The organism is Caloramator mitchellensis (assembly GCF_001440545.1).
GTDB classification, from domain to species: Bacteria; Bacillota; Clostridia; order Clostridiales; family Caloramatoraceae; genus Caloramator; species Caloramator mitchellensis.
In genome coordinates this window covers 173,015-230,685 of sequence record NZ_LKHP01000003.1, presented here as the reverse complement: position 1 = coordinate 230,685, position 57,671 = coordinate 173,015, and the positions used below count along the sequence as shown (strand labels likewise).

The window sequence follows — 57,671 nt, the reverse complement described above, 5'->3', positions numbered from 1 at the left end:
AAAAATCCAATTTGAAGAAGATATGGTTCGTATACATCCTCAATTGTCTCCCTTTCTTCTCCAATGGCATACGCAAGTGTGTCAAGCCCTACGGGTCCTCCAGAGAATTTTCTGATAATAGTATCCAGCAATTTTCTGTCTATATTGTCGAGCCCAAGCTTATCTACTTCTAAAAGGTCAAGGGCTTTGCTTGCTGTTTCATGATCAATTTTACCATTTCCTCTAACCTGAGCATAATCTCTAACCCTCTTTAGCAGCCTGTTTGCAATTCTTGGAGTTCCTCTTGAACGTCTTGCAATTTCAACTGCTCCCGCCTCATCTATTTCAACGTCTAAAATTCCTGCTGACCTTTTAACTATTAATTTCAGTTCATAGATTGAATATAGCTCCAGCCTTGTAACAACTCCAAATCTATCCCTTAAAGGTGAGGTGAGCATTCCTGCTCTTGTCGTTGCGCCAATCAACGTAAATTTTGGCAGGTCAATACGAATCGACCTTGCTGAAGGTCCCTTACCTATTATTATATCCAAACAGAAATCTTCCATAGCTGGATACAAAATTTCCTCAACGCTTCTGTTCAATCTGTGAATTTCATCTATAAAAAGAACGTCCTTATCGCTTAAATTAGTAAGAATGGCTGCTAAATCCCCCGGCCTTTCGATTGCAGGGCCTGACGTTATTCTAAGCCCAGAGCCCATTTCATTTGCAATAATGCTTGCTAAAGTAGTCTTACCAAGCCCAGGCGGTCCGTATAACAATACATGGTCCAAAGCTTCTCCTCTATTTTTAGCAGCCTCAATGAATATTGACATTCTTTCCTTTACGTTAGTCTGTCCTATATATTCCCTAAGAGTTTTGGGTCTTAAACTTCCTTCTAAATCAATATCCTCTTCTTTTAAATTAGAACTTATAATTCTCTCCTCCATATATTACACCTAACCCTTCATAAGATGTTTCAGGGCAATCTTAATTATATCCTCAACCTTCATAGATGTGTCAAGGCCTTTTATAGCGTGAATCGCTTCCTGTTTAGTATATCCTAATGACACAAGGGCTGCAACTGCTTCCTTTGTTCCATCCTTTTCAATAATAACATCATCTAATTCCTTTGCCTCACTGCTCAAATCATAATCCTTGAACTTGTCCTTAAGCTCAAGAATTATTCTCTGTGCTAATTTTTTGCCTATCCCTTGAGCCTTTGACAAAGTCTTATCGTCATTTGTTATAACCGCAAGAATAAAATTTTGTGGGCTAACAACCGATAAGATTGAAAGCGCTGCCTTAGGTCCAACGCCTGAAATATTAATAAGCATTTTAAAAATGTTTAACGACTCCTTATCGCAAAATCCATAAAGAGCAATCAAATCCTCCCTTACATGATAATGAGTGTAAACAATAACATCTTTTTTTCCCTTTAATTTATCAATATCTGTAGAAGGCATAAAAATTAAATATCCTATCCCATTATTATCGACAACTACATAATCATCCATTAAATAGCTTAATTCACCTTTAATATACGCAAACATAATACTACCTCACTTTATTCTAAACATATCTTTAAAATTGCTCGAATGGGCATGACAAATTGCTATTCCAAGCGCATCTGCCACATCATCAGGCTTTGGAATTTCATTTAAATTTAATAAAACCTTAACCATCTGCTGCATTTGTTTTTTATCAGCTCTTCCGTAGCCAACAACTGCCTGCTTAACCTGAAGCGGAGTATATTCAAATATATTTAATTTTCTTTTTTGTGCACATAAAACACATGCCCCCCTTGCTTGTCCTACAGTAAGTGCAGTCTTGGCATTCATGTTGAAAAAAAGTTCTTCAAATGCAACGGCATCGGGATTATATAATCTAAGTATTTCATCAAGCCTATTATATATTATCTCTAATCTTTCAGGCATAGTGTTTTTAGGGGTTGTAGTGATTGCAAAATAATCTATCACCTTGAACTTGTTGTTGGTGTATTCTATTATTCCAACTCCAACAATCGCAATTCCTGGGTCTATTCCAATTATCCTCATATTTTCACCTTCCTATCGCATAATCATATTTTATATTAATAAAAAAGTCCATGCAAGCATAAGCATGGACTTATGATGTATATTCTTCTATAAGCTCAAGAGCATCTTCAATCGTTTCATAAACCTTACCCTTAATTACCTCTTCTTTGTCAGTATCAGGAATATCAGATATCTTTAATTCAGTCAGCCTGTATAGTTTGAGCTCTCCATTACTATTAACCTCAAATATCGCAATATATCCATCCTGTTCCTTTACAACATAACACCCTACCGGCCATTTATCCTGAATGTCTTTTACAACCAAAACTCTTCTGTTATCAAAGTCAACTATAGAATATCCCTTAAGTTTAAAATATTCAGCAGCCTCTTCTCTTTTCATTCCTACAACTTCTGAAGAAGCCTTTTCTACTACGTCTCGGTTGTATTCAACACCTATAGTATATCGTTCCCTAAATACTATTTCAGTAGATGGTCCTATAACATCAAGGTCTGGTAATTTTACAGTGTTTTCAGCAATTTCATTCTCTATTTGATTTTTAGCGTTTGCGTTATTTTCAACATACCTTTTTGTAGTAAAATATCCTGCGATAAAACTTGCTGTAAGAGATAATGCAAGTGCAAAAACTAGTCCAATTCTCTTTGCTATCATATCTATCCTCCTCTCATGAGGATAGTATTACCATAATTAGAAATTATTATTCATTCATCTTTAAAATTTGTTTGGTTCGGTCTCCAGTTTTTGTAGAGTCCAAATAAATTATTTCATCAGGAACTATCTTTATTATCTTTTCGTCCCCTCTTAGTTTAAAATTATTGTTTTCAATTACTCTTTTACCCTCTTCATATAGGTTTGAATTTACTTCGCCAATCTGTGCCTTCCCGAATATTTGCACTCCCTTTATTCTCCTGAAGTCTAAGTATTCAGTATTAACTAATAGGCAAACATTGTTGTTTTTTTCAATAGCTTTGAATTTTTCTCCACCAGCAGAAACTATATAAATGTTAAAATCATCGCTAAAAAAATACAAAACTGGACTCGACCTTGGAACACCATCTAAAACTGTTGCAAGAGAGCCTTGTATATGTTCCTTTAAGAAATTTTTAACTGAATTCTGCAACTCTTCTCTTGATAAAACATTATTCATTCAAACCACCTCTTTTAAATGTTTTATTTATATTTTTCGACATGAGGTGGCTTTTATACATTTATTTAAAAAATACTCTGATTAAAACAATCTCCGGGCTGTTTCCAATTCTAATAGGCGGTCCCCATGTTCCGTATCCTGAGGATACGAATAAATTATAATTTCCTTTTGTGTAATGTCCATAATCCTTTACAAACAATCTCTTTGTAAATAAATCTATCGGAAAAAATTGACCTTTATGCGTATGCCCAGAAACTTCAATGTCCACTCCAGACTTAATAGCATTTTCAATATCTATAGGCTGATGGTCTAATAAAATTATGGGCTTTGACTTATCTAATTTATCAACAAGTTGCTCGATGCTTTTCCTTTTTCCAACCAATCTGTCGTATGTCTTGTCCTCACGACCAACTATATAAAATTTGTCTTCTATTGAAACAACTTCATCCCTTAAAACCTTTATGTTACCATCAACTAAACTTTTTACTATATCGTCTGTATTACCTCTAAAATATTCGTGATTGCCAAGGCATGCGTAAACTCCATATTCTGTATTTAATCTATTAAATATATTTTTCATGTTTAATTTATCATAAACCTTTGGATTTTCATCAATTATATCGCCGGCTAATAGAACGATATCCGGTTTTAATCCATTAGCAGTTTCAACAAAGTGTTTCAATCTTTTATCGTTTATAATATTACCAAGGTGAAAATCCGAAGCCATAACTATCGTTAATTTATTGATTCCTTCAACCTTTTTATTTATATTTAAATTATATTCAACAACCTTTATATTTTTCGAATTAATGTTCCCATAAATAAAAAGACCCAATATCAAAATAATAGCTGCAATTGCTCTGAAAACAGTAAACTCCGGTTTAATCCAATAGGAATGAGCATTAGCAAAACCAATCCTTAACAACAACCCTATAATATCGTATAATAATAAAATAAGCAAAGCATAAACAATGGTAGCCATCCAATAAAAAGAAATTACTTCAATAAGATTGTATAGTCTGCCTTCTGCATGGTTTTCAAGTATTCTAACAATAAATATTGAAACTACTACTATTGCAAATAAAATCCAGTAAACTTTTGGGTTAAAAAATGGCATTATCTTAAAGGCTTTATACCCTCTTAAACCTATAAAATACGAAATCAAGCCGTAAAAAGATAATACTAAGATAATTAAAAATATTTGAAGCAATTTCAAGTTGGTCACCACCCCAATAGAATTTATTCTTTATCAGATTCATAAAATGTAATAAAGAACTAAAAATTTCCTTTTTATTCTAGCAAATATTAATTTCATTTGCAAATCAATTGTTTTGGAGGATATTATGAAGATATTGGTTGATGCGGATGCTTGTCCGGTTAAGGATATAATAATAGAAACTGCAAAAGAGCACGATGTTGAGGTTATTATGTTCACAGATACAAGCCATTTATTGGATGATGACAACTGCATTATAATTACGGTGGATAAGGGCAAGGATTCCGTGGACTTTGCTCTTATAAACAATGTCAATGCTGAAGATATAGTTGTAACTCAGGATTATGGTGTTGCCGCAATGGCAATTTCTAAATCTGCCTATGCTATAAATTATAACGGACTTATATTTGATAAGGATAATATTGACTCGCTCTTGATGCAGCGATACATATCAGCAAAAATAAGAAGCACTGGCGGAAAAGTTTCCAACATAAAAAAAAGAAATAAGAACAATGATTTGAATTTTAAAAGAAATTTTGAAAATCTGATTATTCAAATTAAAAAAGGGCATTAAGCCCTTTCAATTTCAGATAATTTTCTGTTAGCGCTTATGGCTTTAAAAATACCATAGATAGCCCATGCATGAAAAGCAACAGACAACCAATCAGCAACAAAAATAAATATAAAGGCATCTAACGTGTATAAAATCAATCCAATTACAATAATCCAGTTTTTCCTATAACGTTTAGCAAAATAACCTACGATTATGAACATTCCTGCAGTAATCAAATCAAGAATAATTGCGATAAAACTAATTTTACCAAACATTTCATACAAAATGTAATCAATTAATTGAGTTATTCCTAGTCCAAAAATAAAACTCCAATTGTATCCAGCGATAAATGCAATTGAATTAAAAAACGATAACGCAGCAATCCAATAAAACCAATTAACACCACTGTTAAAACTTTGTTCGATATTCATTTTATTTTGATATCTAGTCATGATTTCATTTTGAAAGTTTTCTTCTGTTTCAATATTACTATCCACGTTCATTTCAATATTGTCTTTTTCATCGCAGTGCACTTCATCAACCTCCAAATCATCTTATTATTAAAATTACTTAATAAATAGTATATAATAGTCTTCGGCAAAAAACTATATGTAAATTATGGATAATATTTTGATAGATAAACTATTTTAGAGCAGCTGCCTTTTGCAGTTATATATTATTTCCCATCATTTATATGTTAACAAACATTTGATTTACATGTATAATTTTAGCATGGGCTATTATTATAGTAAGTGAGGTTAAAAAGATGTTAAATTACCAAAAGAAAAATTTTTTCGCTATCATATTATTAATCGTCTTATTATTTACTGCTTGTATAAATCAAAAACCAAATGCTGATGAAAAAAATTCAGATTTGCAGAATAACCAAAATCAGTCGATTATAGAACAAGAAAAGACAGTTAAAATAGTCATGGCCGGGGATGTTATTTTTCATAAACCTCAATTAACATATGCCAGAACAAAAAATGGGTATGATTTTAAGCCCTCCTTTGAGGATATAAAGTATTTAATATCAGATGCTAATATTTCTGTGTTTAATCTTGAGGGCAATATTAATACAAAATTAAAACCTTCTGGATATCCTAAATTTAATTATCCAATTGAAGCAGTCGATGCCCTTAAATGGGCTGGATTTGACGGTGTAGTTCTTGCAAACAACCACAGCCTTGATACAGGACTTGAGGGATTAAAAGGAACTATATATAATTTCAACAAAAAAGGATTAAAAGTTATAGGCGCCGGCAAAAATTCGGAAACAAGAACAGCTATTTATGAAGTAAATGGAATTAAAGTTGGATTTTTAGCCTACACGCAATTTATAAATTTTCAAAAAAGCGGTTTGGGTTATGTGAATATGATAGATATAGAAAAAATAAAATCTGATATAACAAGATTGAAGGGTCAGGTTGATTTTTGCATAGTATACATGCACCACGGAACTGAGTATTTAAGGGAAGTAGAAAAAAACCAGATTACCCTTTATAGAAAAATCGCTGATTTAGGGGCGGATTACATCGTTGGAAATCATCCTCATGTTGCAAGAAAAAGTGAGTATTACAAGACTAAAGATGGAAGAGGCGTAATAATAAATTATTCACTTGGCAATTTTATATCCAACCAAAATGATAAATATACAGATATAGGTTTAATAGCAAGATTGGAACTTTCTAAAAAAGACAAAACGGTTGAAATTAAGAACTTTGAAATGATTCCTATATATAGACTGCGATACAAGGAATCAGGCAAAACAATGCACAAAGTGATTACAGCAGAAGGGATAGAAAAATATAAAAATAAAATAGGTGCAGATAATATTAAATATATAACTAAAACATTCGATGAATTAGAAGCTGCAACAGAGGTAGTTAATAATATGCGCTAGGGCTGTTTCAAAATAAATTTAACCCCATGTGTGATTTCAAAACGCTCCAAAGGCGTTAAATAAGTGAAATCACTACATGGGGCTTTTTAATTCAATTAACTATTCTCCCCATCCTTCTGGGAATTCAGCATTATGCCAAATGTTTTGCACATCGTCGTTATCTTCAAGCTTATCAAGAAGCTTTTCAAATTTTTCAGCCGTTTCATCATCAAGCGCAACGTATGTGCTTGGAATCATCGATACTTCTGCCTGTGCAAGTGTAATACCATTGCTTTCCAATGCTTCTCTGACCTGTGAAAAATCTTCTGGAGAAGTAGTTATTTCATATGAATCCTCTTCAGCAGTAAAATCCTCAGCACCTGCATCCAGCGCCATCATCATAATAGTATCTTCGTCTATACTGTCGTCCTTTTCTACTATAATAAGTCCCTTCTTTTCAAACAAATATGAAACGCAGCCGGTTGAACCTAAGTTTCCGCCGTGTTTTTCAAAAATATGTCTGACATCACCAGCAGTTCTATTTCTATTATCAGTTAGCGCTTGAACTATAACTGCAATACCATTTGGTCCATAACCTTCATAAATTATTTCTTCGTAATTTACAGCTCCAAGTTCACCGCTTGCTCTTTTAATAGCTCTTTCAATATTATCCATAGGCATGTTGTTTGACTTTGCTTTAGCAATAACATCCCTTAATCTGTTGTTTGATTCAGGGTTTGGTCCGCCTTCTTTAACTGCAACCTGAATTTCCTTGCCTAATTTTGTAAATAGTTTTCCTCTTAGTGCGTCCTGCTTTCCTTTTTTATGCTTTATATTAGCCCATTTTGAGTGTCCTGACATCTATATTCCCCCTTAAATGATTATCGAATATATATGTTAGCATAAAAAATCGATTTTTTCAAATTTATTACATATTTTTTGGAACAAACATCTTCGGCATTTCTCTCTTGTGCTGGCTTTTTCTATTGAGTTCATCAACTATATTCTTAACTCTGTTAGTAGCTTCGCCTGTTAATATATAATCATCAAGCTCCTTATATGTTATACCCATTTCATTTTCATCTGTTTGGTTTTCCCATAGTCCTGCGCTTGGCGCTTTATTTACTATTTCATCTGGAACATTGAAATATCTTGCAAGTTCCCATACCTGATGTTTTACAAATGAAGCAAGCGGTAGTATGTCAACCCCGCTGTCTCCATACTTTGTGAAATATCCTACAGTTAATTCGCTCTTGTTTCCAGTTCCAGCCACAAGATAATTAAATAGTGCCGCATGATAGTAAAGGGTTGTCATTCTTAATCTAGGCTTAATATTAGCAAGTGCAAGTTTGTTCTCATTTCCGGTTGCACCTACTTCCTTTAAAAATGTATCATAAACATCATCAAGGACTACCTTCTTGTATTTTATGTTCAATCTTTCAGCAAGTAATACAGCATCCTTTTCATCCTGTGGATTGCTATGGCATGGCATTATAATTCCAAGAGTATTTTCGGGAAACGCCTTTTTAGCTGCTGCAGCAACTACTGCTGAGTCAACTCCTCCGCTCAATCCCAAAACAATCCCATCAGCTCCTGCTTCTTTAACTCTTTCCTTTATCCATTCCACTAATTCATTTGCCACTATTTCAACATTGAACATATGTATCGCCTCCTTCTTTTCTTTAAAGATATTAGCACAACTATAATCAAGTTTCAACATTCACTTTAAGAATAAAATATACAAATATATAAAAACTAAGAAGTAGGTGATTTTATGAAAGACAAAATCAAACTATATTTAATAGGGTTTATTACAGGCATATTTAATGGTCTTTTTGGCTCAGGCGGTGGAACAGTCCTTGTTCCTTCAATGACTCATTTTTTAAAGACCGAGCAACATAAAGCCCATGCCACAGCAATAGCTGTAATACTACCATTATCTATAATCAGTTCATTATTGTATGTAAATAAAGGTTATGTCGATTGGAATTTGACATTAAAAGTTGTAATAGCAAATATGATTGGAGGCTATATAGGCTCAAAAATTTTAAATAAATTTACCGACGGGACATTAAAATTAATATTTGGAATTTTTATGATTGCAGCAGCGATAAGGATGGTGTTCTTTAAATGATAATATATTTGATAAGCCTTATATCAGGGATTATAAGCGGTATGGGGATTGGAGGTGGAACAATTCTAATACCAGGGTTAATTATTTTCTTGAATGTGAAACAACAAATAGCACAAAGTGTCAACCTTTTGATTTTTGTTCCCACAGGAATAATCGCTCTTTACTCTCATATTAAACAGGGGAATATCGAGAAGGAATCTTTATCTATATTGATAATATTTGGAATTATAGGCTCTATTATAGGTTCATTCATAGCAATTTTCATCAATTCAAACCTATTAAGAAAGCTCTTTGGAATATTTTTATTTTTAATGGGAGCATATGAAATATATTGTAGTATTATTTCTAAAAAAAATAAAAAGAATTCTTTATGCAAAGATGAAACTAAAATCCCATGAGAGATTTAAAAAGTGAATCACTCATGGGATTTTTTAATATATTAGAATTCCTTCATAACACAATGGTCATATACAACTTCCATACCAAGGCCTTTTGCTTTTTCAACAATTTCCAGGTTTTCTGCTCCAGGTTGGAACCATATGTATTTTACATCAAGCTGTTTGGCCTGTTCAACATATTCTACACCTCTGACTGGGTTAATAACCATATCTACTGCTTCTGGAACTTCTGGAAGTTCTAATAGCGAGGTATATGATTTTTCTCCATCAACATCCAAGCCCTTTGGGTCAACAGCATAAACCTTATAACCCTTCATCTTTAAAAAGTTATAGATTTTATAAGCAAACTTTTCCTTATTGGATACGCTCCCAACAACTGCCCATACCTTTTTTTGTTTAAACTCGTTGATATTCATTTGTTTTGCACCTCCATGATTTTGTTGCATTCATCCACGAATACAACACATTCATCCTTGAAATTTATTATATCATTTCCATTCAATATTTCAATAATATCCGAATGTATAGAGTCAAAATCCTCCAATAAAGAAACAACTCTAATCACTATATTTTCTGCATATTCAATTGAAATGATTTTAACGTTTTTATGCTGAAGATAATGGTTTATTTTTCCGTATTTATCATATTCAATATTCATCGAAAACAATATTGCTGGCTTTCTTTTTACTTTTCCTGCAGCATCTACTCCCTGCTTACACGATGCACTATATGCCCTTACAAGCCCTCCAGCGCCTAATAAAGTCCCCCCAAAATAGCGGGTTACAACTACCGCAACATCATTAAGCCCCTCTCTTTTCAAAACTTCAAGAACTGGAGGTCCTGCTGTTCCTTGTGGTTCGCCGTCGTCAGAATACCTCATCGAAATGCCATTGTTGGTTATGTAAGCAAAAACATTATGCGTTGCGTCTTTATACTTTTCTTTTATTTCATTTATGAATTTCATCGCTTCTTCTTCATTTCGTATTCTACTTATATTGCATATAAAAATAGACTTTTTCTCTTCAAAAGATACCTCTACATTTTTTAGAACAGTTATATCCTCTCTTCCCATATTATCCCTCTTTCAAAAATTATTTTTATCAAATAATTACTTTTAATTTAATCCGATGCAGTTGTAATTTTTGACAAAGTATGTTAAGATTAATTAAGGTTAATAATAGTATTAAGGAGGTCAAAAATTATGATTACTAAAGATATGGGTATAATTGAAATAGTTCAAAAATATCCTCAAACAGCTCAAGTATTTGCAAAATACGGTATGGGATGTTTAGGTTGCATAGCAGCTAGATATGAAACTCTTGAGCAAGGTGCAATGGCTCACGGTATTAACCTAGATGCTATGGTTAAGGATTTAAACGAAGCTATAAAAGCATGATAATTGCCAGGGCTTACCCTGGCAATTTTATTTTACAAATATTTCCCTAATTTTATCAATACCCTTTATAATTTCATTCTCATTAACCTGAGCAAAACTAATTCTAAAGAATTCACATTCCCGGTTGTCCAAATAAAACGCCCTGCCAGGTGCTATTAAAACTCCATTTTTTTTTGCTTCATAAACAAGTATCGATGGGTTTAAATTTGATTTTACCCAAAAATGAATTCCTCCATGAGGTTCTTCAAACGAAAAATCTCCAATTTTAATCAGCTCGTCCCGCATTTTTTTATATCTATTTTGATAAATATTATTTAAATCTTTAATATATTTATCCCATAGCCCTTCCCTTATATACAAATCAAATGCTCTTTGTAAAAGTCCTGAGCTTGAAATATCGGTGTTCTGTTTGGCAAGTATCATATTCCTTGAAATATTAAAAGGAGAAACCAAAACAGCAAGCCTTATTCCAGGCATAAATATCTTTGAGAAACTTTTAATATATATAACCCTGTCGCAAAAATCCAACGCCTTTAATGGCACAACACCCTTTTTGTTGAAGTTTATTTCAGTCAAAAAATCATCCTCAAGTATAAATGCGTTATATTTTTGTGCAAGGTTTATAAGCGCCAATTTTTTATCTATGCTGTAGGTAATTCCTGTAGGGTTTTGAAAATTTGGCATTACATATATCAACTTTACATTTTGTTTTTTTAAAACCTCTTCTAATTCGTTAATGTCAATACCATCTTCTCTAATCGAAACTTCTATAATATTTGCTCCCCTGTTTTTGAAAATAGCAGCCGCTCCAGTGTATGTTGGGCTTTCAACAACTACAGAATCATTAAATTCAATCAAAACCTTTGATACCAGGTCAATTCCCTGTTGTGCACCTGAAATTATTGAGATGTTTGAAAAATCAGAGTCTATTCCACACTCTTTTAAATAATCGCTAACCGATTTTCTTAATGGTTTATAACCCTGTGCATCGATATAGGTAAATGCATCTGCTCCATCTCTTTCCAAAACTTCATCCAGCACAGCCTTGAAATCCTTAACTGGAAAAAGCTCTTTTCCTGGAGTTAAAGTAGAAAAATTAATTAACTTTTCATTGTCCTGACTTTCTTCGTCAGAAGATTCAAATGTATTTTCGCTAAAAAAATTAATTTTATTATTGTTTAATTTATCGGCAACAAACGTCCCGCTTCCTACTTTTGTATATATATATCCTTTTTGTTCTAAAAGCTTATACGCATTTACTACTGTGACGGTATTTACATTCAATTTCTTTGCTAAACCTCTTATGGTTGGCATTTTATCGTTTGGTCTTATTGACCTTTCTTCTATTAAACTTTTTAAAGCTTCATACAGCTGAATATATTTAGGTTCCTGAATATTTTCATCTAAATATATATTCTCATAAATTTTCATCTAATCACCTATTTTCTCATAAAAAACACTGCATTTGTTCCTTCACCAACATGGCTTCCTATAACGGGCCCAATTTCTGAAACTATAAACTCCTTAACACCAAATGTCTTCTCAATTTCTTCTTTTATCTGCATACAGAAATCATAATTTCTTGAATAATTAAGACCTATAACCTGTTTATCTATTTCAAAGCCTCTTTCCTTCATGGTTTCAATCATTTTCTTTATAATTGCCTTTTCACCTCTAACCTTATCGTATGGAACAATCTTTCCATCCTCAAATTGCATTATAGGCTTTATATTCAACAGGTTTCCTATCACAGCCTTGGTTCCTGAAATTCTTCCGCCTCTTTTGAGCATATCAAGATTTCCCACTGCAAAAATATATTCCATTCTTTCTCTCATATAATTTACTCTTTCGATTATTTCATCCCTTGTCTTACCGTTCTTATTTAAAAGCGCTGCTTCTCTTACAATTAATCCGTATCCAACAGAAGCTCCCTTTGAATCTATTACGTCAATATCCTGGCTTTCTAGCTCCTCTTTTGCAATGACTGCTGATTGATATGTTCCGCTTATACCCGATGAGAGGGATATATAAATAATATGATATCCTTCGTCTAAGAATCTTTTGAACTCCTCGATAAATCTTGCAGGGTTAATCTGGGAAGTCTTTGGCATATCCTTGTATGCTTTGAGCTTAGAATAAAACTCCTCTGTTGTTATATTAACTCTGTCAAAATACTCCTCTTCTCCAAATGATACTGTTAAAGGAATTATATGAATTCCTAATTCTTCAGCATAATCCCTTTCGAAATCGCATCCGCTATCAGCTATTATTTTTATCTTCTTCATAGTCCACCTCCGCATTATAATGCAAAATAACAAATCTCATCAATGAGCTCTTCATTTCCTAATGTTGTATATGTTCTGAGGCTTTGGTTAATTATTCCCTTTTGATATAGATATTCCAGTATTAAATTCAAATCTGCATTAACCTGCTTAAACTCTTGAGAATTTTTAATGTCATGAACAGAGCACAAAGTTTTCTTGTTCCTCAAAAATTCTATCAATGGCAAAGCTATTTCTGAAATATTTTCATCTAAATAAGCTTGAACGCTATCTATTACATATTTTATTCTTTCCTTCAAACTTAATTGAGAATTTATTTTTTTAAACAAACCTTCAATATCGTTATCCATATTTACTGCAAAGGATAAAATATCCTTATCAGTTATATGCCCCTTCATATTAAGATGCAACCTTGCATAATTAGTTATCAATTCAACAATCCATTGAAATGAAGTTTCATGTTTTCCTGTATTATAATATTTTCTTGAATAATGAAGGCAGTTCAATATATTACAAAGTATTTCCATGTTTCTGATATTTTTATCCCTATCATAGTAAAATCTTATTGAATCATAAACGTCTTTAATCTCATCGTCTAAACAATAAACTAATTTGCCCGAAAAGAAAGCCTTATGAAATGTTCCACCCTTAAGCAAATTCTTATATGATTTAATAAATATTTCTTTTGAGATGTAGTTTACCTGAACCGGAATATCGCTAATTTTGCTGTATATATTTATAAGTTTTCCCTGTTCTTTAGTGATTACAAAAAAATCAATATCAGACTCTTCCCAGAGGTCACCAGATATTATACTTCCATATACTATTATTCCTATGACGTTGCTATTGTTTTTTAACTTGTTAAATGCCTTTTCATATGCATCTTGATAATTTTTAATTAAATTATTCATGACCCTCCCCCATTACAATTAAAATGATTATGATTATTAAACATATTATATAATTATGCTTTTATTATTGTAAAGCATTATTTTGTGAATTTATTTTAAAACGTTAGTTATTCCAATAGTTGTCCTATACCCGCATTTTGTGCAAACAGTAATATGTCTGCAAATATTAGGTGGGTCACCATCGTTAATGTCAGTCAGTTCGTATGGCAGTTCTCCTGAGTAGCTGTCATAATAGTTTTCAACCCTGTCGAGTATTTGCATCTGTGCGCCACAACTCGGACAATTCTTTACATAATCATAAAGTCCATTGCAAATAGGACAAATATACATATGACCAGCTCCTTTTCAAAATATATAATTAGTATTTCAATTTTTCTCAATAATAATCTCCTGCCTCACACATAAAAAAACTGCCTATTTTAGGCAGTTTTTAAATCACATCTTTTCAAATTCAGTTTTTGGTAATCCACAAAGAGGGCAAACCCAATCTTCTGGGATATCTTCAAATTTTGTTCCAGGTGCTATTCCATTGTCTGGGTCTCCTGTTGCCGGGTCGTAAACATAGCCGCATGCTGCACATAGGTATTTATCCATAGTGACTCCTCCTTAAAGTAATTTTATTATATTTTATACCAAAAAGACTAACAATTTCAAGTATATGATATTAGTTTTCTCCAACAAATTCTATTTTTATACATATTTTTACCTTTAAATAAAAATCATCTATTAATCACATCAACAAAAACTCTGTTGGCCCTTTCAATAATTTCTTTCTCGTCTAAACTTAACAGTATATAGTCCTTCATTACTACTTTACCATTAACAATAACAGTCCTAACATCTCCACCCTGTGCAGAAAAAACTATGTTTGAATATACATCTGTAGGTGGATTCATATGCGGTTTGCCAAAATCAATTAATATTATATCCGCCAGATAACCCTTCTTAATTTTACCTAAACGGTCTTCCATCCCAACAGCTTTTGCAGCATTAACAGTAGCAAGTTTTAATGTTTCATAAGCGCTTAACGCTGTTGCATCATTGTTGCTTAATTTTTGCAGATAAGACGCAGTTTGCATTTCTTCAATCAGATTTAAATTGTTATTGCTGGATGCACCATCCGTCCCTATTGCCACATTTACTCCTTTATTTATCATTTTTACAACAGGAGCTATGCCGCTTGCAAGTTTCATATTGCTCTGTGGATTATATACTGCTGTAAAATCATACTTTGAAACCATATCAATATCTTCATCATTAAAATGAACGCAGTGTGCAGCGATGGTTCTGTTATTTTCAAATATCCCCGCCTCTTCGCAGACCTTTGCAGGAGTTGTATTATACTTATCACTAATAATTTTTACTTCATCCATAGTCTCAGCTATATGAATGTGAATTGGTATGTTGTATTTTCTTGCAACTTCACCAGCTTGTTTTAAAGCTTCCATCGATAATGTATATGGAGAATGCGGTGCTATTAATACATTTACTAATTCATCATCTTTATATTTTCCGAAAAGCGCTATGCTTTCATCTATCTGCTGTTTCCAAAAATCACCTATCATGGGGCTACCTAAAAAACCTCTTAAATTCGCATTTTTACATGCCTTTGCAATTGCATCCTCCATAAAATACATATCAACGAAAGAAGTAGTCCCGCTTTTGACCATTTCAATCATTCCCAATAGAGCACCCGCATAAATATCTTCAGAATTCAATTTCATCTCAAACGGCCATATCTTTTCATTTAACCATCTCATAAGGGGTAATCCCTCTCCGTATCCCCTTAAAAGAGTCATTGGAATGTGAGTATGGCAATTAATAAGCCCTGGAAGAGCCACACACCCTTTTCCATCTATAATTTCTAAACCTTCCCTCTCCCCTGTATATTCTCCTTCTTCAACTAAATTAATCAAACTATCTTCAATTAAAACATAACCTCTTGATATTATCTCGTCTTGTTTTTCCATTGTAATTATTTTTACATTTTCAATTAGAATTTTACTCATAGTCCCCCTCCTAAACATTCTTTAGACCATTATACTATATTTTTCAGAATTTTCAAAAATACAAGGGTAAAAAAAAGGGACGGAAAATTCCATCCCTATGGCTGCCGAGGTAGGACTCGAACCCACGAGTGCCTGATCCAGAGTCAGGTGCCTTACCAACTTGGCTACTCGGCATCATCACATAAACATTATACCACAGATTTTTATAAAATCAAGATGCTTTTAGAATAATATTTAATAGCTCTTTAATGTCTCTGTTATGCTGCTCTGAAGCCAATGAAAAAGCTAATATAATCTTTTCAAAAATAGAAATATTTTCTTTTGTAACTATCCACGAAACTTTATTATCCAAACTGTATTTATTATAATCTAAATAGCTTAAATAAGGGCAAACATATATCATCGTTTGATAACCGGCAGCAAACTGCATCTGTTTTCTTTCCATTTCAATGAAATACTCTTTCTCCATTAAAATAGACATAGGTAATACTCTTTCATATATATCAAATCCCTCATACAATTTGTTTTCCGTCTTTTTCCCAATAATATTATAATTATCTAAAAATATTTTTTCATTATAAATTTTATCTATCTCATCTATAATTCTATTAATATCATTTTTAGTGATAAATCCTAAATCTAATCCATATTTAAAAATCACCATTAGCTCCGCTGGATATTTCTTCTCAATTTTTTCTTTCTTGACTCTATAGTAAATATACTCATCACCGTCTAAATATTCAAGTTTGTATTCGCCGTCCTTCTTTACTTTTGTATCATAAGCTACCTGCCATTCCAAATATGCATTTTTGTTTTCTATAGCATCATTAAACTTTAAAAACTTTTCCCCCATATTGTTATTTCGCTCTTTTAATCTTATCTTTGATGCATTATTTTTAATGATAAAATTTATTCTTATCTGGTCTTGTTCTTTAATAATCTCGGGATTTTTTATGTTGTTTGGCATATAGTTTCTCCCTTCTTGTAAATATTCTCAATTATGCATATGAAGTAATAGAGGAAATACTATTTTTAAAAATAAATGAAATAATTAATTCTTTTAATGTTAATCATTTGCCTTATCATTAAACATGTGTATTGGAATTTTTAAATTTAATAATCTTTGTTTTGATATATTCGGGGTGCCGGTTCCAATACAATTTATTTTTATTTTTTTCTTAAATTCTTCACTCAAAAAATAATCACATATTTTTTTGCTTAGGCTTTTATTCTTAAGCCTTATTATATGAAACCAGTCGTCTACAATACTTCCTTCTAATGATTCGTCAATCACTAAACACCTGCCAATAGTTCCTTGTCCTACCCTACAAAACACTATATCCCCTTTTTTTAAGTAGTATTTATTATCTAATTTTCCTTTAAAATATAAAAGTCTATTTCTAATAAATTCTCCCCATCCTACATTTTTTGCTGTTATATACAGTGAATCGGTTTTTTCATTAGACAACATAATTTTTCTTTCGTCTTTATAGAAGCCCTTTCCTGTAAATAATTCATCAATTAATTCATCAAGTTTTATTCCTTCGTCTTTATCAAAATCATTTAGATAAAATATAGGGTTCAAGTTGTTAAAATCAATCTCTTTTTCAACGTAATCTATAAATAAAGGTTTTAAACTTCTAAGTATTCCAAATTTACAAATACTATTTTGGGGATTATATTTTTTCATTCCAATGATAGCAATCGTTGAGGCACCATTTTTGAATAATCCAGGTTCTAAATAAATAATTTCTTTAATTTCAATATTTTCCTTTAAATAATTTCTCACATACTGTAAATTTGAGGCTCCAGCAATGCCAAGTGGTAATATAATTCCTATCAATCCATCATATCGCAATAATTTAATGAATTTTTCTAAAAAGAGTATCTCTACAGCCTGAGTTTTTCTATCGCGACCTAAATCAAATCTTCTCAATATACTTTCATCGCTTATTCTGTTATATTTAGATGAAAATGGCGGATTGCCCACTGCTAAATCATAAACCATTTCAACTTTTAGATTTAATGAATCGTAGATTTTAACTTTGTTTATTAAATCTAAAGTTAATAAGCTATAAATATTATTATCAATATCCAAGCCTTCAAAGTTCCTTATACCTTTATCATATAATGCTTTTAAAAAACTTCCATCACCACATGCTGGGTCAATCGCATTTGCTTCAGAAGCATCTTTATTTAAATATTTTAAACACCTTTCAACTATCATTTGAGAAACTTCTATTGGAGTAAAATATTGCCCCAACACCTTCTCTCTCTTATTAAAATGCTTTTGTAACTGATTCATATTTCACCTCAGTCTATTTAATTTGCTATAATAAAAATTATATTTCCTCTAAATCTATGTGTCAAACATATAGTATTGTTCATCTCAGTTTAATTCTTATTCATTGTCATTCAGCTTAAATTTTTGTTAATTCACATAAAAATAGTAGTATTTTTCCGAATTTTCGTTTAAAATAGATATGATTTTTGATTTGGAGGGGGATGAAATTTGACAATTGCTCTTTTTACATTTTCAGTTACATATCTATTATTGATATTAGAAAAATTTCCTAGATTTCTTATTTCTCTTGTAGGTGCAATTATAGTTATTGCAACAGGAGTAATGACCCTTGACGACGCTGTTCATTTCATAAGTTGGGATACAATAGGTCTTTTGTTAGGAATGTTTATAATAATTAGAATACTTGAAGAAGGAAATTTCTTTAACTATCTTGCAGTAAAAATAATAGAAAAACTAAATTATAATATTTATAGCATTTATTTTGTATTTCCACTTGTTACTGCAATCTTATCCGGATTTATGGATAGCATAACAGTTTTGATATTCTTCACAATACTGACCATCAATCTTTCAAGGATTTTCAATCTAAACCCAGTCCCGCTTGTTATTGCAGAAGTATGCACAGCCAATATTGGAGGAAGTGCAACGCTGGTAGGAGATCCCCCAAACGTAATTTTAGGAAGCCTTTTGGGATACGGATTTAATGATTTTGTTATAAACAATGGACCTGTAGCATTTGTTTCAACTGTTTTTGTTGCATTGTATTTCCTTATTATTAAAAAAGGAGAAATTAAAAATGCCTCAAAATTGACGGAAGATGCTAAAATAAAATTGCTCGAAGAAAATAAAATTACAAACCCAAAATATATTAAAATAGGAACTATATCCTTTGGATTTGCAATTTTGTTTTTAGTATTTCATCATCTGTTGAATAAAATTTTTGGTTTTAATTTTTACGCCTCCATTTCAACATTGCTCCCTGCATTAATATCTCTTTTATTTATTAAGGATGATGCAGAAAATATAACCAGAACAATCGACGGTGAAACGCTGCTGTTCTTTATCGGTTTATTCGTCGTAATAGGTTCTCTTGAAAAAACTGGCGCAATTTCATACCTTGCCAACAAAATAATATCATTTTCAAATGGAAACATAACTATCTTGATATTGCTTTTTATTTGGGGCTGCGGCGTAATAAGTGCTATTGTCGATAATGTGCCAATGGCACTTACGATGGCTTATATTTTAAAAAGTATGCTTGCAACAAACCCTGAACTTGCAGCATTTGAAGATAACCTTGTTTTTTCACTTGCTCTTGGGCTTGATATAGGCGGCAACATGACACCTATAGGTGCTTCTGCAAATGTTATGGCATACAGTATACTCGAAAAAAACAAATATCACATAGGCTGGTTTAATTGGATTAAATTAGCCGTTCCTCCGACGTTATTAGCACTGCTGATTTCTTCAATTGGTATGCTTTCAAAATTATAACTGATGATTCAAGATAAAATACTAACCCCAGGAATTATTAAAATAGCATGGCTGTTTTCATAATATGACTAAAACTTATGAAGATACCATTATTTAAAAATATCCTGGGGTCTTTTTATTAAATTTCAAATCAATTTATATACTCTCTAACATAACCCTTTACTCTTCCTATAACATCCTCAGTTGTGTAAACTTGAACTAAAAAGCCGTCTTCGGCATACTCTTCGTTTTCAACACAATTGTTATCATGCAAATAGGATACAATTTTTGAATCAGAGTAAGGGATAAATAGCTTGGCTCTTATCATATTTGTAAAAACATTTTCCTGCACAGCCTTTAGCAATCCATCTAAGTTTATTTCATTTAATGCAGAAATTTCAATTGACTCTTTATGTTTATTTCTAATTACCTCGATATTCTCTGTTGAGGCTAAATCGATTTTGTTTAAAACAAGAATTGCCTTCTTATCGCCTGCTCCTATTTCATCTAAAACGCCATTAACTACTTCAATTTGAGCTAATGCATTGTTATTTGAAGCATCTACAACGTGTAATATCAAGTCGCTATACAAAATTTCCTCTAAAGTAGACTTAAATGCCTCCACAAGCTCGTGAGGAAGTTTTCTTATAAAACCAACTGTATCTGAAACAAGTGCAGTCTTGCCATTAGGAAGATTTATAAGCCTTGTTGTTGTATCCAAAGTTGCAAAAAGCATATTTGCCTCAAGAACCTTTTCCTTATCAACTCCAGCAATTTCGCAAAGTTTATTTCTTAAAGTGGATTTCCCCGCGTTTGTATATCCTACGATCGAGACCACAGGAACTTCATTTGAAATTCTTCTTTCCCTTTGTAGCTGTCTTGTTCCTCTCACTGATTCAAGTTCCTTTTCAAGGTCGTTGATTCTTCTCATAATATGCCTTTTATCTATCTCAAGCTTCTTTTCTCCAGGACCCCTGGTTCCGATACCTCCACCGGTTCTTGATAGCATAGCACCAAAACCGGTAAGTCTTGGTAGTCTATATTTTAACTGGGCAAGTTCAACCTGTATTTTACCTTCTCTCGAAATTGCCCTTTGAGCAAAAATATCAAGTATAAGGGCGGTTCTATCTATTACCTTGCAACCGAATATTTCCTCCAAATTTCTTATTTGAGCAGGACTTAACTGGTCATCAAAAATAACGCTGTCTGCCATCAAACTTTGTCTTAAAAGACTTATCTCCTTCGCCTTACCGCTCCCAATATAAGTTGCAGGGTCTATTTTACCCTTCTTCTGCGATATTTTATAAACGACCTCTGCACCTGCTGTTTCAACAAGTTCCTCAAGCTCATCCAATGATTCCTCTAAAGAATATAAATCATCATTTCCAATAGCAACTAATATTGCTCTTTCCTTTCTGTTTTCATCAACAACGTGAACCTTATCCTTCAAATCTTTTTCAACATCGTGTATTATTTCAATTGCATTTAATTTTGTTATTTCTTTTATATTAAGCGGCCCTAATTCTTCTGCTTTTTTTGAAAGCTTGCCTTCCTCGACTTTAATTACTCCCAGCGAAAACTCAGTTGGTTTTCCTTCATTTACTCCAATTGCAACCATCATGTCAAACTTAAGGCTTACAAGAGCAGTTATATCTACAATAGAAAGCTCTCCTCCACCTCCCGGATGGGTATGAATACATCTAACACCTGAAAGTCCAAATTCTCCTCTTCTTTCGAATACTTCTTCAAGTGAAACGGTGTTGTTATCACCTATTGCAATATCAACAATTTTCCCTCTTCTATTGATATAAATTGAAATTTCTCTTTTTAATTCCCATGATATCCTTGAAATAATGTTTACTATTTCTTCAGTAATTATTATATTTTTATCAACATCGGCCTCAAACAATTCTTCCAATTCTTTAATAAATAATTTTTTAACTCCTTCTAAATCTCCTCTTAACACAACTCTCACCTCACGAATTAATTATAATGTAATTTGAATATAATAACAATAATAATAGCAATGCTTGACAAATTATTCACTTTATCATATATTATACTTTAATATATCAAACTTGGAGGGGAAAAGATGGACATAATAGATAATAAAAAAGAAAATATTTTAATAAGCGCAGAAGAAATTGCTGAAAATATAAAAGAACTTGGAAAGAAAATAAGTCAGGACTATAAGGGCAAAAAATTATATGTTTTATCTCTTTTAAGAGGTAGTTTCATCTTTACTGCCGATCTAGTAAGACACATCGATGTTCCCGTTAAGATAGGCTTTATGGCAACTTCAAGCTATGGTCATTCTGAAACAAGCACTGGTAATGTTAAAATAGTTCAGGATATTGCGGATAACATTGAAGGTTATGACGTTCTTATTGTTGACGACATTGTAGATACAGGAATTACCATGAAATTCGTTATGGAATACATAGTAACTAAAAATCCTGCAAGCGTAAAAAGTTGTGTTCTTCTTGATAAACCAGAAAGGAGAAAGGTTGAATTAGTTCCAGACTATTGCTGCTTCACAATTCCAGATGTATTTGTAGTTGGATATGGACTTAACTATGGGGATTATTATAGAAATAAGCCATACATTTTTAACTGGGAAGATAAATAATTATAAAACTGCCTCTTAAGTGGAGGCAGCTTTTTTATTAAAAATATATGTTATTCCATATTGATTTAAATAATATTGTTCTTGTTTTCTATAGAAAATATTGATAACTTTTTATTAACAGATCTGTTGACAAAAACAACTTTAAGTAATATTATAATATTAGACATACCCCCCAGGGGTGTGGTGACATGAAAAAGGAGGAGTAAATTATGGTTATACATGTTAATGATCAAAATTTTAATGAAAAGGTGTTAAACTCAGATAAAGCTGTCCTTGTGGATTTCTGGGCAGAATGGTGCGGTCCTTGCAAGATGATTGCGCCAGTTGTAGAGGAAGTTTCAAATAAAATGGAGGAACATCTTGTAGTTGCAAAACTTGACGTTGATGAAAATCCAATGACAGCTTCACTTTACGGAATTTCAAGTATACCAACGCTTGTTCTTTTTAAAGATGGCAAGCCACTGGGTAAAATAGTTGGTTTTAGACCAGCAGCACAGATAGAAAGTGCAATAAAAGGAGCATTAGGACTATAATGTATGATATTGCGATAATAGGAAAGGGACCTGCAGGCATCTCTGCTGCAATTAACGCTAATGCGAGAAATAAAAAAACGATTATTTTTGGTGGAGATAGCAGGAAGGTCCTTCTCTCCCCCTCCATCCCCAACTATCCAGGCTTGCCCGAAATCACAGGTATGGACTTTATGAGTAGATTAAACGAACATCTGTATAAGACTGATAGTGTGTTTGTCAATAAGACTGTTATAGCGGTATATGCTATGGGTGATTACTTTTCAATTCAAGCAGAAAATGATTTTTACGAAGCCAAGAAAGTAATACTTACAACAGGTGTTGATTTTAAAAAGTCGATAGAAAATGAAGATACATTCCTTGGGAATGGTATCAGCTACTGTGCAACATGTGATGCCCCACTTTATAAGGGGAAGGTTGTAGCTGTAGTTGGCTACAACGATGAATCAATTGAAGAAACTAAATTTTTATCCCAGGTTTGCAGTAAAGTTTATTTTGTCCCAATGACTAAGGGTAATTTTGATTTTGCTGAAAACGTTGAAATAATTAAAGATGTGCCAGTTAAATTTGAAGGAGCATTAAAGGCAGAAAAATTAATTCTGAAAAAATCAGAGGTCATTGCGGATGGTTTTTTTGTCCTTAAGGATAGTCTTCCTTTATCAAGCCTTGTTCCAGGGCTTGAAGTTGAAGGCCCTCATGTTAAGGTAAATAAAAATATGGAAACCAACATAAAGGGACTTTATGCAGCTGGTGACGTAACAGGAAAGCCTTATCAAATAGCTAAGGCTGTAGGAGAGGGTCAGATAGCTGCACTAAATGTTTCAGATGAAATAAGTTAACTGAAAATCAGTTAACTTATTTTTTGTTTGTATTATATTCTTTTATGCTCCTTTCAATTGTATCGCTGTTTATTTCAGCATAAGTATTTGGAACTTTTCCAACTATTATGCTCTCGGCTATAGGTATGCTTGTTGAAACGGTTACAGTATTTCTTGCTAAAGGAATTATTACTTGAACGCTCGCTGCACAATCCAGATAAACAATGTGCCTTGTTTGATTTATTCCTGCTGAAGCAAATTCTGAGCGGTAGGAAGTCAATACGCTCCCTACAGGCTTCATATTAAAAGGAATTCTTGGACCTAAATTAGCCAATAATTCGATTCCTGTCAATGCTGATAATGGTATTTCAGCTGTCCTGCTTTTTATATCAGCAATTCTTTTTTGAACCTCAAGTGCAATCTGAGAACCAATAACATTAAGCTCAACCGTGTTTGCTTGTATCATTACTATATTGCCATCCTTATCAGTCTTAATTGCCATTATGTCGTCATATGATATTTTATTGCTAAATTCTGTTTTTATCGAATTATTAATTGTTTCTGTGGCTACCCTTCTCGCCTCCTGGTCGCAGTAAGCAAGGAGAGTTGGCCTCAATTCATTATTTATCCATATTACCGAAATGAGGGATAATGTAAGTGCAAATAAGAAAATAATCCATATTTTCAATTTGAATCCTATTTTTCTTTTTTTCATACCAATAGCCCTCACGAAACTCTATAACATTATATGTCTCAAACTTTATATTAATGTTCAAAAGTATTATAAAAAACCCATGAATTATTTCAAAGGCAAGCTAATTAAGCTTTTTAACCTTCAGAATAATTCATGGGGTTAAGTTTATGCTGCAGAACTGCCATCTATGTTTTCAATCTCATTTATGCTAATCTGTCTTGTATGCTTTGTGTGAATCCATTCTTTATTATTCTTATCCAATATACCTTGAATTGTTATTGGAAGCCATGTAAAAGTATAAACTCCATATAATAAATACCATAAAAACATCTTTAATGAAGTTTTGCCTTCAAATTTGGCAAGTATAATTACAAATGAAGCTAAAAATACTAAATGAGCAAGAAGTATTAAATACAGTTTTGAATCAGAATCAAACATATAATCGAATAGGAAGATATTTAATGAATAAAGTCCGAAATAAACAAGCATCTTCTTAGATAACTTCCTATCAAGGAACATAACAAATGGGGTAAATAAAAACTGGAATATGCTCAGCAGTTTCCAAACAATTGGTGTGAACAAATAACTTACTATGAATATATTTAACCCGTTAGCACTATAACTTTGCAAAAATGTAAGTATTGTTGATATACCTAATCCTACGATAATAAATGGCTGTATTGTGTAAAGAGCACAGTCAAATGCTACAAAGTCTCTATCCTTTATTGCCTTTTTCATGAGCTTAAAGAAAAATCTTGAAGCAACATCTGCAAATCCCTGCATCCATCTTTTTCTTTGTTTCCAGGACTGTTTTAATGTCAAGGGTTTTTCATCGTAAACTATTGCATTATGAGCCCAGCCTACTTTCTCACCATTTAAAACCAATTTACATGTAAACTCCAAATCCTCTGTCAAACATGTAGCGCCCCATCCTATTTCTTTGAGCACCTCTGTATCAATACAAAATCCTGTTCCACCTATTTGGTTTGTTAATCCAAGGTTAGACCTTGATAATTGGAACAATCTATTAGCTGTCCAGAATGAAATAGAATAGGATTCCGATATCCATGAATCATGTGGATTTTTGCTGTCTATGTATCCCTGAACCACTTTATATCCTTCACAAAGTTTTTTATTTAACTCTTTTAAGAAGTTTTTGGAAGCTAAATTATCTGCATCGAACACAACAACTGCGTCGTATTTCTTATCCATTTGAAATAAATTATTAAACATCCATTCCAATGCAAATCCTTTACCTCTTTTATTAGCATCAAATCTTTCAAAAACCTCTGCACCGTGTTCCCTTGCAATTCTTGCTGTATTGTCGCTACAGTTATCAGCTATTACAAATATATCGTAAAGCTCCTTTGGATAATCTAATTTTTTTAAACTATCAACAATATTGCCTATTACCATTTCCTCATTGTGAGCTGCAACCAAAAGAGCAAATGATTTTTCAGGTTCAATATTCTTGATTTTTTCTTTCTTTCTATAAAGTCCAAATAATGAAATAATCATGTAATAAAGAGTTATTAAAAATATTGCAATTTGAAAAAAGAATGTAGCATTAAAAATAAGTCCTTTCATGATAATTCCTCCAAAAATTTATTCAGTCTACTACTATTATTTTTTGATATAACACATATTGTTTATACTTTTATCTATCGCCATAAACAATTATACACACCTTCTAAAGGCTTCAAAAGACTGACCTGCCAAATTTAATAATTTATTTACAAAACCGCAATAAATAATACAAAATATTGACTGTAGAATAAAATCATTTGTTTTGATATAATTATCTCAGGAGTTTTTATGTTTATTTAGGGAGGTAAAATATGTCGGAAAGGAAAAAAAGCAAAAAGAAAAAACGTGGAATTCTAAATATATTAGTCCTTGCAATTTTATTGATTACTTTATTTGTTGGAGCTGCAGGAATTGGAGTCGCTCTTGCAGTCGTTAAATCTGCTCCTGATATCGATGCCAATATACTTGATAATTTAAAACAAAGCAGCAAAATATACGACAAAGATGGCAATTTCATAGAAGATTTTTCCGATATACAAAATAGAACTATAGTCCAATACAAAAAAATTCCAAAACACTTGAGAGACGCGTTTGTAGCCATCGAAGACGAGCGATTTTGGACTCATCATGGGATAGACCCCAAAAGAATTATTGGAGCTGTATGGCATGACATTAAAACAATGTCGAGGGAGCAAGGTGGCTCAACTATAACACAGCAGCTAATCAAAAATATTGCGCTTTCCCCCAAAAAGGATATTACAAGAAAACTTCAGGAATGGTATCTTGCAATTCAATTAGAAAGAAAACTTTCAAAAGAGCAAATACTTGAAGCATATTTGAACACAATCTACCTTGGCGGAAGCGCATATGGAGTCCAAGCTGCCGCTAACTACTATTTCGGCAAGGACGTTCAGGAGTTGACTATCGGCGAAAGCGCTCTTATTGCCGGATTGACACAAAGCCCATATAAATATTATCCTTATAGCAAGAAAAATCAAGAAAATCCTCAGGTATATTTAAATAGACAAAAAACAGTATTAAATAAAATGCTTGAACACAAATATATAACACAGGAAGAATATGACCAGGCATTAAAGCAAAAGCTTGTTTTCAAAACAAAAGAACAAGCAAATACCATGAAATACCAGTGGTTTATTGAACCTGCAATTGATCAGATAGCACAAGAACTTTCAGACAAATTAGGTATAACCGAAAGCGAAGCTAAACAAAGACTAAGAACAGGCGGATATAATATCTATCTGACAATCGATACTAAAATTCAAGACGCAGCAGAATCAGTATTAAATGACGAAACTTATTTTAAGCAATTTAAATTAAAGGCATACTCATCCGATGGTAAATCTGAGCCAGTAGTTCAACCTCAAGCTGCAGCAGTTATTATGGACTATCATAATGGAGAAGTAAGAGCAATTGTTGGAGGAAGAGGACCTCACCCCTTAAGGTCGTTGAACAGAGCTACTGAAGTTAAAAGACAGCCTGGTTCATCGATAAAGCCTCTTGCAGTTTATGCCCCTGCAATTGATACAAAAGTAGCTACTGCCGGGACTGTCATAGAAGATTCTCCATTTAGTTCTGAATTATCGGCAGCCTACGGCGGCTGGGAGCCAGATAACTATGATAAAACCTACAGAGGTTATTTGACAGTCAGAGAAGCCATTACAAGGTCGATTAACGTAGTAGCAGCAAAATTATTAACACAGGTTGGTATTGGAACCTCTGTTGATTATCTGCAGAATAAATTTCATTTATCGACGATAACAAAATCGGATAAATATATAGCACCTTTATCACTTGGAGGCCTAACTGAAGGAGTTCTTCCAATCGAAATGGCAGCAGCATATGGAGTATTTGGAAACCAGGGAGTGTATTCTGAACCTATACTATATACAAAGGTAACTGATAAATACAATAATGTAGTTCTTGAAAAAACTTCAAAACAATCTCCATCAATTTCAAAGCAAGCAGCTTATATAATGATAAGCATGATGAAGGATGTTACAACAAAGCCTTATGGAACTGGTAACAGAGCAAGATTTGGCTCAATGCCTGTTGCAGGTAAAACAGGAACTTCTTCAGACAGCACAAATGTGTGGTTTTCAGGTTTAACCCCATATTACTCAGGCTCGATTTGGATAGGCCACGATAAACCTAATACTTCAATACCATCATTAAAGAGCTCCCTTGCTGCAAAAATATGGGGAGATATCATGAAAAAGGCACATGAAGGGCTAAAGGTTGTGGATTTTGAAAAACCTACCGGTTTAGTAACTGCTCAAATTTGCCTCGACTCTGGGAAAGTTCCTTCAGACCTATGTTCAAAAGACCCGAGAGGTTCAAGAGTTGTTACTGAAATGTTTATAGAAGGCACTCAACCTGTTGAAATATGCGATGTTCATATTACTGCGGATATAGATACCAGAAACGGTAAACTTGCTACAGATACAACACCTTCACAATATAGAAGCACTAAGGTATTTATAAAGAGAGACTATACTCCATCCAAACCTTTGCTCGACCAAAAATATGTTGTTCCTAATGATTTTTCTAATATAGTTGATGCCCCAACAGGTGAAACTAATAATGAAGGCCAAACTGATGGGCAAAATAATGAGCAAAACAACGAGCAAAGTAACGGAAATACTACCCCGCCTTCAAATTGATTATTAAGTTATGTAAATTTTGAGCCTCATGATTTATTTCATGGGGCTCATAATGCATTACAACAATATATAGCCTGTTTTGCTATTGTTTTTCGTCATTTGTTAATCTTCTTTTTAGTTTCATAAAGTTTTATTACTTCTTCAAGCGCCTTTGTTATTATTGGCGCTCCAAATTCAACGTCGTCCTGCCCTTCCATTTTGCCAACATCTCCAACACCAACAATAACTGGAACATCGTAGTCGTTAAGTATATCAACGGTATCTCCCTTTATAATTTTATCGTCCTTTGCATACCCATCTTTATCAACAGCATAATCTATTACATTTCCTTGATTGTCAATTGAAACGTCAACCTCCACTCCAGTTACTCTACTGCTGTTCGCTGCTACTGCAACGACACCCATAACTTCAACGTCATTTGATTTTAAAATTTGAGCCATCGCTTCTTCTCCACTGCCCCTATGAGTATTTCCTCTATCATCAACCATAACAACCACTGGGTCATATGGAGTTTCTTTAATAAGTTCAATTATTTCTTCGCCTGATAGCAACGTTGGATTTCCTGCAGAACGAGAAATTACTCTTCCTCCTATTTTTTGAGTAGCAATCTCAATCGCTTTTTTTGCATTTAAGTCACCATCAGTAACTAATATTACTCTTTTCTTCATCAAATCAACTCCTAGCTCTTTGTCTTTGGATTAAATAGAAGGGCCATTATATATCCAAAGAATACAGCAGCTGCTATTCCTGCTGCAGTTGCCTTTACCCCTCCAGTAAATGCTCCAATCAGCCCGTATTTATCAACTTCCTTAATTGCTCCTTTTGCAAGGCTATAGCCAAAACCTGGGAGAGGAACAGTTGCGCCGGCCTTGCCAATTTTTACGAGCGGCTCATATACTCCTATAGCTCCTAAAATAACACCAGCAGTAACAAAATAAACAAGTATTCTTGCTGGAGTTAAATTGGTTTTATCCATTAATATTTGACCAACAGCACATATAGCTCCTCCAATCAAAAATGCCCAGATGTAATCCATCATATTGTAACACTCCTCTCTATAGTCACTGCATGAGCAATCCCAGGAATAGATTCGCCCTGCTGTGTGCTTGTTGGGCTTAGAAGAGCTCCTGTAGAAACAATCATAATTCTATTTAAATTGCCCTGCATCATCTGGTTATACAAATATCCTCCAAATACTGTCGCAGAGCAACCACACCCACTTCCTCCTGCATGAACATCCTGAGTTGTTAAATCAAATATTTCAATTCCTGCATCTGTATATTTAGAAGTAATATCATATCCATTTTGCTTTATTATATCAGCAGCAATTTGAAATCCTACCTTCGCTAAATCTCCTGTCATTATAAGATCGTAGTCAGCTGCAGTAAATCCAGTATCCTTAAAATGTCTTAAAATTGTATCTGCCGCTGCTGGTGCCATTGCCGCGCCCATATTATTTGCATCTGTAATACCAAAATCAACTACTCTTCCAGTTGTAATGTAAGTTACATATGGCCCTCCACCACGAGCACCCAAAACTACAGCACCAGCACCCGTAACAGTCCATTGCGATGTCGGCGGCCTTTGGTTGCCATGTTCTAATGGAAATCTATACTGTCTTTCTGCAGACGAAAAATGGCTTGAGGTTGCTGCTATAGTTATATCCGCAAATCCTCCATCAATCATCATTGATGCAAGACTTAAGGATTCTGTTAATGTTGAGCAAGCGCCATAAAGGCCGAAGAAAGGTATTCCAAGTTCCCTCGCCGCAAAGCTCGATGAAATAATTTGGTTTAAAAGGTCCCCTGCAAATAGGTAATCTACTTGATCTGGCGCTAAATTTATTTTATTCATTGCAAGCCTGACAGCTTCTCGCAACATTTTAGATTCTGCTTTTTCCCAAGACTTTTCAGCAAAAGTATCATCCTCAAGAACTATGTCAAAATAGTCTTTTAAAGGTCCCTGACCTTCTTTGGGTCCTACAATTGTAGCAGTAGATAAGATTGAAGGTGGATTTTTTAGCTTTACTGTGTGAATCCCTAATCTTTTTTCTGCCATAATCTCACCTCACAAACATCTTGACAAGGAAATAAATTATTCCAACTATAATCGATGATGAAATTCCATATACGAGAATTGGTCCTGCTATAACAAACATTTTTGCACCAACTCCAAATATATATCCTTCTCTTTTATATTCCATAGCGGGTGATACAATAGAATTAGCAAATCCTGTGATAGGAACTATTGAACCTGCCCCAGCATATTTACCTATATTATCATATACACCAAGTCCAGTTAAAAAAGCTCCAAGAAATACCATAATAGATGCTACATAAGAACCTACTTCATCCCTCGGTATCCCCATTGAAAGGAATATATTCATTACAAGTTGACCAACATCGCAAATCAATCCACCAACTACAAAAGCAAATATAACGTCCTTCAATATTGAAGATTGGGGGATTGTTTTTTGAACCATCTGTTGATAGATATTTTTTATTTCATTTTCCTTTCGTTTTTCCAATTACCTTACCTCCTTTATTTTTTCATTTTCACCAACAATAAAGGATTGAAGGTTTACTTTGTTTTTATCGTAATCAAATCTTTGCAATTTATCTTCTCTTTGTCTTACCAAAATTGCATCCTGTTTTCTATAGTTATAATACATTCTAACACCTCCGGCTAAATAATATTTTTCCCCCTTTAAATAAAAAATAAACAAAAAAAATAAGCTGCACTTAGCAGCTATTTCATTATTTCTCTTAAATATTTAATTATCTTTTTTTCAATTCTTGAAACTTGAACCTGAGATATTCCTAACATCTCAGCAACCTGGTTTTGAGTCATATCCTTGAAATATCTTAATAATATAATTTGTCTTTGTCTCGGTTCCAATCTATTTATTACTTCTTTTAATGCTATTTTATCGATGTCATCTACATCAATCTCCTTATCCTCGCTTACCTTGTCTATTAATAAAACTGGTGAACCGTCATCATGATGTATTGTGTCATAAAGGTATTCTGGCGCGTTTAAACTATCGAGGCACATAACAACATCTTCAGAAGTTATACTCAGCTCCTTTGAAATTTCTTCGATAGTCGCCTCTCTTCCAAATTCTATTGCCAATCTTTCCTTTGCCAGTTTTACCTTCCTTGCAGTTTCCTTCATATTCCTACTTACTTTAATTATACCATCATCCCTCAAAAATCTTTTAACTTCTCCTAAAATCATTGGAACTGCATATGTAGAAAATTTTACATTAAATTCTGGATTGAAATGTTTAATTGCCTTTATAAGTCCAATGCATCCTATTTGAAATAGGTCATCGTATTCATATCCTCTGTTTAAAAATTTTTTTACAACCATAGACACAAGTCCAAGGTTGGATTTAACTATTAAATCCTGAGCCGACTGGTCTCCTTTTTGGCTCCTTTTAATCATATTCAAAAGCTCATCCTGATTCTCATATATATTAGCCATGGGCGAATCTTTTGCCATATCAATTCCCCCATATCATATATTTTTAAATTCTTTGGTCATTATTACCCTTGTTCCTTTTCCTAATTCTGATTCAACTTCTAAACTGTCCATAAAAGTTTCCATAACAGTAAATCCCATGCCTGAACGTTCAAGCTCCGGCCTTGATGTGTAAAGAGGTTGTTTTGCAAGTTCAACATCTTCTATTCCTCTTCCATAATCTATAACTTCTATTATCAATTTTCTTCCCTCTATTTTGCACTTTAATACAACAGTCCCTAATTTATTCTCATAGCCATGTATTATTGCATTCGTAACAGCCTCAGAAACAGCAGTCTTAACATCGGATAATTCCTCAATCGTCGGGTCCAATTGAGATGCAAATGCTGCCACTACCACCCTTGCAAATGATTCATTTTGAGATTTGCTCGGGAATTCCAATTTCATTTCATTTTGAAACATAATATATCCCCCTTTACATTTCCAATAAGGCTTGTTGTAATCCATTGTATTCTTTAATTATCTTAAACATACCGCCTAGTTCAAATACCTTTCTTATATTCGGCTTTAAATTGATTATGCTTACCTTTCCATCCAATTCCTTTACCCTTCTATATCTGCCTATAACGACTCCTATGCCTGAGCTGTCCATAAAATTCACGCCGTTAAAATCAAAAATTAAATTTTTTGCTCCAATCTCATCGATTTTATTGTCAATCTTTATTCTTACTTCTTCCGCAGTGTGATGGTCAAGTTCACCAATTAATTTAACCACCAACGCTTTTTCCTTATCTTCAAAGATTACTTGCACACAAATCCCCCCATTCACTTGTCATAGTATATATATTCTATGTGTTCCATTATTTTCCTGCAAAAATTCCAAAATTTTTTATAGCAATTATAATTTGAGCAATGGTGTAATTTTATCTGTATAATATATTTTTAAGACATGCAGTGGTCTTGTCATTGCAACATATAATAGCTTAGCGTCCAATTCGTCGTCTTTGTATAATTCATCATTGGCGTTTGAAATGAAAACTGCATCAAATTCCAAACCCTTAGCAAGGTATGAAGGCAGCATTACAAACCCACCCCTGTATTCATCTTCCTTTCCAGTTAAAATATACGGCTTATTATCTGAATTGCTGAAAATCTCGTTTAACCTGAAACATTCATCAAGAGTTTTAGTTATTACCGCAAATGATTTAAATCCTTCAATCTTTAACTCATTTACAGTCTTGTCTATGTCTTTAACAATATCCTCGATACTGCTATAGCCTTCATACTTAACATCTTCTCCGTGCCTTATAACTGGCTTTGCTGGAATAAGCTTTGGATTGTTTATTTTTCTCAAAACTTTATTTGCTTCATTCATTATTTCAATTGTCGTTCTGTAGCTTTCTTCTAATGTTAACAAATTACATCTGTCTTTGAACACAATGTTTGAAACTTCGTCCCAGTCCTTAATTCCCCTGTATGAATGTATTCCCTGGGCTAAATCGCCCAATATAGTAAATGATGAATCCTTAATAATGCTCTTTAACATCAAAAGCTGAAATACGCTGAAATCCTGAGCTTCATCTATAACTATATGCTTAACCCTTATCTTTTCACTCATACCAAATACAACGTATTTTATATATACAAGCGCTGCTAAATCTTCTATCTCATAAACCTTCTGGGCCTTATTTTTATTATGATTGCTTTTAATAATTTCAATCAAGCCATCTGCATAGCTGTTTGCCAAATTATAAAGTTTTGGGCTGTCCATAAAACAATCGTAGTATTGTTCTACCTTCAATGGCTTTATTTTTGAGATATAGCTTTTCACAGCCGTTTTAGATGATGCCTTTACCCTTTCTATAAGTTCGTCTTTTTTATTGATTAAACCTGAAATAATTTTTCTTCTTTCATCGCTATCCTCAATTTTTCTTTTAACTAGAATTACTTTTTTATCGCATTCAGTTTGGATGTTGTTAATAATTTCTTCCACCTTTAATTTTAATCTATTTGATAAATGTTTTTTAATTTCATCAACTCTTTTTAAATAGGGTAAATCTTTATATTCATTGATAAACAAATATTGAATTTCATCGTATGAATAAACTACTATATTTGCTATCTTGAAATCTTCCTTAGGAATAAAGTTTTCTTCAATTTCCTTTAAATACTCGTCTATTGCATTTTTAAAATACATGGAAGACTTGAATTCAGACGATTTAATGATATTTTCCACGTCTTTATTCTTTGACCTTAGCTCAACTATGCTTGATAGCTTGAAATTTAAATCTATAAGCTTATATCTTTTCTCAAGAACATCAAATGCAAATTCTTCAAATGTAGTTTGTTTAACCTTATCAACCCCAAGCTCGGGCAATACTTCTGAAATGTAGTTTAGAAAAAATTTGCTTGGCGCTATTATCATAAAATTTTCAGGGAGAAATTCCTTCTCGTAGGTATAAATTAAGTATGCAATTCTGTGAAGTGCTATTGTAGTCTTGCCGCTTCCTGCGGCTCCCTGAACAATCAGTGGCTTCCACATATCAGCTCTAATAATCCTGTTCTGCTCCACCTGAATAGTTGAAACTATTTCCTTAAGCCTGTTATCAGCGCTTGCACCTAAAAAAGCCTGAAGAAATTCATCGTTTGTGGTAATGTCTATGTCGAACATGTTTATTAGATTACCATCTTCAATCGAATACTGCCTTTTTAAAGTAATCTCGCCATTTATAATCCCATCAACACAGCTATATTTAGCACTTCCAAGTCTTTCTTCATAATATAAATTTGCAATTGGAGCCCTCCAATCCACAACTAAAACCCTTTTGTTTTCGTCATCGATAAAGGACATTTTTCCAATATATATTTTTTCGCTTTCTAAAGCTTCATTTTCTTTAAAATCAACTCTGGCAAAGTATGGTTTTTCCTTTGCATCGGCAATTTTTTCAAGCTTTTTCTCAAGGCTTGCTTGAAATTGGGTGCTAATCATAAGTTCAATATAGTCCTGGCTGGCATCTGCGTTTATATGCTTTGTAGTATAATCAACCTTCTTATCGATTAAAGCCTTTTTAAGCATCAACTCTTCGTGGTATTTTCTTGCAAAATCAAGCATATAGGACAGCCATTTGCTTTCATAATTATAGTCAGGGTGTTCTTTTATCGACACTCTTTCACATCCTTTCTATAAATAGTAAAGGCCCGAAAATAAATTCGGACCTTATTAACTAATCAAATAGCATTACTTTACCAATTCTTGAATATATCTTGGCAATACGAAGCATGCTTTATGAATTTCTCTTGTATAGTATTTTGTGTCTATCTCAGGTATTTTAGTTGTATCAACTTCTGTAGGGTCGTATTTCTTTGAACCTATAGTAAAGCTCCAGTATCCACCTGGGTATGTAGGTATTGCAGCCATAAACAACTTTGTTATTGGGAATATAGCCTTTGCATCGTTGTGAACCTTTTTAACTGTATCAGGTAGGTAGAATGGAGTTTCGGTTTGTGCTATAAATATACCATCTTCAGTCAATGCGTTGTATATATCCTTGTAGAAGTTTCCGCCAAAAAGACCCTCTGCAATGCTGAATGGGTCAGTTGAATCTACTATTATGACGTCAAATTCGTTTTTATGTTCCTTAACATATTGAATTCCATCGCCTACAAATATTTCGCATCTTGGGTCGTCAAGTGCACAACTTATTTCTGGAAGATATTTTTTGCACTCATCTATAACATCTCCATCTATCTCGCAAAGAACAGCCTTTTCAACGCTTGGATGCTTTAATATTTCTCTTATTGCTCCACCATCTCCACCACCAACTACCAAAACCTTCTTAGGATTTGGATGTGTAAAGAGAGGAATATGTGAAATCATTTCATGGTAAACAAATTCATCCTTTATTGTTGTTTGAACTATTCCATCAAGAACAAGCATTCTTCCAAAAACATCTGTATCTACAATTGCAAGGTCCTGATATTGAGTCTTTTTTCTAACTAAAGTTTCCTTAACCTTATAAGTCATTGCAGCACCATCAATCTGCATTTCCTTTAACCACATTTCCATACTCTCTTTCCTCCCTTTTGTAAACTATACGATATTAAATTGTAACACTATTTTTTTCCCTTGACAAGATAAAATATTATTTGTGTTTATATTTGCAAATGGAAAATTTTTTGATATAATTAGAATGTTAGGATGTTTAAAGGGGAGTAGCTGCCCGAAAGGGATGATAAAGTCAACATACTGGCAGTAGCCTGGCTTTATCGGCATTATGCGAGCGAGACCTTTAGCACAGTGTTTTGCATTGTGCTAAAGGTCTTTTAATTTTGTGTTAGGAGGGGCATTATGGCATTATTAAAAACTTTTTTACTAGTTCTCATTGCAGAAATGGGAGACAAAACCCAGCTGCTTGCTGCAGCACTTGCTAGCAAATATAAACCAAGGGACGCTGCTATTGGAATATTTATTGCAACATTGCTGCTTAATTTGATTGCAGTTTTATTGGGTAGCAGCATAGGATGTTTTATTCCTATGAACACAGTTCAGATTATTGCAGGGGTATTGTTCATTTTTTTTGGATTTATATCCTTAAGAGAAGATAACGATGAGGAAGAAGAAGAGGTAAAGCAATCCAAATGGAAATTGCCCGCATTTATTATTGTAACCTTCGCTTTTTTTATTGCAGAGCTTGGGGACAAGACTCAAATCATGACATTTACTCTTGCAGCACAATTTAACAGCCCTGGACAGGTTTTAATTGGTTCAGTAATAGGCATGTTTATTGCAGACAGCATAGGTTTTTTATTCGGAACACTAATGAGCCAGAGGCTACACGAAAAACATATTAAAATGATTGCAGGATTTGTATTCATATTTTTCGGACTAATAACCCTTTATTCATCGTTAAAATCACTTGAAAATCCACTAATATTCGTATCGTTAGTTATTGTTGTCGGCATAGCAGTTTATTTCATCAAATTTAAGAAAAAAAATAATAGATGGATTGAATTTTAATTTTTAGATTTTAAAAAGCCCATGTATAATTAATCATACATGGGTCTAATTTTTTAACAACATAAATTTAGCTAAGTTTAACCTCTATCTGCTTGAAAATCAACCTTTGTTCTGCAGCATTCCTTCAACTACCTTGCTTTTCTCACACTTACCAAGTGCAAGCAGTTTATTATAAATTTTTTCAGCCTCGCTGCGTTTGTTTTCCAAAATATAAGTTCCTACCATTTTAATTAGAAATTTTTCTTCTATTCTCACATACTCCGTCTTAATCGCTTCATCGACAACCCTTTTAAAGCTTTCCACTGCATTTGTATAATCCTTCATCTTGTATTGTTCAAGGGCAATCTGCATATATAGATAAAGTTTTTCATTATTATTTAAAGTTTCAAGTTTCAGTCCTTCGTTTAAAACTTCAAGCGCCTTCTTTCTGCTATAAAGACTTGCGCTCTGATATCTTCTGCTAACATCCTTTAAATCCTTTACAGGCCTTTTGGATTGATAAATCACAACCGCTAAAACGAATACAATCAATATAATATTTCTTGCCGTAGCCGGCATAAAATCTAAGAAGTCTGAAAATCCAATAAGCAGTATTATTATAAACAGCAGAAATATCATGGTCCTGAATGATTTTTTATCCGTCACAACTAAACCTCCTAATCGATGTAGTTTATATAATTAACTATATTAGCTTTCTCGTCTATATAGCCTTCAATTAAATCCTTCTTGCATGTCATGATAGTTGTAATTCCAGGTCCATGCCCCATTTTAATACAGTCGCTGTGAATTACAACGCCAATGCTGACTGCTCCTTTTAAATAGCCTCTGCCGTATGTGTTGTCGCAGTCCCTTAATAAGACAATATCTCCAAATCTTAATCTATCAAGTCCAAGTCTTTTAATTTCTTCTATATCTTCGGTCATTAAATCGTAATCACCTGAGAATGCAGTCGCTGCACCTATACCTGAACCCATAAGATATGCTGGAACCTCTGCTGCAACTGGAACCGACAATCTGCCATCCTGCTCTTTTATTGGAATGTTTAAAAACAGCCTTGGGTCGATATTCATAACTTCGATTTCAGGATAATCTAATAACTTCAAGCCCTGTCCAAATCCCTTAATTAAAATTTTATCATCTATGGCCATTTTTTCTAAATCTTCTTGTTTAAATTGTATTAATACGTGGTCTATTCCGCCATGTTTTCCTATCACATATCCCTTTGCACCCTTTGCATCGCCTGTAACAACCCTGGCCTCATTTCCAATGCACGCAAATATCATAAGCGCTCCGTTTTCATTTTTGTCTTCATTTCTAATTGAAACGCCAGGTTCAACATGGTCGCCTGACCATCCAAAGGCACTATCTCCCACTTTAACATTATAGCTTATTCCTCCAGTTGCAGGCAGCACATGTGCCCTTCCGTTAACGTCGACTCTGAATGGTGTAGGATTTATAGGGTGATGTATCTTCCCTTGAACTGATTGCATGACTACCTTTTCAAAATTTGTTTTTAGCATATTTATCCCCCTTATGATTTAAAAGTCTTTATTTTATTATGCCATATGCTTTTAATTTTTTAAATATTCTTTAAAGATATTCAAAGACACTGCTTGATATTTTTTAAAATTTTGAGGAATAATATAATTGCAAAAACTAAGTCATTTAATTGAATTTATAGTAATAAATAATCATTCTTTGGAGGTGAAACTATGGTTAGAAAGAGCAAGAAAGGAATACTTGGAAAGGCGCTGCCAACAATGTCAAAGCGTTATAAAATAGGACCTGGAATTGATTTAATAGATGAAAAATTCCGTGAAACATTTGGATACCGCAGAAGAGATGAGAGATAATTTTTTAGATAACAATATAGCCCATGAAAATCCATGGGCTATAATAATTAAAATTATAGAGCTCTATCGATGGCTTCTTTATCAAATCCAACTATTATCTTGCCATTGATGTCTATAACAGGAACTCCCATTTGTCCTGACCTTTTAACCATTTCCATAGCTGCAGCTCTATCTGCTGCTACGTTCTTTTCAGTAAATGGCACATTTCTCTGTCTAAGGTAATCCTTTACCCTTGTGCACCATGGTCAAGTTGGAGTTGTATATACAGTTATAGCCATAAAAATTCCTCCTTTAAAATTATACCTATATAGGGTATATTGACTTCTAATGTTATTATAATCAATATAACCTGAAAAATCAACTATTTAGCCAAAATTTGACTTCTTCAAATTCTCTATTTGTAATATTGAATTTTTCTATTAAGATATTATCTATTTCTTCTATATTAGTTTTCCCCTGCTTTAAAACAATATCCTCAACATCTTTTATAAAATCTGGGATTTTAATCCGGATGAGATTATATGGGTAATATTCGTATAAATCGTCTCCAAGTTTTTTTAGCATTGTTTTAATATAAAACTCATATATTGAACTGTTTAAAACCCCTGCTAAAAATTCATAGCTATATATTTCTCTAAACATCCCATTTATAACAAGCGCATATACATCCGCACTGAATAAATTTCCCCTATCGATTGCAAACCTATTAGAATTAGCCTTAAATGGAAAAACTATCTTTTTATCTTCAAAAATAGTCAAATCCCGCCCCCATTGAAGTTGAAACCATTTTCTAAATCCGTTTTTGCACTCTCTTCTTTTTTCTAACCTTTGCCTGAATCTTCCAATATATTCAATAGCGTTGTTATACTTATATTCATCATCGATTAGGTTTGAATATATTATAAATTTATCTGCATACTCAACGGTGAATTTTTTGATATTTTTGCTCTTTATCCATGGCCTTAACAATTCTTTTTCAATATTCAAATATTCAGCATCTTCCATTGATACAATAAATGCATCGTCGCACCCAGTTATAATCCCCTGATATGTATTTGCAAATTGTCCAATCTCTACTCCTTTAATTTTATTTAGTATACTCTTTTCAATTGAATTTAAAAACTGCCATCTGCCATTTTCAATTTCCCTTTTCAAAACTTCAACGTGTTTTGTATAATTGTATTTTTTTCTATTTATATCCTCAAATATATCGTTTATATTTTTTTCTAATGTTGTGAATCTAATGTAATCTATCTTATCAAGCTCATTTGTTTTTGAAAAGTCAATAATAATATTGTCTATTCCAGCCCCTTTAAAGACCCTTAAACCATAGAAGTCTATTATTTTGTTTACAGTTCCACTTCTTAGAATATATTTTCTAATTCCTTCTGCGTTTTGAGCCTCAAGCAAATATCTTGAAGTAAAGAATAAAAATCTTCCTCCTGTTTTTATAGAATCTATTGCTTTTTTGATAAAGCAATAGGACAAATCACCCTTATCATAGAATACATCTCTAAAATTTACTGCTATTTTATTCCTGTAATCCCCATTAATTATTTTATGTCCCATATACGGAGGATTTGCAATTATAAAATCAAATTGCTCTTTGCAGTCCAAAATAAAATCCTTTAAGATAATGTTTTGAGGTAAAACTCTGCTTTTTCTATAAAGTTCAATGCTTGTTATTTTTATTGCTGAAGAATCTATATCGTATCCAAATATATTGTTTTTAATAACATGCTCATTTGGTTTTTCAATTCCCAATTCCTTAGCAAATTCTACTAACATATTGTAAACATATAACAAAAAATATCCGCCACCACAGGAAGGGTCAAGTATTTTTATATAAGTATTTTTTTTATACTCTTCCAAACTTATTAAATCCTTAACCATAAAATCAACAACTTCTTTTGGAGTATATACGCTTCCTTTATCCTTTTTATCCTCTTTTTTTAATAATTCCTGGTATGTTTCACCTAAAAAATTTGCAACTCCCCATTTTGAATAAAATTCATCCGTTCTATCTTGACCGGCAATCAAACAGTCATATGTGACATCAATCTCCCTTAAAAATTCCTGCAGCATGTTATCCTCCAAAGGTTTTAAAAGTCAATTTATTTTTGCAACTTCATTCCAATCTATGTATTTATTTAATTTTTCTATAAGCTTTTCAAGGTATAGCTTATCCACCTCGTCAAATCGATTAAAATTAGGGCTGTCTATATCCAAAACGCCGTATAAAACATCATCTTTAATTATTGGAACCACAATTTCTGAATTCGACGCGCTGTCGCAGGCTATATGTCCTTCAAATTCATGAACATTAGGAACGACATATGTAATTCTATCCCTTGCTGTTGTCCCGCATACTCCCTTTCCTATCTTAATTCTTGTGCAGGCAGCTTTGCCTCCAAATGGCCCTAATACGAGTTCACCATTCTTCATCAAATAAAAGCCCGCCCAGTTTATATCATCAATATTGTCATACAAAAGAGCTGCTATATTACATAGGTTCGCAAGGACGTCCTTTTCAGCAGACACCCAGCTCTCTATTCTGTATAGCAGCATTTTATAGAACATTTCTTTATTTTCTGCAATTATTTTAGCATTGTTTTGCAATGTAATCCCTCCCCTGAAAGTCGATTAGCTTATATACATTATAGAACCCTGTAGCTATGTTTTCAAGCAAAAAATAATAAAGGGCACGTAGCAATCTACCTTGCACCACTATAGATAGCTTATTACCCAACCATGATCTTCCGACCATGATAGAGCAGTTCACCACCTATAATGATGGTTCGTTCGACCATCCAGGATATCTACGCACCTGCATGCAACCTCTCGGCTGCATGCAAGCACTAGCACTAGTAGCTTGCTAGAACCTAAGCCATATTAAGCTTACGACACCCTGGATGATCTTTGCTCGACCCTGCATGATAGGTTGGAACCCTACTACAATCAAATTAAGTTCGACTGCAATAAAGCTTTTCCCTACCATGCAGAATCTGCCCTCCGGCTGCATGTGAGCCTGCCAGGACCCACATGCAACCTTTGGTCGACCCATATACGACCCTTTCGGATCATATATAAGTCTTAGCTCAACTGCTACGTCCCCTTTACACTATATATTGTAACCCGTTTATAGCTTAATATTCATAGTATTTTATATCAATACTACTATATTCTGTAATTAATTTTCTATCTCCCCAATTGCCTCTTCTACACGCTTAACCAACATTCCGCTGTCTACTATTTTGCTTGCCCTATTAATATCAATATACATTATTCTGTCTTCATCTAAATGTTCTACTTCCTCTCTTATCAGTTTATAAGCTGCATCAGTTCCGTTTCCAAGCCTAAAGTCTCCTCTGAAATCAATAGCCTGAGCTGCAGCAAGATATTCAATCCCTAAAACCCTTGAAGCATTGTATATTATGCTCCTTGCCTTCCTTGCAGCTATTGTTCCCATGCTCACATGGTCCTCCTGGTTTGCTGAGGATGGAATTGAATCCACGGATGCAGGATGAGCAAGAACTTTGTTTTCAGAAACCAACGCTGCTGCTGTATATTGTGCAATCATAAACCCTGAGTTAAGTCCTCCCTTTTTAGTCAAAAATGCTGGTAAATCGTTTAATTGATAATTAACAAGTCTTTCTATCCTTCTTTCAGATACATTTGCAATTTCAGAAACTGCAATACCTAAAAAATCCATCGCAAGCGCCATAGGCTGACCGTGGAAGTTGCCGCCCGATATTACTCGCATTTCATCTTCAAATATCAGTGGATTGTCTGTAGCCGAGTTGATTTCTATTTCAACAACTTTTTTAACGTATTCAATGGCATCCTTGCTTGCACCGTGTATCTGAGGTATACATCTTAATGTATAGGCATCCTGAACTCTTATCTCTCCCTGTCTTGATGTGAGGCTGCTTCCTTCTAATAATCTTAACATATTTCTTGCACACTTCATCTGGCCTATCTGCGGCCTAACTTCATGCACCCTGTGATAATATGCATCAGTAATGCCCCTTAAAGCTTCAACTGTCATAGCAGCTATTATATCAGACGCCTTTGCAAGGTTAATAGCATCATACAATGCAAGTGCTCCTATTGATGTCATAACCTGTGTTCCATTAATTAGAGCCAAACCTTCCTTTTCAACAAGCTCCACAGGCTCAATCCCGGCTCTTTTTAACGCCTCAGCACCGCTCATTCTTTCACCGTTATAGTATGCTTCGCCTTCGCCTATCATTACAAGCACCATATGCGAAAGTGGTGCTAAATCACCGCTGGCACCTAATGAACCCTTTTCATATACAACAGGAACTACTCCTTTATTTAGCATTTCAATCAATGTATTTAAAGTTGACAATCTAATACCTGAATATCCCTTTGATAGAGCATTTGCTCTTAATAGCATAATTCCCCTTACAATTTCTGCATCAAGTTCATTTCCAACTGCTGTTGCATGAGATACTATTAAATTTCTCTGTAGCCTTTTAGCATCATCTTTAGAAATTACTACTTCAGCAAATTTGCCAAACCCTGTAGTTATACCGTATTCTATTCTTTCTTCCTGAACAAACTTGTCAACAAGTGCCCTGGCCTTTTCAACTTTAGCCTTAGCATCTTCTGATAATTCGACTAAATATCCGTGTCTTGCAACATTAACAACATCTTCAATACTCAAATGGTGTCCGTCAATCACAACCTTGTTCATCATTTTACCCCCCTAAGTTAGTTTACAATAATATTATATCATTTGTTAGATTGTTTCGAAATATTTAAATTATTAAAATATTTTGTAGAACAAAAAGCCCTAAAAAGCTTTTAAGGCTTATTTAGGGCTGTAAAGACTATCTTTACTTATTCTTAACTACATAAGTATATATCCAGTAGCAGAGAACAAATCCCATAACTGCTGAAGTCCATGGGCTTCCAGTTATAGCTGGAATAATATTAGCTCCAAATCCTATATTTATTCCAAGCATTGCAAACACTGCAAGTAGAATACCTACCAAGGATTCACCAGCAACCATACCTGACGCAAGCAATACCCCAGTTTCTGTCTTTTCCTTGAGGGTATTTTCGTCGTTCTTGAACTTCTTGTCAACAAGAGACCTAACAATACCACCTATTACAACACCTGCACTTAAATGAATTGGAAGATAAAGTCCAAGCGCGAAAGGTAATATTGGAATGCCCATAAGTTCGCACATTACCCCAAATGAAATACCTGCAAGAACAAGTGTCCATGGGAGTTGTGATGTCATAATACCCTTAACAACCATCGACATCATTGTAGCCTGTGGAGCTGGAATATCCTTTGAACCAATTCCATAAGCTGAATGAAGCATTAAAATAACATAACCAATAGCTGCTGCTGAAGCTGCAGTTGCAAGGAACATTCCTATTTCAAGATTTTTTGGAGTTCCTCCGATAATTTGAGTCGTCTTTAAGCTCTGTGCAGTTCCACCTGCTATTGCTATTGCAACGCAAACAATACCGCCTGCAATTATTGCTGCAACCATAGCTTTATCGTCAGCATATCCTGTAATCTTTAAAATACCTGTTATAAATAAAAGTGATGAAATAGTCATACCTGAAATTGGGTTGTTTGATGTTCCGATAACACCAACAAGTCTTGCTGATACAACAGAGAAGAAGAATGCAAAAATAATTATAAACACTGCACCAGCAACTGGAACATTTGTCATTGGGAATAGCCAAGCCATTATGAATACGAATATAGCACCAGCTATAACATAAGTCATAGGAACGTCTACATCTGTTCTCTTTTGGCTTGCTTTTGCACCTATTCCAGCCATAGCTGACTTGAATGACTTTGCGATTGTTGGGAGTGCCTTTGCAATGCTTATGAATCCACCCGCTATAACCGCACCTGCACCAACGTATCTTATATACTTGCTCCAAATTGACCAAGCATCCATTTCAGCTATTGTAACTGCTGCTGGGAATAATGGAGTTGTAAGGCCAGCACCTATATACTTAATAAGTGGAATCAATCCAAGCCAAGCAACAAGTGCACCTGCAAACATATACATACCAATTTCAATTCCTACGATGTATCCAACACCTATTAATGCAGCTGTAACGTCAGCACCAAATATAGCACCTTGAAGAGGCTTAATTGTCCATTCTGGTTCATACTTCCAAAGTAGTAATCCTTCTGATAAGAATTTAAATATTCCGCCGCCAGCAACACCCGTCATCATAGTTTTAAATCCTGTTCCGCCAGCACTTGATGAAACCAAAACTTCCGCTGCTGCCATTCCCTCAGGATAAATAAGTTTTCCGTGTTCTTCAACTATTAAATATCTTCTTAGAGGAACAACGAATAAAATACCTAAAAGTCCGCCAAGAATTGCAACTACAGTAATTGTTCCAATAGTCAGTTCACTTCCAAAAATAATTACGGCTGGAATGGTAAATATTAGACCGCCTGCTAATGATTCACCCATTGAAGCCATTGCTTGAATCATATTTGCTTCAAGAATATTATTTCTTTTTAATATCCCCTTCAAAATACCTGTTGCAAGAATTGCACCAGGAATACCTGCAGCTATTGTCATACCAACCTTTAATCCAAGGTAAGTATTTGCTGCACCAAATACGATTGCAAAAATGATACCGATTAAAATTGATAAAACAGTCATCTCTGGCATAGCTTTGTTCACAGGAACATATGGAACATAATCATCGCCTGATATTCCACCGTATGCACCTGCTGAAAGCCCTTTGTTTTCAGCCATGATACCCCTCCTTATGTAATATTTTGTCGTATAATAAAATTAATTCTACAAGTTTGCAAAAAATCCTTCTTTTTTGAATAAAATTTTTCAAAAATTTTTAAAATAAAGTATATTCAAAATCAATAAATTGTCAAAAATGAACAAAAAATTGCACAATATGATAAGCATATTGTGCAAAAGTGCCAGGCACTTAAGATTAAGTTTTTTATTTTGCAAGCTCATATATAGCGTTTGCATATATCTTAGTTATCGAAATCAAATCCTCAACTTCTATATATTCATTTGCCTGGTGGATTACATCTGGTTTTCCTGGGAATAGTGGTCCAAAAGCCAGAGTATTTGGCATTTCCTTTGCATAGGTTCCACCGCCAATTGCTATAGGTTCACTGTCATCATTTGTAATATCCCTATAAACCTTCATAAGCTTTTTTACAAGTTCGTGGTCTTTTGCAAAATATAGTGGTTCCTGATGTGCCATTTTATCAACTTTTATTCCTGTTCCTTCAATCCTCTTATTAAATGGATTCATCATGTCTTCAAATTTATAAGTGCATGGGTATCTTAGGTTAAGCGCCATCGTAACTTTATCCTCATTCATTTCAACAACGCCTACATTGAAGGAAAGTTCCCCGGTTTCATCCTTTAAATAGCATCCAAAGGATTCACCCTTTGTTTCAAAGCCAACATACTTATTAAAAAAGTCAATAAAATGCTTGATATCGCTCTCTCCTAAATTAAGTTCTCCAAGAAGAGCAAACATCATCATAATAGCATTTTTACCATGTTCAGGTGTGCTTCCGTGGGCTGAAACTCCAAATGCTTTAACGATTAAAAGTTCTTCCTTTAATTCATATTTTAATTCAAAACCAGTTTTATTTATAAAATCATCTATTATTCCCTTTACAGATTCCACATTTTTAACTACAAGACCTGCTTCACAGTAATCTGGAACCATATTAGCCCTTTGACCGCCCTTTATATACTTTACTGAAACATCACCTTCAGGTTTTTTTACTAAATCCTTAATAACATTAAATACAGTTAATCCCTTTTCAGCATGAATGAGTGGAAATTCAGCATCAGGAGTAAATCCTGCAACAGGTGGTTTTTCATATTTTAAATAATAGGGTATGTCATTTGAACCTGTTTCTTCGTTAGTTCCAAATATAATTCTTACCCTCTTTGAAAGAGGTAAATTTAAATCCTTTATAGCCTTTAAACCATAAAGTGCAGCTATCATAGGTCCCTTATCGTCAAGTGCACCTCTTGCATAAATTTTTCCATCGTGTATTTCAGCACCATATGGTGGGTGTATCCATCCATCTCCCTCTGGAACAACATCAAGATGCCCTAAAACAGCTATGTAATCTTCTCCTTCACCAAATTCAGCATATCCAACATATCCATCCATGTTAACTGATTTAAATCCTAATTCTTCTGAAAGCTTTAGAGCATAATCGAGTGACTTTGCAACTCCCACACCAAATGGCATTCCTTCCTTTGGAGTGTCTTCAACGCTTTTAATCTTTAAAATTTCCTGAGTTGACCTTATTATCTCTTCTCTCATCTCATCGATTTTTTGATTAATATTCATACAAATCCCCCCTATTCTTGATTGCCTCTATCAAAGGCTATCCATCCTCTTCTATTTAAATATCTGAGATACATTATTAACCTATCATAAACAGGTTCTGCATCCTTTCCAAATTTCTCAAGCAATCTTTGGCCGATATCATAGACAGTATTTTGCCCATCTATAAGTTCCCAGACAGTTGAGCCTAAATTGTCAAGTTCCATATCAGAAACCGCAGGTTTTTTTACAAGCCATCTTAAAAATTTTTCAATAGGCTTGTTGTGATAAAAAATCAAATAAACTTTACCGTTTCTCTTTTCATATGTAGTATGTTTTTTTCTTGGAATATAGAGCAGAAAATTATCATCCTTTTTTTCCTTTGCCATATCATCACCCACCAAATAAATTAAGGAGAAGCAATTCGCCTCTCCTATATTTTACTATTAAACTGTTAATAGATTCAAGCATTATCCTTCTTTACTGAGAAATTATATACCCAGTAAGAGAATGCTAAAAGAACAACTGCAGCAGTCCATGGATTTGAAGTTAAAGCTGGAGCAATCTTAGCACCAAATGCAATATCAATTCCAAGACCTGCAAATGCAGCTACTAATATACCCATTAAAGCGTCCCCTGCAACCATACCTGATGCAAGAAGAACACCCTTTTCGATTTGTTCCTTTTGAGTCTTTTCATCATTCTTGAATTTCTTTTCAACAAATAATCTTATAAGACCTCCAACCAATATACCTGCACTTAGGTGTATTGGAAGGTATAGTCCAAGTGCAACTGGAAGTATTGGAATTCCCATCAAAGCAGTCATTACTCCAAACACTGCACCAACTACAACAAGTGCCCATGGTAATTGCTGAGTCATAACTCCCTTAACTACCATTGACATTAATGTTGCCTGTGGAGCTGCAATTTGCTCTGAACCTATTCCATATATTCTATGAAGCATCAGCACAACCATACCAACAAATACTGATGCTATAGCAAGACCTATATACATTCCTATTTCAACATACTTTGGTGTTCCACCGATAATATAAGTTGTCTTTAAGCTTTGTGCTGCACCACCAGCAACAGCTATAGCAACACAAACTATTGCACCTGCAACAAGTGCAGTAATCATTCCTGCATCCCCTGCATATCCTGTTACTCTTAATACAGTAGTAACGAATAATAAAGTTGCAATTGTCATACCTGATACTGGGTTGTTTGATGCACCAACAAGACCAACTATTCTTGCTGAGACTACCGCAAAGAAGAATGAGAAGAATACAGCAAGTAACGCACCTATTGGACCAGTCTTTATAACTGGAATAAACCATGCTAGGAAGAATACTAACAAAGCTCCTGCAATAACCCATGTCATTGGAACATCAAGTTCAGTTCTCTTTTGTGTTCCACCCTTTGCACCTATTCCTGAAATTGCTGACCTAAATGAATTCACAATTGTTGGAAGCGACCTTCCAAGGCTTATAAATCCACCTGCAGCAACTGCACCAGCACCGATGTATCTTATATATTTACTCCATATTGACCAAGCATCCATTTCAGCAATTATTACAGTTGCCGGGAAAAGTGGTGTTGTAAGACCTGCACCAATATATTTTATAAGTGGTATCAATCCAAGCCATGCTACGATAGCACCTGCAAACATGTAAAGAGCTGCTTCAATACCAACGATGTAACCAACACCAACAAGTGATGCCATTGCATCAACGCCAAATATAGTTCCTTGGAGTGGTTTTAAAGTCCATTCTGGTTCTTCAAGCCAGAATCTGAATCCGCCTGAAAATAATTTGAATAATCCACCACCTGCAAGACCTGTCATAACTGTCTTAAATCCAGCACCACCTTGGCTGCCTGTAACCAATACTTCTGCTGCAGCCATTGATTCTGGATAAACAAGATTTCCGTGTTCTTCAACTAATAGATATCTTCTTAATGGAACAACGAATAAAATACCTACAAGTCCTCCAAGCAATGTAACAAAAACTATAGTTGAAAGTTTTAATTCAAATCCCCAGATGATAATAGCCGGAAGTGTAAATATAACTCCACCTGCTATTGACTCACCCATCGCAGCAATAGCCTGAACCATATTAGCCTCAAGTATATTGTTTCTTCTAAATATACCCTTTAAAAGACCTGTTCCAAGTATTGCCGCTGGAATTCCGGCTGCAATTGTCATACCAACCTTAAGTCCAAGATAAGTATTTGCAGCACCAAAGATAATTGCAAATAAAACACCAAGTAAAATAGAAACAAATGTTGCTTCCGGAAGTGCTTCACTTGCAGATATAAATGGAACGTAATCGTCTCCCTTTACTCCGCCGTAAGCACCGTGGGATAAACCTCTCTTTTCCGACATAATATACCTCCTTTTGACATTATTACTTCACTATTTTACCATACAAAACCTAAATATAAAATCAAATTTCATCTGAAAATTTTAAATTATGTCTTATTATTTAAATTATTTACTATTTTTCTTTAATTTTAGACTATGTCGAATTTTTGTATATTTATACCCATTAATTATAGTTCCCATTTAAATTTATATTATTAATTTATACTGATTATTGGAGAACTTCTCTTGAGCAACCTTTGACCTGCATAATGTAATAATCAAAGCATGGCGCTTCCATGCTTTTTTAAAACTTGCCCGCAGGTTTAGACTACAAGTTAAAGATTGCTCAAAAGGGCTGTCTTAATAAGACAGCCCTAATTTATAAAAATCTATTTAGCACCTTTGAATGGATTTTAACGACTTTTTTATCTCTTCTTTCTATTCATCATAGAAACCATAAATTTTAGCTCATCCATCTTTAAAAGTGCCGCAACTAAAATATATACTACTATTCCAACACTTACAGCCGCTCCTACATCTATAAGCTGCGATATCTTTGATACAACTCCAAACTTTGCTTCAACTATTCTTGACGTTGCAAACGCAGCTATTGCCATCAATAAAGATGCAATTGTTGCCTTAATACCAGAGATTAATATTTCCTTTTCTCTTAAACCATTCAGTCTTTTAGCAAGCCCCCTCTGGAGCATTATCATATTCAATAAACTTGTAATCGAGTATGACAGTGCAATGCCGCCTATAGCAAGCCTTTTAAAGAAAACTACGAACATTAAGTTTAATAGTATATTAACTAAAACAGTAAATGCACCAACCTTTACTGGAGTTTTTGTATCCTGAAGAGAATAAAAACCCCTTGTTGTAATTTGAACTGCTGATTGTCCTACAACTGCTAAGCTGTAAAATGCAAGAGCAAATGCTGTTATTAATACATCTTCCTCTCCAAATTTGCCTGTCTTAAATAAAAGCCTGATTATAGGAACATTCAATGCAATCATTCCAAGAGCAGAAGGTATTGTAATAAATAACACTACCCTTATTCCAAGTGAAAATGTTTCCTTAAAATTTTCAATCTCTCCCCTTGCAATCTGCATATTTAAAGTAGGAAAAATTGTCGTAGCTATTCCCATTGCAAATATTCCAAGCGGCAGCAGCATTAGTCTGTTTGCGTATCTTAAGGCTGTAATACTTCCCTCACCAAGAACCGATGCTATGTTTTGATTTACAACAAGGTTAAGCTGTGAAATTGAAAGTCCAATTATCGCAGGTCCCATAAGAGCGAGCATCCTTTTATATCCTTCATGTTTTATATCAAGCTCAAATCTAAATCTTTTTCCAACCTTTAAAAAGTCTGGAACCTGAACTAAAAAGTTTAAAAGTGCACCCAATATAACCCCTGCTGCAAGTCCATATATGCCAAATCTATTTCCTAATAATACAGCACCTAGTATCATCCCAACATTATATAGAACTGGTCCTACAGATGGTGATGTAAAAATATTATATGAATTTAAAATTCCCCTTGTAAGCCCTGCAAAAACCGTAAAAGTAACAGCAGTAAACATTATCCTTGTAAGCTTAACGGTTAAATCATACATCTCCTTACTCGATAAACTTCCAACTGCAACAAGAGGAACTAAATATTTTGCAAATATTATTCCAAATAAATTGAATAAAGCTATAAATATAAGTGCAACAGTAATAAATGTATTAGCTGCCCTCCAGGCATTATCCTCATCATCTTTTGCAATATATTGCGTAAAAACAGGCATGAAACCTGAACTTAAGGCGCCGCCTACTAAAAGATAAAACATTACATCCGGGATTGTGAACGCCGCAAAAAATGCATCTGTTACATAGCTTCTTCCATATACCTTTGCAACTATCATTTCTCTCACAAAACCCAGTATTCTGCTAAAAAAAAGCATCAGCATAACAATTGCAGTTGCTTTTCCTATATTTTTAGAATTACTCTTCGCCATAATATTTCTCCTTTCATGGTGCCTGTCACTTAAGATTAAGTTGTTAATAAACGCTTAAATTTTAATATACCATATTTTTTTGTCTTTTTCCACATAAGTATTTTAGACTTCTAAATTAATTAGTATATCTATTCAAAATATCAAATTAGCAATATAATATATATAAAAATCTTAATCTTAAGTGCCTGGCACTGTTAAGGAGTGATATAATGCAGAAGCTTTATTATGAAAATCCATATATAAAAGAATGGGAAGCTTTGGTTGTTAATCAAATTGAAAAGGACGGAAAATTTATAGTAGAACTTTCCGAGACAGCTTTTTATCCTGAGGGTGGTGGCCAGCCAAGGGATTTTGGAAGTATAGACGGAATTGAAGTTATAGATTTGTTTGAAGATAGTGATAAAATATATCACGTTTTAGATAAAAAAATTGAAAATGAAAAAGTTCTATGTAAAATTGACTTTGAAAGAAGATTTGACCATATGCAAAATCATACAGGTCAGCACCTTTTATCAGCGATATTTATAGAGCTTTATAACGCACCAACAAACAGTTTTCACCTTGGAGAAGATTACATAAGCATTGACATTGGACTTGAGAACGCATCAGATGAGACAGTTAAAATAGTTGAAGATAGGGTTAACAGCTTAATATTTAAAAACATTCCAGTTAAGTCTTATATTATCAACCTTGAAGAAGCAAAAAAACTACCCTTAAGAAAGCTTCCTCCTACAGATGTTGATATTAGGATAGTTGAAATAGAAGGAATTGACTATTCTCCATGCTGTGGAACACATGTTAAAAACCTTGGGGAAATTGGAATGCTAAAAATATTAAAAACAGAAAAATATAAGAACATGACAAGGGTTTATTTTAAATGTGGTAAAAGACTTCTCAAGGATTTTCAGGATAAAAATACAGTTATAAATACCCTAATAAAAAATCTATCTGTTCCTCAACATGAAATATTGCCTAAAATCGACCAGCTTCAATCAGATATTAAAAATATATCAAAGCAATTGAGCCTTCAGAGGGAATTAAATGCAGAATTTATAGCTAAAGAAATAGCTGCATCTTCATTAGAAAATAATATTGTTCAAATATTTGAAGATAAGTCCTTTGAAGAAATTCAATTAATAGCAAACAAAACAGCTTCACTAATTGATAAAGCAATATTATTTGCATCACTCCCAGACAAAAAGGTTATACTTGCACATGGAGGTAACCTTCCATTAAACTGCGGACAAATTTTTAAAGAAAATCTCCCTAAATTCAACGGTCGTGGCGGTGGTGGTCCTAAATTTGCCCAGGGCAGTTTTGATGATAGAGAAAAAATCAAGAAGTTTGTTGCCTTTATTGGAGAGTATATTTAATAAACATCTAATTTTTTTCAAAATAACAAATTATCGAAAGTATCAATGATAATATTAAAATCAAACTTAAATTAACAGCATCAAAACTAAGGCTTGGTATCCCCAAGCCTTCTCTTATAATTGACGCAGGAACAATTCTAATCCTTTTAATTCCTAAAACTAAAACAGCTAATATACTGCAAATTAAAAGATTTGTAATGCTAAATTTATAATCCAAATAATTAACTTTTTTTAGAAAAACAAAAATTAAAGTAAAAATAATCATTATAACTGGAATAAAAATTGCAATATTCACTCTCATTTCCAACCATGTATTTTGAAATGCAATAATAGCTCCTAATAATCCCCATATAAAGGTATTATATAATAGTTTGAAAAATGTCATGAAGCACCTCCATTATAAGATGTTCAATGCCCATTAATTTTACTCAGCAAGTCTAAATATTATTGTAACCTTAGTTCCATCCTTAGGCAAAACTTCCTCATTAGCATTAAAAGTTACTTTTTTCATCATATCATGCCAACCTGCTGGATATGCTGCGTTGCTTGTAATACCTGTTGGGCAGCTATCAAGGCACAGAATGCATCCGGTATTATTCTTATTTGCTCTTTCAATATTGCCGCCAAATCTTATATCGATAGGTCTTGGGTCGCTTGATTTAATTATGTCTGCAAAAGGGATTTCCTTTCCGAATCCGTCCCATGTAACAAAAACATTAACCTTTGAACCTTCAATTGTCTTTGTTCCTGTTTTCATATCCTCAGCAGTTAAATTATTTCCAGGCTTAGCTCCTAAAGACATCATCGCTTCATAAAATTTCTTTTCATCAACAAACGACCTTAAAATTGACTTTTCTCCATTTTTCCCGTCTTTAAATACTACTCCATGTCTTGTGCTCTCTGTAAAGTATTTTCCATTTACTTCTGTTAATATCCTAATTTCCTTTTTTTCTTTATCAACAACCATAACTTCTTGATTAGTGCCATTGTCTTCAGACAATTTTGAAGCACATCCTGCCATAAAGCTTATTGTCATAACAAGCATAATTAGTATTGATAATAGTTTTTTCATAACGTTCCCCCTTTTTTACAATCTATTAACATTATATAAACCCTTTTATTATTGAACAAATAGTTATTTTTAATAATTATTTGTTTGCTATTGTTTTTGTAAATAGTATATAGCCCTTTTAAAATCAACAAAAATACCTACTTCGTCACCAACCTCTAATAAATTCGTTGAAATTGTAGTGCTTTTTAAAATATTGTTACTGGCCAATACTTCATAATATACCTTATCACCTGCATACTTTTTCTTTAGAATTTTGCCTTTTATTTGCCCATCTAAATAATTTAAATTTAAATACACAAACTCTGGCCTTATCATAGCAACTACATCTGAATCTTTTTCAAATCCTACATTAAAATCCCCAAAACAGCATTTAAAAACGCCTTTTTCTACTTTCCCTTCAATGTAGTTGTTATCTCCCCAAAAATCCGCTGCTTCCCTGCTCACTGGCATATTATATAGTTCATTGGGAGTTCCAATCTGAATTATCTTTCCATCAAACATAAGAGCGATTTTATCTGAAAGCATTAAAGCTTCTTCTTTATCATGGGTTACAAGTATAGTCGTAATTTTAAGCCTTCTTTGCAAATCAAGAACAAATTCCCGCATATTGTCCCTTAGCCTTTCATCGAGACTTGAAAAAGGCTCATCAAGCAGTAAGACCCTTGGATTTATAGCTAATGCCCTTGCAAGCGCAGCTCTTTGCCTTTGACCTCCCGAAATCTCTGAAGGATACTTTTTTTCGTATCCATTTAGTTGAACAAGTTCCATCAACTCTTTGACTTTTTCATGCCTTATTTTTTTCCCGACTCCAGTCATTTTAAGCCCAAATCCGATGTTTTCTTCTACAGTCATATGAGGAAATAATAAATAATCCTGAAAAACTATGGTCGCTCCTCTTTTTTCAGTCTTTATATTTAAGACTGAACATCCATCAAAAAGAATATCCCCGGAATCTGGCTTGATAAGCCCTGCTATTATCTTTAATGTTGTAGTTTTACCACAGCCTGATGGACCAAGAAGTGAAAAAAACTGACCCTGTTCAATCCTTAAATTTATATTTTTTAAAACATCCTTTCCTGCAAAACTTTTGCATATATTTAATAATTCAATAGTGCTCATCATTACTCCCCTTACAAATAAAAATGATTTTGTAATTTAAAATATTTTTTCACTGCATTTTCTAAAATTAAAAGAATTATAATTGCAGTAACTACAAAAACAATGCTGTAACTTGAAGCTATAACCCTATCCCCATTTTGAATAAATGGGAACATTATTATTGGAAATGTAGAGATTACTCCTCCACCTATTATAAATGTCAAAAAATATTGACTAAAGGATACTATAAAAATTAAACTTCCTGCTGTAATAATGCCGGGCATTATCATCGGTAAAGTTATATTAATAAAAACTTTGACTTTAGAAGCTCCTAAAACTTTACCCTGATTTTCAAACTTATCTCCAACTATTTCAATTATATCTGTTATTATTCTAATACCATATGGCAGAGTTGGAATTAAATGAGCTATTATGATACCTAATAACGTATTTGCAATCCCTAGCTTAATGAAAATATAATGTATTCCCATCCCAACCGGTGTAATAGGAACGATTATTGGGGCAAACATAGCTAATTTGATTATCCATTTTCCTTTAAATTCATAAAGTCCTAATGCTCTTGCTGCCATAATGCTTATAATCAGAGCAATTATAGTTACACAAAAGGATATAGCAATGCTATTTATCAAAGCTTCTAACGAACCGTTTCCCTTTGAAATAATGCTTACAAATCCCCTTGTAGAAATTCCTTCAGGGAATAAATTAGGCCAGCTCCATGTAGATGCAAAGCTCCAAAGGAAAATAATTAATAGAGGAAATAATAAAATAAAAACAATAATTTTTTTCAAAATCATAATTTCACCTTACAAACTTTCTTATTACGTATTCATATATTGCTACAAGCACAAATGAAATAATTATAATGACTGTATTAACAGCCATAGCTATTGGTCTATTTGTCAAATCCGGCTCTATATATTCCAGATATGCCTTTACAGGAAGAGCCTTTGGGTTAGTTGGCCCTAAAAGATAAGGAACTTCAAATGCACCAAAGGAGTATGCAAAGATAATAATAAAGCTTGAAACAATCGATGGAGTTGCAAGTGGAAGTAGGACATGAAAAAATACCTGCCTTCTACTTGCACCAAGGTTTAGCGCTACATCAAATAGACCACGATTGATATTTTTAAGGACACTGTAAACTACAAGAGTAACAAACGGAATCTCCTTCCACAAATATGCTATTATAACACCAATTCCATAATCATCGAATATCAAAGTTGGAAATGTGTTTTGAACATCATGAAAACCTATATTATAAAGAATCCTTGGCAAAATTCCATTTGATGAAAGCATATTGAAAACAAGCAGAGCAGCAACAATATGCGGCACTGCAATTGGAATTTTCAATAAAAACTCCATGTTTTTATCATAATTTTTGTTGAGCAGTATAAATGACAGTGCAACACCTATTAACATAGCTAAAACTGAGGATGAAAGCGAAGTAAACAGGCTAAATAATAGTGATTCAATAAAATTTTTATCCTTTATTACCTGAACATAATATTGTAATGTAAAATCTTCTAGTCCAACAGCAGGGAAATATCCCAAACTTTGAATCAAACAATTTATAACTCCTACAATAAAAATACAAAATACAATTAAAGCAGGTAATAGTAACAATGAAATTTTAATCTGCCTTTTCAATTTATTCACCCTTCAAAACAGTTTCTTCCCATATTTCTTCTATTATTGGGACAAGATTTGCAGGCAATTCTGGCAATCTATGTTTAAGCAATTCTTCCTGTGAAATTGTTCCTTCGCCTATATTTACACTTTCAAATAATTTTCTTTCATCTGTTGTCATTTTCTCCTTATCTATTACAGGTAAATCACCCCAATTTTGAGGGTCATATTTAGAAGCCTGAGCTTTAACACTCAATATAAAATCAATCACTGCAAGTGCCCCTTCTTTATTTTGAGCATTGAATGGAATAGCAAGAAAATGCGTATTTCCAATGGTTCCATTTTCAAACACAAAGCTTGATGTTGTTTTAGGGAAAACCCCATCTTTTATTTTGCCTGAAACTGAAAATGGATTATAGTTCATAGACATTAATATTTCACCATCAGAAAACATGTTATCTAATTGGGCTAGAGTAGCTGGATATGCTTTCCCGCTCCTCCACAAATAAGGCTTCATCTCTACTAGTAAATCCATGGCAGGTTTTATTTTCTTTGCAACTTCATCTTTTTCAGGCTTAACGTTTACTATATTTTCATATCCCACAACTTCATATATGATATTTCTTACAAATGCACTTCCAGTAAAATCAGGAGGTGCTGGATAAGTAAATTTGCCTGGATTATCTTTAACAAACTCTAATAATTCCTTATAATTCTTAGGAGCATTTTTTGTCTTACTCTTATCATAGATCATTACAAATTGAGCTTTGCCATATGGTGCCTCATAACCTTCAACAGGAAATCCAA

The 57,671-nt window shown here is 33.5% G+C and carries 62 protein-coding genes and 1 tRNA gene (2 of these 63 running past the window's edge); 13 read left to right on the top strand and 50 right to left on the bottom strand.

Going from position 1 to position 57,671, the window contains the following annotated elements; genetic code table 11:
- The 6 genes from ruvB to ABG79_RS04165 all read right to left on the bottom strand — a co-directional run.
- A protein-coding gene (gene ruvB / locus ABG79_RS04190; protein WP_057977438.1) for a Holliday junction branch migration DNA helicase RuvB crosses the window boundary here: on the bottom strand, positions 1–926 show its 5' portion. 103 nt of this gene lie to the left of the window's left edge; the window shows 926 of its 1,029 coding nt (coding positions 1–926); its start codon is at positions 924–926; its stop codon lies off the left edge, out of view.
- A gap of 9 nt (positions 927–935) precedes the next feature.
- Entirely contained in the window at positions 936–1,529 is a 594-nt protein-coding gene (gene ruvA, locus ABG79_RS04185) for a Holliday junction branch migration protein RuvA (RefSeq protein ID WP_057977436.1), read from the bottom strand.
- Positions 1,530–1,538: 9 nt separating this feature from the next.
- A complete protein-coding gene (gene ruvC, locus ABG79_RS04180) occupies positions 1,539–2,033 on the bottom strand; it encodes a crossover junction endodeoxyribonuclease RuvC (RefSeq protein ID WP_057977434.1) in 495 nt (164 codons plus the stop codon).
- A gap of 70 nt (positions 2,034–2,103) precedes the next feature.
- Entirely contained in the window at positions 2,104–2,682 is a 579-nt protein-coding gene (locus tag ABG79_RS04175) for a hypothetical protein (protein ID WP_057977432.1), read from the bottom strand.
- 46 nt (positions 2,683–2,728) lie between these two features.
- Positions 2,729–3,178, bottom strand: coding sequence for a pyridoxamine 5'-phosphate oxidase family protein (locus ABG79_RS04170; RefSeq protein ID WP_057977431.1), 450 nt, complete (start codon positions 3,176–3,178; stop codon positions 2,729–2,731).
- Between the two features lie 61 nt (positions 3,179–3,239).
- On the bottom strand, positions 3,240–4,394 hold the full coding sequence (locus ABG79_RS04165) for a metallophosphoesterase (protein ID WP_057977430.1): 1,155 nt from the start codon (positions 4,392–4,394) through the stop codon (positions 3,240–3,242).
- Positions 4,395–4,521: 127 nt separating this feature from the next.
- Here ABG79_RS04165 and ABG79_RS04160 point away from each other — a divergent pair, with 127 nt between their 5' ends.
- Positions 4,522–4,968, top strand: coding sequence for a YaiI/YqxD family protein (locus tag ABG79_RS04160; protein WP_057977428.1), 447 nt, complete (start codon positions 4,522–4,524; stop codon positions 4,966–4,968).
- Here ABG79_RS04160 and ABG79_RS04155 read toward each other — a convergent pair.
- Positions 4,965–5,480 (bottom strand): hypothetical protein, encoded by a 516-nt coding sequence (locus ABG79_RS04155; protein WP_057977426.1) that lies wholly within the window; start codon positions 5,478–5,480, stop codon positions 4,965–4,967. The genes ABG79_RS04160 and ABG79_RS04155 overlap by 4 nt on opposite strands.
- 233 nt (positions 5,481–5,713) lie before the next feature.
- On the opposite strand from ABG79_RS04155, the gene ABG79_RS04150 reads away from it, so the two are divergent.
- Positions 5,714–6,850 carry a CapA family protein gene (locus tag ABG79_RS04150; protein ID WP_057977423.1) on the top strand — a complete coding sequence of 379 codons (1,137 nt, stop codon included), beginning with the start codon at positions 5,714–5,716 and terminating at the stop codon, positions 6,848–6,850.
- Positions 6,851–6,949: 99 nt separating this feature from the next.
- Here the strand turns inward: ABG79_RS04150 and ABG79_RS04145 are convergent, their stop codons facing one another.
- A complete protein-coding gene (locus ABG79_RS04145; RefSeq protein WP_057977421.1) occupies positions 6,950–7,690 on the bottom strand; it encodes a YebC/PmpR family DNA-binding transcriptional regulator in 741 nt (246 codons plus the stop codon).
- Between the two features lie 67 nt (positions 7,691–7,757).
- Positions 7,758–8,489: an NAD(+) synthase gene (nadE, locus tag ABG79_RS04140; protein ID WP_057977419.1), complete on the bottom strand. Its 732-nt coding sequence runs from the start codon at positions 8,487–8,489 to the stop codon at positions 7,758–7,760.
- Positions 8,490–8,603: 114 nt separating this feature from the next.
- Here nadE and ABG79_RS04135 point away from each other — a divergent pair, with 114 nt between their 5' ends.
- Positions 8,604–8,963 carry a sulfite exporter TauE/SafE family protein gene (locus ABG79_RS04135; protein ID WP_057977417.1) on the top strand — a complete coding sequence of 120 codons (360 nt, stop codon included), beginning with the start codon at positions 8,604–8,606 and terminating at the stop codon, positions 8,961–8,963.
- Complete coding sequence (locus ABG79_RS04130; protein WP_057977415.1) at positions 8,960–9,361, top strand: TSUP family transporter; 402 nt, start codon at positions 8,960–8,962, stop codon at positions 9,359–9,361. Before ABG79_RS04135 ends, ABG79_RS04130 begins: the two co-directional genes overlap by 4 nt.
- A gap of 41 nt (positions 9,362–9,402) precedes the next feature.
- On the opposite strand, the gene ABG79_RS04125 is transcribed toward ABG79_RS04130, so the two are convergent.
- Both ABG79_RS04125 and ABG79_RS04120 read right to left on the bottom strand, forming a co-directional pair.
- The gene (locus tag ABG79_RS04125; RefSeq protein ID WP_152978203.1) at positions 9,403–9,777 is read right to left on the bottom strand and encodes a CoA-binding protein; all 375 of its coding nucleotides are present in this window, start codon (positions 9,775–9,777) and stop codon (positions 9,403–9,405) included.
- Positions 9,774–10,433, bottom strand: coding sequence for a YigZ family protein (locus tag ABG79_RS04120; protein ID WP_057977413.1), 660 nt, complete (start codon positions 10,431–10,433; stop codon positions 9,774–9,776). Before ABG79_RS04120 ends, ABG79_RS04125 begins: the two co-directional genes overlap by 4 nt.
- A 129-nt stretch (positions 10,434–10,562) precedes the next feature.
- Here ABG79_RS04120 and ABG79_RS04115 point away from each other — a divergent pair, with 129 nt between their 5' ends.
- A complete protein-coding gene (locus ABG79_RS04115) occupies positions 10,563–10,757 on the top strand; it encodes a DUF1858 domain-containing protein (RefSeq protein WP_057977411.1) in 195 nt (64 codons plus the stop codon).
- A gap of 27 nt (positions 10,758–10,784) precedes the next feature.
- Here the strand turns inward: ABG79_RS04115 and pdxR are convergent, their stop codons facing one another.
- The 9 genes from pdxR to ABG79_RS04070 form a co-directional block, all read right to left on the bottom strand.
- Positions 10,785–12,188 carry a MocR-like pyridoxine biosynthesis transcription factor PdxR gene (gene pdxR, locus ABG79_RS04110; RefSeq protein WP_057977409.1) on the bottom strand — a complete coding sequence of 468 codons (1,404 nt, stop codon included), beginning with the start codon at positions 12,186–12,188 and terminating at the stop codon, positions 10,785–10,787.
- An 8-nt stretch (positions 12,189–12,196) separates the two neighbouring features.
- Complete coding sequence (locus ABG79_RS04105; protein WP_057977407.1) at positions 12,197–13,042, bottom strand: DegV family protein; 846 nt, start codon at positions 13,040–13,042, stop codon at positions 12,197–12,199.
- A gap of 14 nt (positions 13,043–13,056) precedes the next feature.
- Positions 13,057–13,950 (bottom strand): nucleotidyltransferase domain-containing protein, encoded by an 894-nt coding sequence (locus ABG79_RS04100; protein ID WP_057977406.1) that lies wholly within the window; start codon positions 13,948–13,950, stop codon positions 13,057–13,059.
- Between the two features lie 90 nt (positions 13,951–14,040).
- Complete coding sequence (locus ABG79_RS04095) at positions 14,041–14,280, bottom strand: hypothetical protein (protein WP_057977404.1); 240 nt, start codon at positions 14,278–14,280, stop codon at positions 14,041–14,043.
- A gap of 105 nt (positions 14,281–14,385) precedes the next feature.
- A complete protein-coding gene (gene rd, locus ABG79_RS04090; RefSeq protein WP_057977402.1) occupies positions 14,386–14,544 on the bottom strand; it encodes a rubredoxin in 159 nt (52 codons plus the stop codon).
- A 125-nt stretch (positions 14,545–14,669) separates the two neighbouring features.
- Positions 14,670–15,959 carry an amidohydrolase family protein gene (locus tag ABG79_RS04085; protein WP_057977400.1) on the bottom strand — a complete coding sequence of 430 codons (1,290 nt, stop codon included), beginning with the start codon at positions 15,957–15,959 and terminating at the stop codon, positions 14,670–14,672.
- Between the two features lie 98 nt (positions 15,960–16,057).
- Positions 16,058–16,133 (bottom strand) — tRNA-Gln (locus ABG79_RS04080).
- Positions 16,134–16,170: 37 nt separating this feature from the next.
- Entirely contained in the window at positions 16,171–16,926 is a 756-nt protein-coding gene (locus tag ABG79_RS04075; RefSeq protein ID WP_057977396.1) for a hypothetical protein, read from the bottom strand.
- A gap of 99 nt (positions 16,927–17,025) precedes the next feature.
- Positions 17,026–18,264 carry an N-6 DNA methylase gene (locus ABG79_RS04070; protein WP_057977395.1) on the bottom strand — a complete coding sequence of 413 codons (1,239 nt, stop codon included), beginning with the start codon at positions 18,262–18,264 and terminating at the stop codon, positions 17,026–17,028.
- A 207-nt stretch (positions 18,265–18,471) separates the two neighbouring features.
- Here ABG79_RS04070 and ABG79_RS04065 point away from each other — a divergent pair, with 207 nt between their 5' ends.
- The gene (locus ABG79_RS04065; protein WP_057977394.1) at positions 18,472–19,758 is read left to right on the top strand and encodes an ArsB/NhaD family transporter; all 1,287 of its coding nucleotides are present in this window, start codon (positions 18,472–18,474) and stop codon (positions 19,756–19,758) included.
- 130 nt (positions 19,759–19,888) lie between these two features.
- Here ABG79_RS04065 and hflX read toward each other — a convergent pair whose 3' ends face one another.
- Positions 19,889–21,703 carry a GTPase HflX gene (gene hflX / locus ABG79_RS04060; protein WP_057977389.1) on the bottom strand — a complete coding sequence of 605 codons (1,815 nt, stop codon included), beginning with the start codon at positions 21,701–21,703 and terminating at the stop codon, positions 19,889–19,891.
- Between the two features lie 126 nt (positions 21,704–21,829).
- Here hflX and hpt point away from each other — a divergent pair, with 126 nt between their 5' ends.
- From hpt to ABG79_RS04045, 3 genes are all read left to right on the top strand, one after another.
- The gene (gene hpt / locus ABG79_RS04055; protein WP_423230085.1) at positions 21,830–22,366 is read left to right on the top strand and encodes a hypoxanthine phosphoribosyltransferase; all 537 of its coding nucleotides are present in this window, start codon (positions 21,830–21,832) and stop codon (positions 22,364–22,366) included.
- A gap of 209 nt (positions 22,367–22,575) precedes the next feature.
- A complete protein-coding gene (gene trxA / locus ABG79_RS04050; RefSeq protein ID WP_057977387.1) occupies positions 22,576–22,899 on the top strand; it encodes a thioredoxin in 324 nt (107 codons plus the stop codon).
- Positions 22,899–23,735, top strand: a complete 837-nt coding sequence (locus ABG79_RS04045) for an NAD(P)/FAD-dependent oxidoreductase (protein ID WP_057977385.1) — start codon at positions 22,899–22,901, stop codon at positions 23,733–23,735. The genes trxA and ABG79_RS04045 overlap by 1 nt, the downstream gene beginning before the upstream one ends.
- A 16-nt stretch (positions 23,736–23,751) precedes the next feature.
- On the opposite strand, the gene yunB is transcribed toward ABG79_RS04045, so the two are convergent.
- A complete protein-coding gene (yunB, locus tag ABG79_RS04040; RefSeq protein WP_057977383.1) occupies positions 23,752–24,429 on the bottom strand; it encodes a sporulation protein YunB in 678 nt (225 codons plus the stop codon).
- A gap of 144 nt (positions 24,430–24,573) precedes the next feature.
- Complete coding sequence (locus tag ABG79_RS04035; protein ID WP_057977381.1) at positions 24,574–25,995, bottom strand: glycosyltransferase family 2 protein; 1,422 nt, start codon at positions 25,993–25,995, stop codon at positions 24,574–24,576.
- A 251-nt stretch (positions 25,996–26,246) separates the two neighbouring features.
- On the opposite strand from ABG79_RS04035, the gene ABG79_RS04030 reads away from it, so the two are divergent.
- Complete coding sequence (locus ABG79_RS04030; protein WP_057977379.1) at positions 26,247–28,616, top strand: transglycosylase domain-containing protein; 2,370 nt, start codon at positions 26,247–26,249, stop codon at positions 28,614–28,616.
- A 95-nt stretch (positions 28,617–28,711) separates the two neighbouring features.
- On the opposite strand, the gene spoVAEA is transcribed toward ABG79_RS04030, so the two are convergent.
- The 10 genes from spoVAEA to speE form a co-directional block, all read right to left on the bottom strand.
- Positions 28,712–29,284: a stage V sporulation protein SpoVABEA gene (gene spoVAEA / locus ABG79_RS04025; protein WP_057977377.1), complete on the bottom strand. Its 573-nt coding sequence runs from the start codon at positions 29,282–29,284 to the stop codon at positions 28,712–28,714.
- A gap of 11 nt (positions 29,285–29,295) precedes the next feature.
- Positions 29,296–29,652: a stage V sporulation protein AE gene (gene spoVAE, locus ABG79_RS04020; protein ID WP_057977497.1), complete on the bottom strand. Its 357-nt coding sequence runs from the start codon at positions 29,650–29,652 to the stop codon at positions 29,296–29,298.
- Positions 29,652–30,674: a stage V sporulation protein AD gene (gene spoVAD, locus ABG79_RS04015; RefSeq protein ID WP_057977375.1), complete on the bottom strand. Its 1,023-nt coding sequence runs from the start codon at positions 30,672–30,674 to the stop codon at positions 29,652–29,654. Before spoVAD ends, spoVAE begins: the two co-directional genes overlap by 1 nt.
- A gap of 4 nt (positions 30,675–30,678) precedes the next feature.
- Positions 30,679–31,098, bottom strand: coding sequence for a stage V sporulation protein AC (gene spoVAC, locus ABG79_RS04010; protein WP_152978210.1), 420 nt, complete (start codon positions 31,096–31,098; stop codon positions 30,679–30,681).
- Between the two features lie 45 nt (positions 31,099–31,143).
- A complete protein-coding gene (locus ABG79_RS12485) occupies positions 31,144–31,287 on the bottom strand; it encodes a hypothetical protein (protein WP_160318216.1) in 144 nt (47 codons plus the stop codon).
- 77 nt (positions 31,288–31,364) lie between these two features.
- The gene (sigF, locus tag ABG79_RS04005) at positions 31,365–32,120 is read right to left on the bottom strand and encodes an RNA polymerase sporulation sigma factor SigF (protein WP_057977371.1); all 756 of its coding nucleotides are present in this window, start codon (positions 32,118–32,120) and stop codon (positions 31,365–31,367) included.
- 15 nt (positions 32,121–32,135) lie between these two features.
- Positions 32,136–32,561, bottom strand: a complete 426-nt coding sequence (gene spoIIAB, locus ABG79_RS04000; RefSeq protein ID WP_057977369.1) for an anti-sigma F factor — start codon at positions 32,559–32,561, stop codon at positions 32,136–32,138.
- 13 nt (positions 32,562–32,574) lie between these two features.
- Positions 32,575–32,910, bottom strand: coding sequence for an anti-sigma F factor antagonist (gene spoIIAA / locus ABG79_RS03995; RefSeq protein WP_057977366.1), 336 nt, complete (start codon positions 32,908–32,910; stop codon positions 32,575–32,577).
- An 87-nt stretch (positions 32,911–32,997) separates the two neighbouring features.
- A complete protein-coding gene (gene helD, locus ABG79_RS03990) occupies positions 32,998–35,265 on the bottom strand; it encodes an RNA polymerase recycling motor HelD (protein WP_057977364.1) in 2,268 nt (755 codons plus the stop codon).
- Positions 35,266–35,337: 72 nt separating this feature from the next.
- Positions 35,338–36,165 carry a polyamine aminopropyltransferase gene (speE, locus tag ABG79_RS03985; RefSeq protein WP_057977363.1) on the bottom strand — a complete coding sequence of 276 codons (828 nt, stop codon included), beginning with the start codon at positions 36,163–36,165 and terminating at the stop codon, positions 35,338–35,340.
- 282 nt (positions 36,166–36,447) lie between these two features.
- Here speE and ABG79_RS03980 point away from each other — a divergent pair, with 282 nt between their 5' ends.
- Complete coding sequence (locus ABG79_RS03980; RefSeq protein WP_057977361.1) at positions 36,448–37,116, top strand: TMEM165/GDT1 family protein; 669 nt, start codon at positions 36,448–36,450, stop codon at positions 37,114–37,116.
- Between the two features lie 99 nt (positions 37,117–37,215).
- On the opposite strand, the gene ABG79_RS03975 is transcribed toward ABG79_RS03980, so the two are convergent.
- Both ABG79_RS03975 and ABG79_RS03970 read right to left on the bottom strand, forming a co-directional pair.
- Entirely contained in the window at positions 37,216–37,761 is a 546-nt protein-coding gene (locus ABG79_RS03975) for a tetratricopeptide repeat protein (protein WP_057977359.1), read from the bottom strand.
- An 11-nt stretch (positions 37,762–37,772) separates the two neighbouring features.
- Positions 37,773–38,636 carry a DUF4438 domain-containing protein gene (locus ABG79_RS03970; RefSeq protein ID WP_057977357.1) on the bottom strand — a complete coding sequence of 288 codons (864 nt, stop codon included), beginning with the start codon at positions 38,634–38,636 and terminating at the stop codon, positions 37,773–37,775.
- 192 nt (positions 38,637–38,828) lie between these two features.
- Here ABG79_RS03970 and ABG79_RS12480 point away from each other — a divergent pair, with 192 nt between their 5' ends.
- Positions 38,829–38,969 carry a hypothetical protein gene (locus ABG79_RS12480; protein ID WP_160318215.1) on the top strand — a complete coding sequence of 47 codons (141 nt, stop codon included), beginning with the start codon at positions 38,829–38,831 and terminating at the stop codon, positions 38,967–38,969.
- 53 nt (positions 38,970–39,022) lie between these two features.
- On the opposite strand, the gene ABG79_RS03965 is transcribed toward ABG79_RS12480, so the two are convergent.
- The 9 genes from ABG79_RS03965 to murJ all read right to left on the bottom strand — a co-directional run bounded on the left by ABG79_RS03965 (position 39,023) and on the right by murJ (position 51,674).
- Positions 39,023–39,247: a glutaredoxin family protein gene (locus ABG79_RS03965; RefSeq protein WP_083490329.1), complete on the bottom strand. Its 225-nt coding sequence runs from the start codon at positions 39,245–39,247 to the stop codon at positions 39,023–39,025.
- 79 nt (positions 39,248–39,326) lie between these two features.
- Entirely contained in the window at positions 39,327–41,054 is a 1,728-nt protein-coding gene (locus ABG79_RS03960; protein WP_057977355.1) for an N-6 DNA methylase, read from the bottom strand.
- A 24-nt stretch (positions 41,055–41,078) separates the two neighbouring features.
- Complete coding sequence (locus ABG79_RS03955; RefSeq protein WP_057977495.1) at positions 41,079–41,549, bottom strand: GAF domain-containing protein; 471 nt, start codon at positions 41,547–41,549, stop codon at positions 41,079–41,081.
- A gap of 610 nt (positions 41,550–42,159) precedes the next feature.
- The gene (gene hutH / locus ABG79_RS03945; protein WP_057977351.1) at positions 42,160–43,689 is read right to left on the bottom strand and encodes a histidine ammonia-lyase; all 1,530 of its coding nucleotides are present in this window, start codon (positions 43,687–43,689) and stop codon (positions 42,160–42,162) included.
- A 142-nt stretch (positions 43,690–43,831) separates the two neighbouring features.
- Positions 43,832–45,742, bottom strand: coding sequence for an OPT family oligopeptide transporter (locus tag ABG79_RS03940; protein ID WP_057977349.1), 1,911 nt, complete (start codon positions 45,740–45,742; stop codon positions 43,832–43,834).
- A 205-nt stretch (positions 45,743–45,947) separates the two neighbouring features.
- Complete coding sequence (gene pepV, locus ABG79_RS03935; RefSeq protein WP_057977347.1) at positions 45,948–47,336, bottom strand: dipeptidase PepV; 1,389 nt, start codon at positions 47,334–47,336, stop codon at positions 45,948–45,950.
- An 11-nt stretch (positions 47,337–47,347) separates the two neighbouring features.
- Positions 47,348–47,701, bottom strand: a complete 354-nt coding sequence (locus tag ABG79_RS03930) for a PqqD family protein (protein WP_057977345.1) — start codon at positions 47,699–47,701, stop codon at positions 47,348–47,350.
- Positions 47,702–47,775: 74 nt separating this feature from the next.
- A complete protein-coding gene (locus tag ABG79_RS03925; RefSeq protein ID WP_083490327.1) occupies positions 47,776–49,695 on the bottom strand; it encodes an OPT family oligopeptide transporter in 1,920 nt (639 codons plus the stop codon).
- A gap of 404 nt (positions 49,696–50,099) precedes the next feature.
- Positions 50,100–51,674: a murein biosynthesis integral membrane protein MurJ gene (gene murJ / locus ABG79_RS03920; protein WP_057977341.1), complete on the bottom strand. Its 1,575-nt coding sequence runs from the start codon at positions 51,672–51,674 to the stop codon at positions 50,100–50,102.
- 209 nt (positions 51,675–51,883) lie between these two features.
- Here murJ and ABG79_RS03915 point away from each other — a divergent pair, with 209 nt between their 5' ends.
- Positions 51,884–53,047: an alanyl-tRNA editing protein gene (locus tag ABG79_RS03915; protein ID WP_057977339.1), complete on the top strand. Its 1,164-nt coding sequence runs from the start codon at positions 51,884–51,886 to the stop codon at positions 53,045–53,047.
- Between the two features lie 7 nt (positions 53,048–53,054).
- Here ABG79_RS03915 and ABG79_RS03910 read toward each other — a convergent pair whose 3' ends face one another.
- The 6 genes from ABG79_RS03910 to ABG79_RS03885 all read right to left on the bottom strand — a co-directional run.
- On the bottom strand, positions 53,055–53,432 hold the full coding sequence (locus ABG79_RS03910; protein ID WP_057977337.1) for a hypothetical protein: 378 nt from the start codon (positions 53,430–53,432) through the stop codon (positions 53,055–53,057).
- A 39-nt stretch (positions 53,433–53,471) separates the two neighbouring features.
- On the bottom strand, positions 53,472–54,119 hold the full coding sequence (locus ABG79_RS03905; RefSeq protein WP_083490326.1) for a YdjY domain-containing protein: 648 nt from the start codon (positions 54,117–54,119) through the stop codon (positions 53,472–53,474).
- A gap of 87 nt (positions 54,120–54,206) precedes the next feature.
- A complete protein-coding gene (locus ABG79_RS03900) occupies positions 54,207–55,238 on the bottom strand; it encodes an ABC transporter ATP-binding protein (protein ID WP_057977335.1) in 1,032 nt (343 codons plus the stop codon).
- 11 nt (positions 55,239–55,249) lie between these two features.
- Entirely contained in the window at positions 55,250–56,032 is a 783-nt protein-coding gene (locus ABG79_RS03895; protein WP_057977333.1) for an ABC transporter permease, read from the bottom strand.
- Positions 56,033–56,036: 4 nt separating this feature from the next.
- Complete coding sequence (locus ABG79_RS03890) at positions 56,037–56,885, bottom strand: ABC transporter permease (RefSeq protein WP_057977331.1); 849 nt, start codon at positions 56,883–56,885, stop codon at positions 56,037–56,039.
- A gap of 1 nt (position 56,886) precedes the next feature.
- Positions 56,887–57,671: the 3' portion of an ABC transporter substrate-binding protein gene (locus ABG79_RS03885; RefSeq protein ID WP_057977329.1), read on the bottom strand. The gene runs 448 nt beyond the window's last position; only the last 785 of its 1,233 coding nucleotides appear in the window; its start codon lies beyond the right edge, outside the window; the stop codon is at positions 56,887–56,889.

Coding starts and splice junctions, on each gene's coding strand:
- ruvA (WP_057977436.1), bottom strand. CDS start 1,529: ATGTTTGCGTATATTAAAGGTGAATTAAGCTATTTAATGGATGATTAT.
- ruvC (WP_057977434.1), bottom strand. CDS start 2,033: ATGAGGATAATTGGAATAGACCCAGGAATTGCGATTGTTGGAGTTGGA.
- ABG79_RS04175 (WP_057977432.1), bottom strand. CDS start 2,682: ATGATAGCAAAGAGAATTGGACTAGTTTTTGCACTTGCATTATCTCTT.
- ABG79_RS04170 (WP_057977431.1), bottom strand. CDS start 3,178: ATGAATAATGTTTTATCAAGAGAAGAGTTGCAGAATTCAGTTAAAAAT.
- ABG79_RS04160 (WP_057977428.1), top strand. CDS start 4,522: ATGAAGATATTGGTTGATGCGGATGCTTGTCCGGTTAAGGATATAATA.
- ABG79_RS04150 (WP_057977423.1), top strand. CDS start 5,714: ATGTTAAATTACCAAAAGAAAAATTTTTTCGCTATCATATTATTAATC.
- ABG79_RS04145 (WP_057977421.1), bottom strand. CDS start 7,690: ATGTCAGGACACTCAAAATGGGCTAATATAAAGCATAAAAAAGGAAAG.
- nadE (WP_057977419.1), bottom strand. CDS start 8,489: ATGTTCAATGTTGAAATAGTGGCAAATGAATTAGTGGAATGGATAAAG.
- ABG79_RS04135 (WP_057977417.1), top strand. CDS start 8,604: ATGAAAGACAAAATCAAACTATATTTAATAGGGTTTATTACAGGCATA.
- ABG79_RS04130 (WP_057977415.1), top strand. CDS start 8,960: ATGATAATATATTTGATAAGCCTTATATCAGGGATTATAAGCGGTATG.
- ABG79_RS04125 (WP_152978203.1), bottom strand. CDS start 9,777: ATGAATATCAACGAGTTTAAACAAAAAAAGGTATGGGCAGTTGTTGGG.
- ABG79_RS04120 (WP_057977413.1), bottom strand. CDS start 10,433: ATGGGAAGAGAGGATATAACTGTTCTAAAAAATGTAGAGGTATCTTTT.
- ABG79_RS04115 (WP_057977411.1), top strand. CDS start 10,563: ATGATTACTAAAGATATGGGTATAATTGAAATAGTTCAAAAATATCCT.
- pdxR (WP_057977409.1), bottom strand. CDS start 12,188: ATGAAAATTTATGAGAATATATATTTAGATGAAAATATTCAGGAACCT.
- ABG79_RS04105 (WP_057977407.1), bottom strand. CDS start 13,042: ATGAAGAAGATAAAAATAATAGCTGATAGCGGATGCGATTTCGAAAGG.
- ABG79_RS04100 (WP_057977406.1), bottom strand. CDS start 13,950: ATGAATAATTTAATTAAAAATTATCAAGATGCATATGAAAAGGCATTT.
- ABG79_RS04095 (WP_057977404.1), bottom strand. CDS start 14,280: ATGTATATTTGTCCTATTTGCAATGGACTTTATGATTATGTAAAGAAT.
- rd (WP_057977402.1), bottom strand. CDS start 14,544: ATGGATAAATACCTATGTGCAGCATGCGGCTATGTTTACGACCCGGCA.
- ABG79_RS04085 (WP_057977400.1), bottom strand. CDS start 15,959: ATGAGTAAAATTCTAATTGAAAATGTAAAAATAATTACAATGGAAAAA.
- ABG79_RS04075 (WP_057977396.1), bottom strand. CDS start 16,926: ATGCCAAACAACATAAAAAATCCCGAGATTATTAAAGAACAAGACCAG.
- ABG79_RS04070 (WP_057977395.1), bottom strand. CDS start 18,264: ATGAATCAGTTACAAAAGCATTTTAATAAGAGAGAGAAGGTGTTGGGG.
- hpt (WP_423230085.1), top strand. CDS start 21,830: ATGGACATAATAGATAATAAAAAAGAAAATATTTTAATAAGCGCAGAA.
- trxA (WP_057977387.1), top strand. CDS start 22,576: ATGGTTATACATGTTAATGATCAAAATTTTAATGAAAAGGTGTTAAAC.
- ABG79_RS04045 (WP_057977385.1), top strand. CDS start 22,899: ATGTATGATATTGCGATAATAGGAAAGGGACCTGCAGGCATCTCTGCT.
- yunB (WP_057977383.1), bottom strand. CDS start 24,429: ATGAAAAAAAGAAAAATAGGATTCAAATTGAAAATATGGATTATTTTC.
- ABG79_RS04035 (WP_057977381.1), bottom strand. CDS start 25,995: ATGAAAGGACTTATTTTTAATGCTACATTCTTTTTTCAAATTGCAATA.
- ABG79_RS04030 (WP_057977379.1), top strand. CDS start 26,247: ATGTCGGAAAGGAAAAAAAGCAAAAAGAAAAAACGTGGAATTCTAAAT.
- spoVAEA (WP_057977377.1), bottom strand. CDS start 29,284: ATGAAGAAAAGAGTAATATTAGTTACTGATGGTGACTTAAATGCAAAA.
- spoVAE (WP_057977497.1), bottom strand. CDS start 29,652: ATGGATTACATCTGGGCATTTTTGATTGGAGGAGCTATATGTGCTGTT.
- spoVAD (WP_057977375.1), bottom strand. CDS start 30,674: ATGGCAGAAAAAAGATTAGGGATTCACACAGTAAAGCTAAAAAATCCA.
- spoVAC (WP_152978210.1), bottom strand. CDS start 31,098: ATGGTTCAAAAAACAATCCCCCAATCTTCAATATTGAAGGACGTTATA.
- ABG79_RS12485 (WP_160318216.1), bottom strand. CDS start 31,287: ATGTATTATAACTATAGAAAACAGGATGCAATTTTGGTAAGACAAAGA.
- sigF (WP_057977371.1), bottom strand. CDS start 32,120: ATGGCAAAAGATTCGCCCATGGCTAATATATATGAGAATCAGGATGAG.
- spoIIAB (WP_057977369.1), bottom strand. CDS start 32,561: ATGTTTCAAAATGAAATGAAATTGGAATTCCCGAGCAAATCTCAAAAT.
- speE (WP_057977363.1), bottom strand. CDS start 36,165: ATGGAAATGTGGTTAAAGGAAATGCAGATTGATGGTGCTGCAATGACT.
- ABG79_RS03980 (WP_057977361.1), top strand. CDS start 36,448: ATGGCATTATTAAAAACTTTTTTACTAGTTCTCATTGCAGAAATGGGA.
- ABG79_RS03970 (WP_057977357.1), bottom strand. CDS start 38,636: ATGCTAAAAACAAATTTTGAAAAGGTAGTCATGCAATCAGTTCAAGGG.
- ABG79_RS12480 (WP_160318215.1), top strand. CDS start 38,829: ATGGTTAGAAAGAGCAAGAAAGGAATACTTGGAAAGGCGCTGCCAACA.
- ABG79_RS03960 (WP_057977355.1), bottom strand. CDS start 41,054: ATGCTGCAGGAATTTTTAAGGGAGATTGATGTCACATATGACTGTTTG.
- ABG79_RS03955 (WP_057977495.1), bottom strand. CDS start 41,549: ATGTTCTATAAAATGCTGCTATACAGAATAGAGAGCTGGGTGTCTGCT.
- hutH (WP_057977351.1), bottom strand. CDS start 43,689: ATGAACAAGGTTGTGATTGACGGACACCATTTGAGTATTGAAGATGTT.
- ABG79_RS03940 (WP_057977349.1), bottom strand. CDS start 45,742: ATGGCTGAAAACAAAGGGCTTTCAGCAGGTGCATACGGTGGAATATCA.
- pepV (WP_057977347.1), bottom strand. CDS start 47,336: ATGAATATTAATCAAAAAATCGATGAGATGAGAGAAGAGATAATAAGG.
- ABG79_RS03930 (WP_057977345.1), bottom strand. CDS start 47,701: ATGGCAAAGGAAAAAAAGGATGATAATTTTCTGCTCTATATTCCAAGA.
- ABG79_RS03925 (WP_083490327.1), bottom strand. CDS start 49,695: ATGTCGGAAAAGAGAGGTTTATCCCACGGTGCTTACGGCGGAGTAAAG.
- murJ (WP_057977341.1), bottom strand. CDS start 51,674: ATGGCGAAGAGTAATTCTAAAAATATAGGAAAAGCAACTGCAATTGTT.
- ABG79_RS03915 (WP_057977339.1), top strand. CDS start 51,884: ATGCAGAAGCTTTATTATGAAAATCCATATATAAAAGAATGGGAAGCT.
- ABG79_RS03910 (WP_057977337.1), bottom strand. CDS start 53,432: ATGACATTTTTCAAACTATTATATAATACCTTTATATGGGGATTATTA.
- ABG79_RS03905 (WP_083490326.1), bottom strand. CDS start 54,119: ATGAAAAAACTATTATCAATACTAATTATGCTTGTTATGACAATAAGC.
- ABG79_RS03900 (WP_057977335.1), bottom strand. CDS start 55,238: ATGAGCACTATTGAATTATTAAATATATGCAAAAGTTTTGCAGGAAAG.
- ABG79_RS03895 (WP_057977333.1), bottom strand. CDS start 56,032: ATGATTTTGAAAAAAATTATTGTTTTTATTTTATTATTTCCTCTATTA.